This is a genomic window from Limnohabitans simekii (SeqCode), assembly GCF_965234735.1.
GTDB lineage: Bacteria > Pseudomonadota > Gammaproteobacteria > Burkholderiales > Burkholderiaceae_C > Limnohabitans > Limnohabitans simekii.
Genome location: NZ_OZ248541.1, coordinates 221,462 through 277,261 on the forward strand (window position 1 = coordinate 221,462; position 55,800 = coordinate 277,261).

General features: G+C 57.1%; 54 protein-coding genes, 1 tRNA gene and 1 riboswitch (2 of these 56 only partly in view). Of the genes, 30 read left to right on the forward strand and 25 right to left on the reverse strand.

Annotated elements, in window-relative coordinates; genetic code table 11:
• Positions 1-32 carry the start of an agmatinase gene (gene speB, locus AC8GFP_RS05310; RefSeq protein ID WP_506610989.1) on the reverse strand. The gene continues 895 nt to the left of window position 1, outside the view, so the window shows 32 of its 927 coding nt (coding positions 1-32); it begins with the start codon at positions 30-32; its stop codon lies beyond the left edge, outside the window.
• Positions 33-167: 135 nt separating this feature from the next.
• Here speB and AC8GFP_RS05315 point away from each other — a divergent pair, with 135 nt between their 5' ends.
• Complete coding sequence (locus AC8GFP_RS05315) at positions 168-1,643, forward strand: transaminase (protein ID WP_506610991.1); 1,476 nt, start codon at positions 168-170, stop codon at positions 1,641-1,643.
• On the opposite strand, the gene miaB is transcribed toward AC8GFP_RS05315, so the two are convergent.
• On the reverse strand, positions 1,534-2,868 hold the full coding sequence (miaB, locus tag AC8GFP_RS05320; protein ID WP_506610993.1) for a tRNA (N6-isopentenyl adenosine(37)-C2)-methylthiotransferase MiaB: 1,335 nt from the start codon (positions 2,866-2,868) through the stop codon (positions 1,534-1,536). The genes AC8GFP_RS05315 and miaB overlap by 110 nt on opposite strands.
• Before the next feature lie 96 nt (positions 2,869-2,964).
• Here miaB and AC8GFP_RS05325 point away from each other — a divergent pair, with 96 nt between their 5' ends.
• Entirely contained in the window at positions 2,965-3,348 is a 384-nt protein-coding gene (locus AC8GFP_RS05325) for a cupin domain-containing protein (protein WP_506610995.1), read from the forward strand.
• Positions 3,349-3,551: 203 nt separating this feature from the next.
• Complete coding sequence (locus tag AC8GFP_RS05330; protein ID WP_506610997.1) at positions 3,552-4,790, forward strand: carbonic anhydrase; 1,239 nt, start codon at positions 3,552-3,554, stop codon at positions 4,788-4,790.
• Between the two features lie 116 nt (positions 4,791-4,906).
• Here AC8GFP_RS05330 and AC8GFP_RS05335 read toward each other — a convergent pair whose 3' ends face one another.
• From AC8GFP_RS05335 to AC8GFP_RS05365, 7 genes are all read right to left on the reverse strand, one after another.
• Positions 4,907-5,509: a response regulator transcription factor gene (locus AC8GFP_RS05335; protein ID WP_506610999.1), complete on the reverse strand. Its 603-nt coding sequence runs from the start codon at positions 5,507-5,509 to the stop codon at positions 4,907-4,909.
• 15 nt (positions 5,510-5,524) lie between these two features.
• Positions 5,525-6,721: a tryptophan--tRNA ligase gene (locus AC8GFP_RS05340; RefSeq protein WP_506611001.1), complete on the reverse strand. Its 1,197-nt coding sequence runs from the start codon at positions 6,719-6,721 to the stop codon at positions 5,525-5,527.
• The gene (locus AC8GFP_RS05345) at positions 6,718-7,398 is read right to left on the reverse strand and encodes a site-2 protease family protein (protein WP_506611003.1); all 681 of its coding nucleotides are present in this window, start codon (positions 7,396-7,398) and stop codon (positions 6,718-6,720) included. The genes AC8GFP_RS05340 and AC8GFP_RS05345 overlap by 4 nt, the downstream gene beginning before the upstream one ends.
• Positions 7,399-7,512: 114 nt before the next feature.
• On the reverse strand, positions 7,513-8,148 hold the full coding sequence (locus tag AC8GFP_RS05350; protein WP_506611005.1) for an L-threonylcarbamoyladenylate synthase: 636 nt from the start codon (positions 8,146-8,148) through the stop codon (positions 7,513-7,515).
• A gap of 7 nt (positions 8,149-8,155) precedes the next feature.
• Positions 8,156-9,007, reverse strand: coding sequence for a 3',5'-nucleoside bisphosphate phosphatase (locus AC8GFP_RS05355; RefSeq protein WP_506611007.1), 852 nt, complete (start codon positions 9,005-9,007; stop codon positions 8,156-8,158).
• Positions 9,008-9,016: 9 nt separating this feature from the next.
• Positions 9,017-10,726: a single-stranded-DNA-specific exonuclease RecJ gene (gene recJ, locus AC8GFP_RS05360; protein WP_506611009.1), complete on the reverse strand. Its 1,710-nt coding sequence runs from the start codon at positions 10,724-10,726 to the stop codon at positions 9,017-9,019.
• A 46-nt stretch (positions 10,727-10,772) separates the two neighbouring features.
• Positions 10,773-11,714, reverse strand: coding sequence for a phosphoglycerate mutase (locus AC8GFP_RS05365; protein ID WP_506611011.1), 942 nt, complete (start codon positions 11,712-11,714; stop codon positions 10,773-10,775).
• Between the two features lie 35 nt (positions 11,715-11,749).
• Here AC8GFP_RS05365 and AC8GFP_RS05370 point away from each other — a divergent pair, with 35 nt between their 5' ends.
• The 9 genes from AC8GFP_RS05370 (at position 11,750) to AC8GFP_RS05410 (ending at position 21,090) form a co-directional block, all read left to right on the forward strand.
• Positions 11,750-13,015 carry a lipoprotein-releasing ABC transporter permease subunit gene (locus tag AC8GFP_RS05370; RefSeq protein WP_506611013.1) on the forward strand — a complete coding sequence of 422 codons (1,266 nt, stop codon included), beginning with the start codon at positions 11,750-11,752 and terminating at the stop codon, positions 13,013-13,015.
• Entirely contained in the window at positions 13,008-13,703 is a 696-nt protein-coding gene (gene lolD, locus AC8GFP_RS05375; protein WP_506611016.1) for a lipoprotein-releasing ABC transporter ATP-binding protein LolD, read from the forward strand. Before AC8GFP_RS05370 ends, lolD begins: the two co-directional genes overlap by 8 nt.
• Before the next feature lie 240 nt (positions 13,704-13,943).
• A complete protein-coding gene (locus AC8GFP_RS05380; RefSeq protein ID WP_506611018.1) occupies positions 13,944-14,756 on the forward strand; it encodes a TatD family hydrolase in 813 nt (270 codons plus the stop codon).
• A 177-nt stretch (positions 14,757-14,933) separates the two neighbouring features.
• On the forward strand, positions 14,934-15,686 hold the full coding sequence (locus AC8GFP_RS05385) for a class I SAM-dependent methyltransferase (protein ID WP_506611020.1): 753 nt from the start codon (positions 14,934-14,936) through the stop codon (positions 15,684-15,686).
• 150 nt (positions 15,687-15,836) lie between these two features.
• Positions 15,837-16,334 carry a tripartite tricarboxylate transporter TctB family protein gene (locus AC8GFP_RS05390; RefSeq protein WP_506611022.1) on the forward strand — a complete coding sequence of 166 codons (498 nt, stop codon included), beginning with the start codon at positions 15,837-15,839 and terminating at the stop codon, positions 16,332-16,334.
• A gap of 10 nt (positions 16,335-16,344) precedes the next feature.
• Positions 16,345-17,856 carry a tripartite tricarboxylate transporter permease gene (locus tag AC8GFP_RS05395; protein WP_506611023.1) on the forward strand — a complete coding sequence of 504 codons (1,512 nt, stop codon included), beginning with the start codon at positions 16,345-16,347 and terminating at the stop codon, positions 17,854-17,856.
• Positions 17,857-17,863: 7 nt separating this feature from the next.
• Positions 17,864-19,138 carry a DUF3422 family protein gene (locus AC8GFP_RS05400; RefSeq protein ID WP_506611025.1) on the forward strand — a complete coding sequence of 425 codons (1,275 nt, stop codon included), beginning with the start codon at positions 17,864-17,866 and terminating at the stop codon, positions 19,136-19,138.
• 22 nt (positions 19,139-19,160) lie between these two features.
• A complete protein-coding gene (locus AC8GFP_RS05405) occupies positions 19,161-19,955 on the forward strand; it encodes an SDR family oxidoreductase (protein ID WP_506611027.1) in 795 nt (264 codons plus the stop codon).
• Positions 19,956-20,106: 151 nt separating this feature from the next.
• Positions 20,107-21,090, forward strand: a complete 984-nt coding sequence (locus AC8GFP_RS05410; RefSeq protein ID WP_506611028.1) for a quinone oxidoreductase family protein — start codon at positions 20,107-20,109, stop codon at positions 21,088-21,090.
• Between the two features lie 48 nt (positions 21,091-21,138).
• On the opposite strand, the gene lspA is transcribed toward AC8GFP_RS05410, so the two are convergent.
• The 3 genes from lspA to AC8GFP_RS05425 are packed head-to-tail and all read right to left on the reverse strand — an operon-like array spanning position 21,139 to position 25,509.
• Positions 21,139-21,651, reverse strand: a complete 513-nt coding sequence (lspA, locus tag AC8GFP_RS05415; RefSeq protein WP_506611030.1) for a signal peptidase II — start codon at positions 21,649-21,651, stop codon at positions 21,139-21,141.
• An 8-nt stretch (positions 21,652-21,659) separates the two neighbouring features.
• Entirely contained in the window at positions 21,660-24,542 is a 2,883-nt protein-coding gene (ileS, locus tag AC8GFP_RS05420; protein ID WP_506611032.1) for an isoleucine--tRNA ligase, read from the reverse strand.
• On the reverse strand, positions 24,532-25,509 hold the full coding sequence (locus AC8GFP_RS05425) for a bifunctional riboflavin kinase/FAD synthetase (protein WP_506611034.1): 978 nt from the start codon (positions 25,507-25,509) through the stop codon (positions 24,532-24,534). Before AC8GFP_RS05425 ends, ileS begins: the two co-directional genes overlap by 11 nt.
• A 92-nt stretch (positions 25,510-25,601) precedes the next feature.
• Here AC8GFP_RS05425 and AC8GFP_RS05430 point away from each other — a divergent pair, with 92 nt between their 5' ends.
• Entirely contained in the window at positions 25,602-26,159 is a 558-nt protein-coding gene (locus AC8GFP_RS05430; protein ID WP_506611036.1) for an HNH endonuclease, read from the forward strand.
• A 17-nt stretch (positions 26,160-26,176) separates the two neighbouring features.
• Here the strand turns inward: AC8GFP_RS05430 and purN are convergent, their stop codons facing one another.
• The gene (gene purN, locus AC8GFP_RS05435; protein ID WP_506611038.1) at positions 26,177-26,776 is read right to left on the reverse strand and encodes a phosphoribosylglycinamide formyltransferase; all 600 of its coding nucleotides are present in this window, start codon (positions 26,774-26,776) and stop codon (positions 26,177-26,179) included.
• A gap of 109 nt (positions 26,777-26,885) precedes the next feature.
• Between purN and AC8GFP_RS05440 the strand changes: the two genes are divergently transcribed.
• From AC8GFP_RS05440 to AC8GFP_RS05455, 4 genes are read left to right on the forward strand one after another with little or no spacing between them, the layout of a single operon-like run.
• A complete protein-coding gene (locus AC8GFP_RS05440; RefSeq protein ID WP_506611039.1) occupies positions 26,886-28,064 on the forward strand; it encodes an acyl-CoA dehydrogenase family protein in 1,179 nt (392 codons plus the stop codon).
• A 3-nt stretch (positions 28,065-28,067) separates the two neighbouring features.
• Entirely contained in the window at positions 28,068-29,183 is a 1,116-nt protein-coding gene (locus tag AC8GFP_RS05445) for an acyl-CoA dehydrogenase family protein (RefSeq protein ID WP_506611041.1), read from the forward strand.
• A gap of 15 nt (positions 29,184-29,198) precedes the next feature.
• The gene (locus tag AC8GFP_RS05450; RefSeq protein ID WP_506611043.1) at positions 29,199-30,518 is read left to right on the forward strand and encodes an RsmB/NOP family class I SAM-dependent RNA methyltransferase; all 1,320 of its coding nucleotides are present in this window, start codon (positions 29,199-29,201) and stop codon (positions 30,516-30,518) included.
• Positions 30,519-30,548: 30 nt separating this feature from the next.
• Positions 30,549-31,760 carry a DesA family fatty acid desaturase gene (locus AC8GFP_RS05455; protein WP_506611045.1) on the forward strand — a complete coding sequence of 404 codons (1,212 nt, stop codon included), beginning with the start codon at positions 30,549-30,551 and terminating at the stop codon, positions 31,758-31,760.
• A 129-nt stretch (positions 31,761-31,889) separates the two neighbouring features.
• Here AC8GFP_RS05455 and rpmG read toward each other — a convergent pair whose 3' ends face one another.
• From rpmG to trxB, 3 genes are all read right to left on the reverse strand, one after another.
• On the reverse strand, positions 31,890-32,060 hold the full coding sequence (gene rpmG, locus AC8GFP_RS05460; RefSeq protein ID WP_019425810.1) for a 50S ribosomal protein L33: 171 nt from the start codon (positions 32,058-32,060) through the stop codon (positions 31,890-31,892).
• A gap of 27 nt (positions 32,061-32,087) precedes the next feature.
• Positions 32,088-32,321, reverse strand: a complete 234-nt coding sequence (rpmB, locus tag AC8GFP_RS05465; protein ID WP_506611048.1) for a 50S ribosomal protein L28 — start codon at positions 32,319-32,321, stop codon at positions 32,088-32,090.
• A gap of 153 nt (positions 32,322-32,474) precedes the next feature.
• Positions 32,475-33,422, reverse strand: coding sequence for a thioredoxin-disulfide reductase (trxB, locus tag AC8GFP_RS05470; protein WP_506611050.1), 948 nt, complete (start codon positions 33,420-33,422; stop codon positions 32,475-32,477).
• Positions 33,423-33,534: 112 nt separating this feature from the next.
• Here trxB and AC8GFP_RS05475 point away from each other — a divergent pair, with 112 nt between their 5' ends.
• Genes AC8GFP_RS05475 through AC8GFP_RS05485 form a run of 3 tightly spaced genes read left to right on the forward strand, consistent with a single transcriptional unit; the run spans position 33,535 to position 37,833 of the window.
• Positions 33,535-35,871: a DNA translocase FtsK gene (locus AC8GFP_RS05475; RefSeq protein WP_506611052.1), complete on the forward strand. Its 2,337-nt coding sequence runs from the start codon at positions 33,535-33,537 to the stop codon at positions 35,869-35,871.
• A gap of 2 nt (positions 35,872-35,873) precedes the next feature.
• Positions 35,874-36,521, forward strand: a complete 648-nt coding sequence (gene lolA, locus AC8GFP_RS05480; RefSeq protein ID WP_506611054.1) for an outer membrane lipoprotein periplasmic chaperone LolA — start codon at positions 35,874-35,876, stop codon at positions 36,519-36,521.
• Positions 36,522-36,531: 10 nt separating this feature from the next.
• On the forward strand, positions 36,532-37,833 hold the full coding sequence (locus tag AC8GFP_RS05485) for a replication-associated recombination protein A (protein ID WP_506611056.1): 1,302 nt from the start codon (positions 36,532-36,534) through the stop codon (positions 37,831-37,833).
• Here AC8GFP_RS05485 and AC8GFP_RS05490 read toward each other — a convergent pair.
• The gene (locus AC8GFP_RS05490) at positions 37,830-38,867 is read right to left on the reverse strand and encodes a CDP-6-deoxy-delta-3,4-glucoseen reductase (protein WP_506611058.1); all 1,038 of its coding nucleotides are present in this window, start codon (positions 38,865-38,867) and stop codon (positions 37,830-37,832) included. The two genes, AC8GFP_RS05485 and AC8GFP_RS05490, sit on opposite strands and share 4 nt — an antisense overlap.
• Positions 38,868-38,912: 45 nt before the next feature.
• Here AC8GFP_RS05490 and AC8GFP_RS05495 point away from each other — a divergent pair, with 45 nt between their 5' ends.
• Positions 38,913-39,839: an NAD-dependent epimerase/dehydratase family protein gene (locus tag AC8GFP_RS05495; RefSeq protein WP_506611060.1), complete on the forward strand. Its 927-nt coding sequence runs from the start codon at positions 38,913-38,915 to the stop codon at positions 39,837-39,839.
• Here the strand turns inward: AC8GFP_RS05495 and AC8GFP_RS05500 are convergent.
• The gene (locus tag AC8GFP_RS05500; RefSeq protein ID WP_506611062.1) at positions 39,836-40,960 is read right to left on the reverse strand and encodes an NADH:flavin oxidoreductase/NADH oxidase; all 1,125 of its coding nucleotides are present in this window, start codon (positions 40,958-40,960) and stop codon (positions 39,836-39,838) included. The two genes, AC8GFP_RS05495 and AC8GFP_RS05500, sit on opposite strands and share 4 nt — an antisense overlap.
• Before the next feature lie 96 nt (positions 40,961-41,056).
• On the opposite strand from AC8GFP_RS05500, the gene AC8GFP_RS05505 reads away from it, so the two are divergent.
• On the forward strand, positions 41,057-42,598 hold the full coding sequence (locus AC8GFP_RS05505) for a hypothetical protein (protein ID WP_506611064.1): 1,542 nt from the start codon (positions 41,057-41,059) through the stop codon (positions 42,596-42,598).
• A 38-nt stretch (positions 42,599-42,636) separates the two neighbouring features.
• Here the strand turns inward: AC8GFP_RS05505 and AC8GFP_RS05510 are convergent.
• Positions 42,637-42,724 (reverse strand) — tRNA-Leu (locus tag AC8GFP_RS05510).
• 35 nt (positions 42,725-42,759) lie between these two features.
• Here AC8GFP_RS05510 and cysM point away from each other — a divergent pair.
• Genes cysM through AC8GFP_RS05525 form a run of 3 tightly spaced genes read left to right on the forward strand, consistent with a single transcriptional unit; the run spans position 42,760 to position 44,434 of the window.
• Positions 42,760-43,662, forward strand: a complete 903-nt coding sequence (cysM, locus tag AC8GFP_RS05515; RefSeq protein ID WP_506611066.1) for a cysteine synthase CysM — start codon at positions 42,760-42,762, stop codon at positions 43,660-43,662.
• Positions 43,659-44,201, forward strand: a complete 543-nt coding sequence (locus AC8GFP_RS05520; RefSeq protein ID WP_506611068.1) for an NUDIX domain-containing protein — start codon at positions 43,659-43,661, stop codon at positions 44,199-44,201. Before cysM ends, AC8GFP_RS05520 begins: the two co-directional genes overlap by 4 nt.
• A 5-nt stretch (positions 44,202-44,206) precedes the next feature.
• On the forward strand, positions 44,207-44,434 hold the full coding sequence (locus AC8GFP_RS05525; protein WP_506611070.1) for a sulfurtransferase TusA family protein: 228 nt from the start codon (positions 44,207-44,209) through the stop codon (positions 44,432-44,434).
• A 117-nt stretch (positions 44,435-44,551) separates the two neighbouring features.
• On the opposite strand, the gene AC8GFP_RS05530 is transcribed toward AC8GFP_RS05525, so the two are convergent.
• Positions 44,552-47,545, reverse strand: coding sequence for a valine--tRNA ligase (locus AC8GFP_RS05530; RefSeq protein WP_506611072.1), 2,994 nt, complete (start codon positions 47,543-47,545; stop codon positions 44,552-44,554).
• An 82-nt stretch (positions 47,546-47,627) separates the two neighbouring features.
• A riboswitch (glycine riboswitch) is annotated at positions 47,628-47,715 on the forward strand.
• A 159-nt stretch (positions 47,716-47,874) separates the two neighbouring features.
• Here AC8GFP_RS05530 and AC8GFP_RS05535 point away from each other — a divergent pair.
• Entirely contained in the window at positions 47,875-49,140 is a 1,266-nt protein-coding gene (locus tag AC8GFP_RS05535; protein ID WP_506611074.1) for a D-amino acid dehydrogenase, read from the forward strand.
• A 5-nt stretch (positions 49,141-49,145) separates the two neighbouring features.
• On the opposite strand, the gene AC8GFP_RS05540 is transcribed toward AC8GFP_RS05535, so the two are convergent.
• Entirely contained in the window at positions 49,146-49,802 is a 657-nt protein-coding gene (locus tag AC8GFP_RS05540; RefSeq protein WP_506611076.1) for a DsbA family oxidoreductase, read from the reverse strand.
• A 16-nt stretch (positions 49,803-49,818) separates the two neighbouring features.
• On the reverse strand, positions 49,819-51,528 hold the full coding sequence (locus AC8GFP_RS05545) for an FAD-dependent monooxygenase (RefSeq protein ID WP_506611077.1): 1,710 nt from the start codon (positions 51,526-51,528) through the stop codon (positions 49,819-49,821).
• Between the two features lie 183 nt (positions 51,529-51,711).
• Here AC8GFP_RS05545 and AC8GFP_RS05550 point away from each other — a divergent pair, with 183 nt between their 5' ends.
• The 3 genes from AC8GFP_RS05550 (at position 51,712) to AC8GFP_RS05560 (ending at position 54,218) form a co-directional block, all read left to right on the forward strand.
• Entirely contained in the window at positions 51,712-52,134 is a 423-nt protein-coding gene (locus tag AC8GFP_RS05550; protein WP_506611079.1) for a rubrerythrin family protein, read from the forward strand.
• A gap of 109 nt (positions 52,135-52,243) precedes the next feature.
• Complete coding sequence (locus AC8GFP_RS05555; protein WP_506611081.1) at positions 52,244-53,593, forward strand: (Fe-S)-binding protein; 1,350 nt, start codon at positions 52,244-52,246, stop codon at positions 53,591-53,593.
• Positions 53,594-53,627: 34 nt separating this feature from the next.
• A complete protein-coding gene (locus AC8GFP_RS05560) occupies positions 53,628-54,218 on the forward strand; it encodes a DUF3501 family protein (protein ID WP_506611083.1) in 591 nt (196 codons plus the stop codon).
• 3 nt (positions 54,219-54,221) lie between these two features.
• Here the strand turns inward: AC8GFP_RS05560 and AC8GFP_RS05565 are convergent, their stop codons facing one another.
• From AC8GFP_RS05565 to AC8GFP_RS05575, 3 genes are read right to left on the reverse strand one after another with little or no spacing between them, the layout of a single operon-like run.
• The gene (locus tag AC8GFP_RS05565) at positions 54,222-54,554 is read right to left on the reverse strand and encodes a type II toxin-antitoxin system prevent-host-death family antitoxin (RefSeq protein WP_506611085.1); all 333 of its coding nucleotides are present in this window, start codon (positions 54,552-54,554) and stop codon (positions 54,222-54,224) included.
• Positions 54,538-54,795, reverse strand: coding sequence for a type II toxin-antitoxin system RelE family toxin (locus AC8GFP_RS05570; RefSeq protein WP_506611086.1), 258 nt, complete (start codon positions 54,793-54,795; stop codon positions 54,538-54,540). The genes AC8GFP_RS05565 and AC8GFP_RS05570 overlap by 17 nt, the downstream gene beginning before the upstream one ends.
• 27 nt (positions 54,796-54,822) lie before the next feature.
• The gene (locus AC8GFP_RS05575; RefSeq protein ID WP_506611088.1) at positions 54,823-55,062 is read right to left on the reverse strand and encodes a DUF1272 domain-containing protein; all 240 of its coding nucleotides are present in this window, start codon (positions 55,060-55,062) and stop codon (positions 54,823-54,825) included.
• Between the two features lie 123 nt (positions 55,063-55,185).
• Between AC8GFP_RS05575 and yaaA the strand changes: the two genes are divergently transcribed.
• Positions 55,186-55,800: the 5' portion of a peroxide stress protein YaaA gene (yaaA, locus tag AC8GFP_RS05580; RefSeq protein ID WP_506611090.1), read on the forward strand. It continues 162 nt past the right edge of the window; the window shows 615 of its 777 coding nt (coding positions 1-615); its start codon is at positions 55,186-55,188; the stop codon falls past the right edge of the window.

Consider the following 55,800-nt stretch of genomic DNA (forward strand, 5'->3'; position numbering starts at 1 on the left):
CTTTGGGCGTAAGGAAAATCGTCAAGGCTCATGCGGGTGATCCTGGTTGAAACGGCCACAAGTTGCTCAGAGCTTAAGCGGCCAACTGGGGATAAATGGAGCCACTTTACCCAATTGAATACAACCAGTTGCGCCCAAACAAGAACAACTGGCTTAGCATTTGACCCATGTTGACGCTCGATCCCTCCGACACGCCAGCGCTGCAAGCTTGGCTGACCCAAGAGCAAGCGCTGTTTGCCAGCCAGCACCCGCAATCGGCCCAGTTGCAAAGCCTCAGCAACCGGCATTTTTTATTTGGCGTGCCCCTGCATTGGATGCGCGATTGGCCCATGCCCCATGCTTTGTTTGTGCAACAGGCGCAAGGCGCTGAACTGCGCTGCGCCGATGGGCATGTCTTCGCCGACTTTTGTTTGGGTGACACCGGGGCCATGTTTGGACACAGCCCACCCGCCGTCGCCCAAGCTTTGACCGATCAAGCCTTGCAAGGCTGGACCTGCATGTTGCCCAGCCAAGCAGCCGCGGATGTGGGTGAACGCTTGAGCCAGGTGTTCGGATTGCCACAATGGCAATTGGCCTTGAGCGCCAGTGATGCCAACCGTTTCGTGCTGCGCTGGGTGCGCGCCATCACCGCTCGCTCGGTGGTCTTGGTGTTTGATGGTTGTTACCACGGCGCGGTTGACGACACCTTGGTGGACCGCTTGGACGATGGCCGGGTCGTTGATCGTCCTTCGGTGTTGGGGCAGGTGCACAGCCATGCCCTCTCCACGCGCGTGGTGCCGTTCAATGATTTACCGGCTTTGGCGGCGGCCTTGGCCGACGATCAGGTGGCGGCTGTGTTGGCCGAGCCCGCCTTGACCAATTGCGGTTTGGTCCTGCCCGACCCTGGTTTTTGGCCACAAGCCCAAGCTTTGTGCCAACGCCACCAGACCTTGTTGGTTTTGGACGAAACCCATACCCTTTCGACAGCTTGTGGCGGTTGGGCCCGACAACATGGCGTGCTGCCCGACATGCTGGTGCTGGGCAAAGCGGTCGCAGCAGGCCTGCCTTGTGCGGTCTATGGCTTCAGCGACACCGTGGCGCAACGCATGGTGAACGCCAAGCAACAAGCGCCAGAGGGGCACAGCGGCATTGGCACCACCTTGTCGGCCAACATGCTGACGATGGCGGTGTTGCAAGCCAGCTTGCAGCATTTGCACACGCCACAAACTTATGCCCCCATGTTGTGGGGGGCCGAGCGTTTGGCGCAAGGATTGGTCGAGGGCTTCAGACGCTACGGGCTGCCGTGGAGCCTGACGCGCTTGGGGGCGCGGATGGAGTTGCAGTTCATGGCCGCGCCGCCGCGCAACGCGCAAGACGTTCGTGCTGCAGACCCCAACTTGCTGCAATCGCTGTTGCATTTGTTCATGCTGAACCGAGGCGTGGTGCTGACGCCTTTTCATTGCATGATGCTGGTGTCACCCGCCACATCCGCTCAGCAGATTGATCAATTGCTGAACGTGTTTGAACAGTTCTTGGCAACACTGGCCCGGCAGCTCAAACCACCACCACCTCACCCCGCAAAGAATGCGGCAGGGCTTGCGTTATGCGCACATCGATCATCTGCCCCACCAAGCGCTGACCCATCGGACCAGCGTCGAAATTGACGATGCGGTTGCATTCGGTGCGGCCCATCAACTCGGCCGCGCTTTTGCGTGAAGCACCTTCAACCAAAATGCGTTGCACCGTGCCCAAGCGGCTTTCACCGATGCGGCGCACGTTGTCCTCCACCGTGGCTTGCAGGTGCTGCAAGCGACGCAGTTTTACCTCATGCGGTGTGTCGTCAGGCAAGTTGGCCGCTGGCGTGCCCGGGCGTGGGCTGAAGATGAAGCTGAAGGACGCGTCAAACCCAATGTCGGTGATCAGCTTCATCAGCTTGTCAAAGTCTTCTTCGGTTTCACCGGGGAAGCCGACGATGAAGTCGGAGCTCATGGCGATGTCCGGACGCACCGCACGCAGTTTGCGGATCGTGCTCTTGTATTCCATGGCGGTGTAGCCACGCTTCATCGCCATCAGAATGCGGTCGCTGCCGTGTTGCACGGGCAGGTGCAAATGGCTCACCAACTGCGGCACCTTGGCATACACGTCAATCAGGCGTTGTGTGAATTCGTTCGGATGACTGGTGGTGTAACGGATGCGTTCCACGCCCGGAATTTCAGCGATGTACTCGATGAGTAAAGCAAAGTCGGCAATCTCTGAGGTGTCGCCCATGCTGCCGCGGTAGGCATTGACGTTTTGCCCCAGCAGCGTGATTTCTTTCACGCCTTGGGCGGTCAGGCCTGCCACCTCGGTCAGCACATCGTCCAGTGGGCGGTTGATTTCTTCGCCGCGCGTGTAGGGCACGACGCAATAGCTGCAGTACTTCGAGCAGCCTTCCATGATGGACACAAAGGCCGACGCACCATCAACCCGCGCTGGTGGCAGGTGGTCGAATTTCTCAATCTCGGGAAAGCTGATGTCGACCTGCGGTTTTTTCAGGTCGCGCCGTTGGTTCAAGAGTTCAGGCAGCCGGTGCAAGGTTTGCGGGCCGAACACCACGTCCACATAAGGCGCACGGGCGATGATGGCTTCGCCTTCTTGGCTGGCGACACAGCCGCCCACCGCGATTTGCACGCCTTTTTGTTTCAGGTGTTTCACCCGACCCAAATCGGAGAAGACTTTTTCTTGGGCTTTTTCGCGCACCGAGCAGGTGTTGAACACCACCAGGTCGGCTTCGTCAATGTCTTGGGTTTGTTCGTAACCTTGGGCGGCGTTCAGCACATCAGCCATCTTGTCCGAGTCGTACTCGTTCATTTGGCAGCCAAAGGTTTTGATGAAGACTTTGCGGCTCATGGCAAAGTCCTTGCGGTGATGCAGCGGGTCATGGTGTAGATCCAGAGGCTGTGAAAGGAGGGCAGATTGTAGCCAGCGCTCTTTATGATGCAGTCCATGAACCATTTCACCCGCACCGTGCTTTTCACCGACACCGATGGCCGCGCACGTTTTCGCGAAGAAGCCATTCCCTTGGACCAAGGCACCCCCCAAGCTTTGTTGAGTGCACTCATGCCCAGCCAAGGCTTGCAACTGCGGCGCAGCCCGCTGGGCTTTCGCAGCCAGTTTCATGTGAGCAGCCACTGCCAGTGGGTGTTCATCTTGCAAGGACAGATGGAAATTGGCTTGCAAGACGGTTCGTCCAAGGTGTTTGGCCCGGGACAGCATTTTTATTCCGCCGATCTGTTGCCCGCAGGGGCGGTGTTCGACCCCCAAGTGCATGGACATTGGAGTCGCCAAGTGGGCCCGGATGAACTGGTCACTTTGTTTGTGCGGGCATGAATCAAGGCCTTGCGTGGCAAGAACCGCCAGTCTGTCCACCCGTTTCACACGCATAAACACGGAAATGCCCTTCAAATGAAGTGAAAAGAATTCTTAATTTCGGCGTGGATTAAAGAGTTCGGCCTGTCAAGCCGATACCATCTCACACACCGGTGCGCTTTGGGCCGCCGCTTTGCATTCGCAATCAATCTTTTTGAGCAGCCATGAAAACATACCTGAGATTAATTTTGGAAGTCTTGCTGGGCATTTGCCTGCTGGCCACCGCCACCTTGGCCTACATGAACTACTCGGCCAAAAAGCAGTTGGCCAATGAAGTCGTCGAGCTCACCGAGCAACTCGAAGAGGCCCAAGCGGCGTTGGAAAAACCCAGCGAAGAAACCCCGCTTGCAGACGAGAAACCACCCGAAGTGGCCAACACGGTGGTCCAGGAGTTGGACGCGTTGAAAGCGGCCTTCACCAATGGCGTGGTGCTGCAAGACATGGAAACACTTTACAAAGCGCAAAAATCAATGACCGCAGAGCGTCAAGTGGGCTTGGCCTCTTTGCGCTTGCTGACCAAGGGTGCGCAAGACGAATCCACCATCGCTGCCTTCCAAAAAGCCTTGGAAATGGCTGAATGGAGCAACCGTTTGCAAACCGTGTGTGCGGCGCAAAACGCCTTGGCAGCCGCTGGTCAAAATGTGAAGGTTTTGTCGGATTGCAAAAAATCCACCGACAAGCCAGAACCTGCAGCAGACAAAGCCAAAGAAGACCTCAGCAAGAAGGATGACAAAGCCCATGATGTGCATTGGGGCTATGAAGGCGACAAAGGACCTGAGCACTGGGGTGACAACTTCCCGATTTGCGGCAAAGGCAAAAAACAATCGCCTTTGAACATCATTGGACCGTTTGAAAAATCCAAAGACACCCTGACCGTGGATTACAAGGAAGGCCCGCTGAAAATGCTGAACAACGGCCACACCATTCAGGTGAATGTGGAGCCCGGCAGCACCCTGACCATTGGCAAAGAGAGCTTTGATTTGCTGCAATTCCACTTCCACCGCCCCTCCGAGGAGCAAGTGGATGGCAAAAACGCCGCCATGGTGGCGCACTTTGTGCACAAAAGCAAAGAAGGCAAGTTGGCCGTCATCGGTGTGATGTTGAACGAAGGCAAAGACAGCGCCGCCATCAAAACCTTGTGGGCGAATTTGCCACCCAAGGAGATGGAAGAATTCTTGCCACCCAAGGTGATGTTCAACCCGGGCAGCATGTTGCCCAAGGAACTGGGTTTCTACAACTATGAAGGCTCGCTCACCACACCACCTTGCACCGAGGGCGTTCAGTTCTACATCCTGAAAACCCCCGCTGAATTGTCCAAACAACAACTGGCCAAGTTCCCCTTCAAGCTCAATGCCCGCCCGGTGCAAAGCCTGAACGGTCGCAAGATCACTGCGGGTGGTTGATCAGCTGATCTCGCTCACAAAAAAACCCGCCTCGGCGGGTTTTTTTGCGGCCTGAGCAAACAGGCTGAAGGTGTTGCTGATGGGCCCCGAAACAGGCTGCCCATCGAGACAGGGGTTCAGCCCATCAACAAACCATGGGTGCGCGCAAAGTGCAGGGTTTGCGTGCGGCTCTTCACGCCCAGACGGCGGAACAGGCGCCACAAGTGAACCTTGACGGTGTGCTCGCTGATGTTGAGTTCGGCCGCGATGTCGCGGTTGGACAAACCCCGGTCGAGCATCAGAATGAGTTGTTTTTGGCGCTTGGACAACTTGATGTCACCCACCACCACGGCATCGGCGTCGGCTTCATCGTCATCTGACTTCATGATGTCGTGGATGGCTTGGGAAATCTCGGCCGTGTCGGTGGACTTCTCGATGTAGAGGTCGGCACCGGCTTCCAAGCAAGCATCGCGGGCTTCGCCTGAGGGCATGGCCGACAACACCACCAAAGGAATCTCGGGGTACATTTTTTTCACGTCAGAGATGGCGGTGGCACCCTTGACGCCGGGCAGCAGCAAGTCGAGGACAAACAACTCGGGCTCACCATTTTTGATGAGTGCCGCTTGCAACTCGCTGAATTTTTCCAATTCAACCACTTTGGACGCTGGGCGCAGGCGGCGCAGCAGCATGCCAATCATTTGTCGAACCATGGGGTGGTCATCAATCACATACAAGCTCATCGTTTTTCTCCGGTGTCAATAATTCAGGCCCATGGCCTCGCGCACGTCGCGCATGGTTTCTTGTGCCGTGATGCGTGCACGCTGTGTGCCAGCGTCAACGATATCACGAACAAGTCGAGGATTGGAAACAAAAGGCTCAGCACGGGCCAACATGGGCGCTTGCTCAGCCAAAATGGCATCGATGATGGGTTGTTTGCATTCCAAACAGCCGATGCCGGCACGGGTGCATTCAGTTTTCACCCATGTTTTGGTGGTCTCAGGGGAGTAGACCAAATGGAATTGCCAGACCGGGCAGCGATCGGGGTTGCCCGCATCGTTGCGCTTGACCCGGGCCGGGTCGGTGGGCATGCGCCGCACCTTGGTCTCGATGCTGGCTTTGTCTTCACGCATGGCGATGGCATTGTTGTAGCTTTTGCTCATCTTGGCGCCGTCCAAGCCGGGCAATTTGCTGGCCTCGGTGAGCAAGGCGTGGGGTTCGGTCAGCACCGCTTTGCCGGTGCCTTTGAAATAGCCTTCCAAGCGCTCACGGTCTTTGTCGTTCAGCTCGGGCGCAGACTGCACATAGCTTAGGGCGCCTTCCAAGGCCTTGGCGTCACCGGTTTCCTGAAACTGTTTGCGGGATTTTTCAAAGCGTTTGACGCTGTCCTTGGGCAACTTGGCCAAGCAGTCTTGCACCAGCGCATCAAAGTTGGCTTCGCGGCCATACAAATGGTTGAAGCGTCGCGCGGTTTCGCGGGTCAATTCGACATGGCTGGCCTGGTCCTCGCCCACCGGCACATGTTTAGCTTTGTAAATCAGGATGTCGGCGGCTTGCAGCAGCGGGTAGCCCAAGAACCCATAGGTGGTCAGGTCCTTGTCCTTGAGCTTTTCCATCTGGTCTTTGTAGGTGGGGACGCGCTCGAGCCAACTGAGCGGCGTGCCCATGCTGAGCAGGGTGAACAATTCGGCGTGTTCGGGGATGCGGCTTTGCAGAAAAATGGTGCATTGGTTCGGGTCCAGGCCGGCGGCCAACCAATCGATCACCATTTCATAGACGTTTTTCTCGATGACCTCGCGGCTTTCGTAATGCGTGGTGAGCGCATGCCAATCGGCGACGAAATAAAAGCATGCCATCTCGGACTGCAAACGCACCCAATTTTTCAGGGCACCGTGGTAGTGGCCCAGATGCAGCGCGCCGGTGGGGCGCATGCCGGAGAGAACGCGATCAGTCATGAGGCAGACAGTTGTAGAAGACCCGCCAATGGCAACAACAACCATTGGATAGCCTGCATGGAAGAAGACATGATGGGTTGCATCCAGACGGCATTGACAACACCCAACAGGACCAGGCCCATGACGATGAAAAAACCAAAGCGCTCGACCTGTGCGAACTGCACCGCCATGCGCCAAGGCAACAAACCGACCACCACCCGACCGCCATCCAAGGGCGGCAAGGGGAACAAATTAAATGCAAACATCACCAAATTCACCAAAACACCGGCTTGCGCCATGTCGATGAAAAAACGCTCTTGCACACCCCAACTGGCCATGACGTAGAGCGCGATGGCCCAACACAAGGCCTGAAAAAAATTGCTGCCCGGTCCGGCCAAGGCCACCCAAATCATGTCGCGTTTGGGGTGGCGCAGTCGGCCAAAGTCCACCGGTACCGGTTTGGCATAACCAAACAAAAACTGACCGCTGGTGGCAAGGTAGAGCAACAAAGGCATGGCGATGGTGCCGACCAGGTCGATGTGGGGGATGGGATTGAGGGTGACGCGGCCCAAACTCCAGGCCGTGTTGTCGCCAAAAAGCCGCGCCACATAACCGTGGGCGGCTTCGTGCATGGTGATCGCCAGTAGTACTGGCAGCGCATGCGTCGCAATCGTTTGAACTAATTCATTGAAATTCACAAGTTCATTGTCTCACCAAACTTGTTAAATTTGCGGGGACTTTGGAAAGACTTTGTAAGCATTTTCCAGAGGTTGCCACTGTTTCTGTCCCCATTCAGGGGCTAAAAACGGGGTTTATAAGCCTAAAAGTGTTATATCGCCCGCGCCATGGCGCAGCAGGGCGGGGTCGCCGCCGGTGCCCATCGGGGTCAGGTCCACCACAGTGGTGGCTTTCATGCGGCAGGCCCCGGCATCCAACACCGCCGCAATCTGATGTTCAAACCGCTCGCGGATCTCTTGGGCATCGTTCAACGGCTCGGTTTCGTCCGGCGGGATCAGGCTGGTCGACAACAGCGGCGTGCCATGCAGAGCCAGCAGTTGCAGCAAGGCATGGTGCTCGGGCACCCGCAGGCCGATGGTTTTGCGCTGCGGATGCGACACCCGGCGCGGCACTTCCTTGGTGGCTTCCAAAATGAAGGTGTAGGCCCCCGGGGTGCAGGCTTTGAGCAAACGGTATTGGCGGTTGTCGACTTTGGCGTAGACGCTCAACTCGCTCAGGTCGCGGCACAGCAAGGTGAGGTGGTGCCGTTCGTCCACAGAACGGATGCGGCGCATCTTGTCCACGGCGGCTTTGTCATCCAAGTGGCAAACCAGGGCATAACTGGAGTCGGTGGGCACGGCCAACACCTGGCCTTGCGCCAACAGGGCCACCGCTTGCTTGAGGAGCCGCGCTTGTGGGTTGTCGGGGTGAACTTGCAGCCACTGGGCCATGCGCGGCTTATTGAATGCGGTCTTGCAGCAGTTCCCACACGGGGGTCAAGTCGCCGGGCAACCAGGGCAGGGCACCGAGGTCGGTGTGGCTTTCATCCGGGCTGTGGAAATCGCTGCCGCGCGAAGCGGCCAAGCCAAACTCACGCGCCATGCCTGCGTATTCCAAGGCTTCGGCTGCCGAGTGGCTGCCGGTGACCACCTCCACCGCTTGGCCGCCGTGCGCCTTGAACTCGGTGAACAGCGCAAATTCTTCATTGGGCGTGAAGTCGTAGCGGGCCGGGTGGGCGATGACCGCCATGCCGCCCGCGTCCCGAATCCAGGCGATGGCGTCTTTCAAATTGGCCCAACGGTGCGGCACAAAACCGGGCTTGCCTTCGGTGAGGAAACGGCGAAACACCTCGTAGGTGTCTTTGCACACACCGGTTTCAACCAAATAACGGGCAAAGTGGGTGCGGGAAATCAAATCGGGGTTGCCCGCGTAACTGAGGGCGCCTTCAAAGCTGCCGTGGATGCCGACCTTGGCCAAACCCGCAGCCATGTCTTGGGCCCGGGCATGGCGACCGCCGCGTGTGCTTTGCAAACCGTCCACCACCCGTGGGTCGTGGATGTCAAAACCCAAACCGACGATGTGCACGGTATGGCCAGCAAACGAGACGGAAATTTCGGTGCCACTCAGGTACTGCAGGCCCACCTCTTTGGCGGCGCTGGCGGCGCGTTGTTGGCCGCCGATTTCATCATGGTCGGTGAGCGACCACAGTTGCACGCCGTTGCTGTGGGCGCGCAGCGCCAGGGCTTCAGGCGTGAGCGTGCCGTCGGAGACGACAGAGTGGCAGTGCAGATCGGCGTTGAGGATGGACACGTTTTTATTCTAGGCCGCTTGCATGGTTTCGATCTGCAGTTGCAACTTTTCCCGGCCTTGCCAGGTGTTGATGTCCAGCCGATAGGCCAACAGGGCTTGCGCGGGCAAGGGCTCGGTGCGGCCAAACCAAATGCCGTCCACGTCTTGGCCGTGCAATTTCAGCTTCAAGGACAAATGCTTGTCACCCACGATGCGCTGCCCCAGCACCTGCACCTGGTCTTGAAACACCGGCGGCGCAAAGCCTTGGCCCCACACCTGGTTTTGCAATTCCAGCACCACATCGGGGCGCATGTAGCTGGCTTCCAACGAGCCGTCGGTTTCCAAAGATTGCGCCAGCGTGGCCGGTGACAACCATTGCTCGGCAATCTGTTGCAAGGCGATTTCAAACGTGGCCAAGTCGTCTTCGAGCAAGGTGCAGCCTGCAGCCATGGCATGACCGCCAAAGCGCAACAACAAACCTGGGTGTAACTTGACCACGGCGTCCAAAGCATCGCGCAAATGAAAGCCGGGAATGGAGCGGCCCGAGCCTTTGAGCACCGCTTGGCCCTCGGACTCGCTGGCCGCAAACACAAAGCAGGGGCGGTAATGCAGGTCTTTCAAACGCGCGGCAACGATGCCGACCACGCCTTCGTGAAATTCTTCATCGAACACACACAGCGCAGCAGGGGGTTCGTCGTCGGTGTCCATCAAGGACTCGGCGATCAGCAAGGCTTGCTCGCGCATCTCGCCTTCCAAACTGCGGCGCTCGCGGTTGATGGCGTCGAGTTGTTCGGCCAAGCGCAGCGCCACACCGGTGTCGTCGGTGCGCAAACATTCAATGCCCAAGGTCATGTCGGACAAACGACCGGCGGCGTTGATGCGCGGGCCGATGGCAAAGCCCATGTCTTGGCTGCTGGCGCGGGCCGCATCCCGCCCCGCCACTTTGAACAAGGCGGCCAATCCGGGCGGCAGTTGGCCGCGCTGCATGCGCTGCAAACCTTGCGCCACCAAGCGGCGGTTGTTGGCGTCCAGCTTCACCACATCGGCCACCGTGCCCAAGGCCACCAGCGGCAACAAACCATCCAGTTTGGGCTCGGTGTCTTTGCTGAACACACCGCGTGTGCGCAACGCGGCACGCAGCGCCAGCAACACATAAAACATCACGCCCACGCCAGCCATGCTTTTGCTCTCGAATGTGCAACCGGGTTGGTTCGGGTTCACCAAGGCATCAGCCTGCGGCAGTTCGGGTCCTGGCAAATGGTGGTCGGTCACCAAGACTTTCAGGCCCAGCGCTTGCGCGGCCGCCACACCTTCAACGCTGGCGATGCCGTTGTCCACCGTGATCAAGACTTGTGCGCCCGTGGCATGCACCCGCTTGGAAATGCTGGGGGTCAGGCCATAGCCATCGACCACGCGGTCAGGGACGATGAAGCCCACATGCTGCGCACCCAGCAAAGCCAAACCACGCAAGGCCACGGCGCAAGCGGTGGCACCGTCGCAGTCGTAATCGGCGACGACGCAGATGTGTTCTTGCTGCGCGATGGCGTCAGCCAACAACTGCGCGGCTTGGTCCATGCCTTTCATGCCACTGGGCGGCAACAAGTGTTTCAACTGGTTGTCGAGTTCTTGCGGGTCTTGCACACCGCGCCCGGCATACAAACGGGCCAGCAGTGGATGGACACCGGTTTGTTCCAAGGCCCAGACCGTGCGGGGTGGGGCGTCGCGGGGCAAGAGTTTCATGGCAAGGCCTTGGGAGATGTGAAGCTGCCCAGCAAGCAGGCGGGGTTCATGACAAGACCTCGTGCAAAGCGGCTTGGGGCCACAGGTTTTTCAACCCTTGAAGCAGACCAGGCGGCGGTGTTTGCAATTGCACGATGGCTTGCTCACCGCACAACAACAAGCGATGCCCGTTTTGCAGCGCAGGCAACATCACCTCATGGGCCAAGGCCTGCCACTGTGCGCCCCAAGCTGAGGGGTCTTGCGCTAAATACGCATCCCGCAATGCGGGGTGCAATGACACGGTGTGCAAACTGGCAGGCGGCGCTTCGCCCGTGCCACTCCACCAAAACGAGTTCAGGCTGATGGCGCGTTGCTCGTTCACCGCGTGGGTGTAGAGCAGCATTTGCATTTCGTTTTGCAATCGGCGCAGCAGGCGTTGCGTGTCGCTTTGTTGCGCCAAGTCGTCGGTGTTGAGCCATGCGGTCATGCTGCGCCCCATCACTTGGTCGAGGGACGCACTGGGCAGGTGTTTGAAGTGCACTGAATGCGCCAACCAACGGCCTGCTTGAAACGCGTGCAAGTGGATGCCGTCTTCCAAGAAGTAGGGCGACATGCTGTTCAACAAAGCCTGGTCTTCTGCAAGGCTGATGCTGCCCGGGTGGTGCAAATGCACCTGGCCTTGATCGACACGCCAATGCACCAAATTGATGAAAGCCCAGCCCTGCTCTGGCGGACACGACAAGCCCTGCTGCGCGGCGCTTTGTGCGGCCCAGCCCAACAAACCGGGCATCAATGGCCAGCCCATGGCTTGGGCTTGGGCCCATTCATGCGGTGCATCCAGGTGTTGGGCGTCGTGCGGTTGGCGTTGTTTTAAAGCTTGGCGCAAAGCAGGGTGGGTGGGCAAAGCGGCCTGCCATGCTTGGCGCTCGAGGCTGTGGGCTTGGGCCAAGTCGGGCGGCAACAACGCGTGTGAAACAACGGTGACAGGAGCGGCATGGCGAGCGGACATGGCTGCATTGTGCAAGATGCCACAATCCACACCCGATGAACACCTCTCGCCTTCCCTTCGAATTGCTGGTGGGCTGGCGCTACACCCGCGCTGGCCGTGCGGCTCGGCGCAACCGCTTTATTTCTTTCATTTCATCCGTGTCCATGGTGGGCATTGCACTGGGTGTGGCCGCGCTCATCATCGTCTTGAGTGTGATGAACGGCTTTCAAAAAGAAGTGCGCGACCGCATGTTGGGCGTGCTCTCGCACATCGAGGTGTTGGCCTACACCGGTGCGGCCATCGACAACCCCACGGGTGTGCAAAACACATTGGCACTGCAACCGCAAGTGCTGGCGAGTGCGCCGTTTGTTTTGTCGCAGGTGTTGCTCGCGCAAGGCGAAGACATGCGCGGTGCTTTGGTGCGCGGCATCGACCCGGCGCAAGAAGTTTTGGTGACCGATGCGGTGGCGCTGATGCCGCCCGATGTGCTGGCGCAGTTGCAACCGGGCACGTTCGGCGTGGTGCTGGGCAACGAATTGGCACGTGCTTTGGGCGTCAAAACCGGTGACAACATCACCTTGGTGGCCCCTGGTGGGCAAGTCACGCCTGCGGGTGTGGTGCCGCGCATGAAGCAACTCACCGTGGTGGGCTTGCTCGATTCGGGCCACTATGAATACGACGCGTCCTTGGCCTTGCTGCACATGGACGACGCGCAAAAGATTTTTCGCTTGGAAGGGCCCAACGGCATCCGCGTGAAATTGAAAGACGCGCAACAAGCACGCAGCGTGGCCGACGAGCTGACGCCGTTGTTGGGCGAAGACGTGGTGGTGCGCGACTGGACGCGAGCCAACCGCACCTGGTTTGCTGCCGTGCAAATTGAAAAACGCATGATGTTCATCATCCTCACGCTGATCGTGGCGGTGGCCGCGTTCAATTTGGTCAGCACCTTGGTGATGACGGTGACCGACAAGCAAGCCGACATCGCCATCCTGCGCACGCTGGGCGCGAGCCCGGGCAGCATCATGGGCATTTTTGTGGTGCAAGGGGCCTTGGTGGGCGTCATCGGCACCTTGTCGGGTTTGCTGCTCGGCCTCTTGGTGGCCTTCAACATTGGCAGCATCGTCCCCGCCATTGAAAGCGCCTTGGGCGCGAGCTTTTTACCCAAAGACATTTACCTGATCAGCCGCATGCCCAGCGACCCGCAGTGGGCCGACATCGGGCCGGTGGTGATCATCGCGCTGGTGCTGGCCCTGCTGGCCACGCTCTACCCGAGCTGGCGAGCCAGCCGCATCGACCCGGCGGAGGCGCTGCGCCATGAGTGAGGCTGTGTTGTGGGCGCAAGGCTTGAGCCGCCGTTTCCATGAAGGCGTGATCGACGTCACCGTGTTGCAAGACATCGACTTGCAGGTGCGCCCCGGCGAAACCTTGGCGGTGGTGGGCACCTCGGGCTCGGGCAAAAGCACCTTGTTGCATTTGCTGGGCGGCCTCGATACCCCGACCACCGGCAGCGTGCGCTTGCTGGGCCAAAACTTGGCCGGTTTGGATGCCAGCGCCTTGGGGCGTTTACGCAATCATCACCTGGGTTTTATTTACCAGTTTCATCATTTGCTTCCTGAATTCAGCGCTTTGGACAATGTCGCCATGCCTTTGTGGATTCGCCGCATGCCGCGCGAACAGGCGGCGGTGCAAGCGCAGGCGATGTTGACGGCAGTGGGTTTGGCCGACCGGGTGCATCACACGCCCAGCGAGCTGTCGGGCGGCGAGCGCCAACGCGTGGCGATTGCCCGCGCCTTGGTGACGCAACCGGCTTGTGTGCTGGCCGATGAGCCGACTGGCAACCTGGACCGCGCCACCGCAGACAGCGTGTTTGCGCTGATGCTGCAACTGGCCAGGCAACAGGGCACGGCCTTCATCGTCGTCACCCACGATGAGCGTTTGGCGGCGCAGTGCGATCGGCAACTGCGCTTGGTGGCTGGGAAATTGGGGAAATTGGGGTCAGATTCCAATTAATTCAATCAATGGCCCACAGGCCGTGCGGCTCTGATCCAGTTTCGAGGTAATCAGAGGATTGGTTGGCGGGGAATAGGTCTCAAAAGAGGCCTGTTTTGGGGGTGCTCCAAATACCCTTCTTTTGAGGGGGTGGTCATACTGGACAGGGCTTCCAGCCGTTTTTATGATACATAAATTCAAAATTTCACTGGTTTCCTGTATCACCAAACAATTGGAATCTGACCCCAATTACCATGCCCCATGACTTGGATCGACAGCCACTGCCACCTGGACGCCGCCGAATTCGCGCCTGACCGCGACGCGGTGCGCCAAGCCGCCCGCGCGGTGGGCGTGCACACTTGCGTCATCCCGGCGGTGCAGGCCGCGCACTTTGACGAGGTGCGGCAACTGGCGCACCAGCACGGCGACGTTTACGCGCTGGGCATCCACCCCCTTTTCACGCCGCAGGCCCGCGAGGCCGATTTGCAAACCTTGGACCAAGCCCTGAAACACCACCGCGCCGACCCGCGCTTGGTGGCGGTGGGTGAAATCGGCCTGGACGGTTTTGTGCCCGGCCTGGACATGGCGCGTCAACAGCTGTTTTACACAGCGCAGCTGCAGCTGGCCCAGCAACACGACCTGCCGGTGATCTTGCACGTGCGGCGCAGCGCCGATTTGCTGTTGAAGGGGCTTCGGCAAACGCCGGTGAAAGGCGGCATTGCCCACGCCTTCAACGGCAGCGTGCAGCAGGCCGAGCAGTTCATCGCCATGGGTTTCAAGCTCGGTTTTGGCGGTGCGCTCACTTTCGAGCGGGCCTTGCAGTTGCGCCTGCTGGCCACGCAGTTGCCCTTGGACGCGCTGGTGTTGGAAACGGATGCCCCAGACATACCACCGCATTGGCTGTATGTGACCGCCGAGGCGCGGGCGCAAGGCGTGCCGCAGGGCCGCAACTCGCCAGACCAAATTCCTCGGATTGCGCAGGTGCTGGCGGATTTGCGCGGCGTGTCGCTTGAGTCCGTTCGTTTGGCGACTCATGCCAATGTTTGTTCGGTGTTGGCGATCGAAACGGTCTGAATTCATGGAAGCGTGCCTTCCCTGTGTTTCAAGAAGTCACGCTTGAGCCACCCGCCACGGGGACGTATTTTTCTGGTCTTTCGCTCAAAAAATGGTCCCCATGCCGTGCGGCTTTGAAGTGAATTAATTGGAATCTGACCCCAATTAGCGCCAATGAGCGACCAGCGACAATCCCGCATGGCCACCAAGCAGACCCATCCGCAAGTCAACATGTCCGAGCACGGCAAGGTGCGCTACCTGCACCTGGGCAGCGAGTGGGTGCAGGGCTCAATGGACATCGGCAAGCCCAACGGCATCGAGCTGGAATATGTGCAACGCATGCAAGCCTGGCTGCTCTTCGTGCCGTCCCAAGAAGTGCCCGATTTGCACGCCATGCAGCTGGGCCTGGGCGCTGCGGCCCTGACCAAAAACTGCCACAAGGTGCTGGGCATGCGCACCACCGCCATCGAACTCAACCCGCAGGTGGTGGCGGCCTGCCGCACTTGGTTCAAGCTGGGCCCAGACGACGAGCGCTTGTCGGTGGTGCTGGGCGACGCCGCCGAGGTGGCCGCGCACCCGCATTGGCATGGCCAAGTGGACGCCTTGCATGTCGATTTGTACGACCATAAAGCCGCCGCGCCGGTGCTGGACGACGCTGATTTCTACGCCAACTGTCGCCAGTTGCTGACCTCCAACGGCTGCATGCTGGTCAATTTGTTTGGCCGCGCCTCCAGCTACGAGCGCAGCCTGGGCCACATCAGCCAAGCCTTTGGCTTGGACGCGCTGTGGGCATTCAAGCCAACCAAAGAAGGCAACACCGTGGTGCTGGCGCAGCGCAGCCCCAGCCGTCCCGAGCGCGAGCTGCTGCAAGCCCGCGCCGAGCAGATCGAAACCCAGTGGGGCCTGCCCGCCACGCTGTGGTTGAAGGTGATCAAGCCGGTGCAAGCCTAACCCTCTTGCGCATCAGCCACCCGCAACAACCAGGTGCTCAAGCCGGTGCAAGCCTGAAGCCAAGCCCGTGCGCCATCCGTTCAGGCCAGCTCAGCAAGCTTGTTTTGGCTTAGGTCACAATCGTCGAAGTTTTGTTTTGGGAGAACCGCCGTGTCGATCAAGAGTCAAAAGGACTTTGTCTCCGGTTTGATGTTCACTGCCATTGGCGCCGGTTTTGCCTGGAATTCAGCCTTGTCCTATGACATCGGCTCGGCCAGCCAAATGGGGCCGGGTTATTTCCCCTTGGTACTGGGTCTGGTGTTGGTGCTGCTGGGCGGCTTCATCATGTTTTTCTCGCTGGTGGTGGAAACGCCCGATGGCGGCGTGATCGGCGACATCGCATGGCGGCCGCTGGTGTGTATCTTGGGCGCCAATTTGCTGTTTGGCGCCTTGCTGGGTGGCCTGCCCAGCATCGGATTTCCTTCGTTTGGCTTGGTGGTGGCTATTTTTGCGCTGACCGGCGTGGCCTTGCTGGCAGACGCCACCAGTTTCAACCTGCGCCGCATGCTGGTGCTCTCCAGCATCTTGGCTGGCGGCAGCTATCTCGTGTTCATTTCTTTGCTGAATTTGCAGTTGCCAGTCTGGCCTGCTTTTATCAGCGGTCATTGATCGGAAACTCATGGACTTGCTTGCCAATCTCGCCACCGGGTTTGCCGTTGCCGGTACGCCCATCAACCTGATGTATGCATTCATTGGTTGTTTGCTGGGCACGCTGATTGGCGTGTTGCCGGGCATCGGCCCGGTGGCCACCATCGCCATGCTGCTGCCTGCCACTTACGCCTTGCCCCCTGAATCTGCGCTCATCATGCTCGCTGGTATTTATTACGGGGCGCAATATGGCGGCTCTACCACCGCCATCTTGGTGAATCTACCCGGTGAATCCTCCTCGGTGGTGACCACCTTGGACGGCTACCAAATGGCGCGACAAGGCCGGGCTGGTCCCGCGCTGGCGGCTGCGGGCTTGGGCTCCTTGTTTGCCGGGTGTGTTGGCACCTTGTTGTTGGCTGGTTTTGCCGCACCCTTGTCTGAAATGGCCTTTGCCTTTGGCCCGGCCGAATACTGTGCCCTGATGGTGGTGGGCCTGATTGGCGCTGTGGTGCTGGCCTCGGGTTCTTTGCTCAAAGCGATTGCCATGATCATCTTGGGATTGCTGTTGGGTCTGGTCGGCACTGATGTGAACTCGGGCATGACGCGCTTCAACATGGACATCCCCGAGTTGACGGATGGCATCGGATTTGTGGCGGTGGCCATGGGCTTGTTTGGGTATGCCGAGATCATCAATAACTTGGCCAAGAACGCCACCGAGCGCGAGGTGTTCACCGCCAAACTGCAAGGCTTGATGCCCACCGCCGAGGATTTTCGCCTGATGATGCCAGCGGTCTTGCGTGGCACCGCCTTGGGCGCCGTGCTGGGCGTGTTGCCCGGCGGTGGTGCGGTGTTGGCTTCTTTTGCCGCCTACACCATCGAGAAAAAAATCAAGCTCAAAGCGGGTGAAGTGCCGCTGGGGCAGGGCAATATCCGAGGCGTGGCCGGGCCTGAATCGGCCAACAACGCCGGTGCGCAAACCTCCTTCATTCCCTTGCTCACCTTGGGCATCCCGCCCAACGCCGTGATGGCCTTGATGGTGGGGGCCATGACCATCCACAACATCCAGCCCGGCCCCCAGGTGATGACGGTCAACCCCGAGTTGTTTTGGGGGCTGATCGTGTCGATGTGGATTGGCAACCTGATGCTGATTGTCTTGAACCTGCCCATGATCAGCTTGTGGGTCAAGCTGCTGACCGTGCCCTACCACTACATGTTCCCAGCCATTGTGTTGTTCTGCGCGATTGGCGTCTACACCACCAACAATTCCACCTTTGACATTGGCTTGGTGGCGGTGTTTGGCTTGGCCGGTTACTTGTTCAGCAAACTCGGTTGCGAACCGGCGCCCTTGTTGCTCGGTTTTATTTTGGGTCCGATGTTGGAAGAGTATTTGAAGCGGGCCTTGAAACTGGCACGCGGTGATTGGTCGGTGTTCGTCACGCGCCCCTTGTCGGCAGCCCTCTTGGCCATCGGCGTTTTGTTGTTGTTGATGGTGTTGTTGCCCGCCATCAAATCCAAACGCAAAGAAGCATTCGTAGAAGATTGAGGGATTCATGAAAGATCACACCCTGCGCTTGGCCTTGCACAACGAGGTGCATGCGCGACCCCCCGAACCGATGACAGCGCCCTTGGCCATCAGCCATGTGGTGATGCTGACCGATGCCCAATCGCGAGAAGACAGCCGCGCCCATTTGATTCAATTGCTGCGCGACAACCACCTGCCGGTGCCCGATGACCGTGCCAACCATTTGCGGGTGGACGGTGGCAGTTGGCGCTTGCGCTGGGAGTTGCACACCGAGTTCGTCACCTGGACCTTCATGGTTGACGCGCCCGAAGGCTTGCCTAAAACGGATGCCTATGGCTTGGCTTTGAGCAAGATGCCTCAAAAGTGGTTGAAAGCATTGCCGGGCGAATGCTTGTCTCGCATCAATTTGTGGGCCAAACGCACCGACAACTTGCAAGACCGGGATGAGCTGCACCAACAGTTTCGTGAAGACAGCATGGTGGCCTGTCAATTGGTGGATGGCGAAGCCACCTTGCACACCGATCTTCAAATTGGCCCGGATGCTTGCTCGCGCATGTTGCTGCGGGTAGGTCAACTGTCGCCGCGCCGCTTGGGCCGTTTGGTGCAGCGTTTGCTCGAGATTGAAACCTACCGCATGATGGCCTTGCTGGGCTTGCCAATTGCACGTGCCGCCGCTGCCGATTTGGCCCTGGCCGAGCACGAGTTGGCCGATCTGGCCTTGGCGATTCGCAGTGCACAACATGATGAAGAGGCGGCTTTGCTGGACCGGCTCACGCGCTTGGCAGGTCAGGTTGAAAGTGCCTATGCCTCGCAGCATTCGCGTTTTTCAGCCAGCCGCGCTTACTTTGAATTGGTCGATCGGCGCATCCAAGACATTCGCGAAACCCGTATTCCTGGTTTTCAGTCCATCGGTGAATTCATGGACCGTCGCTTGACACCAGCAAGAAGCACCTGTGATTGGGTGTCTCGTCGTCAAACCGCCTTGTCGCAACGCGTCTCACGCATGAGCAGCTTGTTGCGCACCCGTGTGGATTTCCAACAAGAGCAAAGCAGTCAAGCGCTGCTGACCGCGATGAACCGCCGCCAAGGCATGCAACTCAAGTTGCAGTCCACCGTGGAAGGCTTGTCGGTGGCGGCCATCACCTACTACATCACTGGTTTGATTCACTACATCACCGAGGGTCTGCAAGCCAGGGGGTGGATCCAAGATCCCACCTTGGCGACGGCCATGGCTGTGCCGGTCGTGGCTGGATTGGTATGGTGGTTCACACGTCGCTTGCACAACAAAGTACTGAAGATTTGACAGCACTCAACAGGAGATTTCAATGGACTTAGGCATACAGGGCAAGTGGGCCTTGGTGGGTGGTGCCAGCAAAGGCTTGGGCCTGGGTTGTGCCAAAGCCTTGGCACAAGCCGGTGTGAATCTGGTGATGGTGTCGCGCGGTGACGAAGCTTTGCAAGCCTCGGCCAAGTTGTTGCGTGAACACGGCGTCACGGTGCTCACCGTCGCGCAAGACATCACCACCACCGCTGGTCGTGAGGCGATTTTTTCGGTGCCTGGTGGCCCAGGCCAAGACTTCGACATCGTCATCACGAATGCGGGTGGCCCGCCCACCGGTGACTTTCGCGAATGGGGCCGGGATGAATGGATCAAGGCGATTGACGCCAACATGCTCACGCCCATCGAACTCATCAAGGCCACGGTGGACGGCATGGCCGCGCGTGGCTTTGGCCGCATCGTCAACATCACCTCCAGCGCCGTGAAAGCACCCATCGATATTTTGGGTTTGTCCAACGGGGCCCGCAGTGGCCTTACCGGTTTTGTGGCGGGTGCGGCCCGCAACAGCAACATCGCCTCACGTAACGTCACCATCAACAACCTGTTGCCCGGGGCGTTTGAAACCGACCGATTGCGCGTCACCTTTGAAGGCCTGGCCAAAAAAACCGGACAGGCCATGGACACATTGATTGAAGCGCGTAAAAAAGTCGCACCGGCCTTGCGCTTTGGCCACCCGGATGAATTTGGCCACACCTGCGCGTTTTTGTGCAGCCAACATGCGGGCTTCATCACCGGACAAAATATTTTGATCGACGGCGGGGCCTATCCCGGCTCGTTTTAAAAAACAGGTTTTCAGAAGTCAAACACATGAAGCCGTTGGATTGGCCGCCGCACCACGCGGTGGCGCATTTGCTGCCCCCTGTCACCAAGGCGATGCGCACAGCACGTTGGCTGTTCGATTGTTTTAAGATGAAATCTCACAGGAGAAACACATGAGCAAAGCCATTCATTTCAACAAACCCGGTGGCCCCGACGAGCTGCATTTGGTGGACGTGAGCGTGGGCGACCCCGGTCCCGGTGAAATTCGCATTCGCCACAAAGCCGTGGGTTTGAATTTCATCGACGTCTACCACCGCACCGGTTTGTACCCGCTGCCCATGCCGCATGGTTTGGGCATGGAAGCCTCGGGCGTGGTGGAAGCTGTGGGTGAGGGCGTCACGCATTTGAAAGCCGGTGACCGCGCCGCCTATGCCAGCGCACCTCCCGGAAGTTATTGCGAAGCGCGTGTCATGCCCGCTAAAAACGTCTGCAAATTGCCCGACGCCATCGACTTCGACACAGGCGCGGCCATGATGCTCAAGGGCCTCACGGTGCAGTATTTGCTCAAGCGCACCTTGCCGCAAGGCGGCTTGCACGCTGGCGACCACATCTTGTTCCATGCGGCAGCGGGTGGTGTGGGCCTGATCGCTTGCCAGTGGGCGAAGGCATTGGGCTTGCAACTGATTGGCACCGCAGGCTCGGACGAGAAATGCGCCTTGGCCAAAGCCCACGGCGCGGCCCACGTCATCAACTACGGCAAAGAAGATTTCGAAGCCCGCGTGAAAGAAATCACCGGTGGCAAAGGCGTGAAAGTCGTTTACGACTCGGTGGGCAAAGACACTTGGGACAAATCGCTCAATTGCATTTCACCCTTTGGTTTGATGGCGAGTTTTGGCAATGCCTCGGGCCCGGTCGATCCGTTCTCGCCGGGCATCCTGGGCCCCAAAGGCTCTATTTACGTGACGCGCCAAACCTTGTTCACCCACATCGCTTTGCGCGAAGTGAACCAACTCATGGCCGATGATTTGTTCGAGGTGGTCACCAGCGGCAAGGTGAAAATCCGCATCGACCAACGCTACCCCCTGGCCGAGGTGGCACAAGCCCACCGCGATTTGGAAGCGCGTAAAACCACCGGTTGCACCATCCTCACGGTTTGAAATGGGTGGTTTGAAGCGAAACCCTGCTGAGAAATCAGCAGGGTTTTTTCATGCACTTCGTTTGACGCGACGCAACTCATCCACGATCAAACACACCGTCCCCACGCTGATGGCGCTGTCAGCGATGTTGAAGGCCGGGAAATGGCCTTGATAAAACAAAGGGGCCAACCAGTCCCAATGAAAATCGAGGAAGTCGATCACGTGGCCATGGACCACCCGGTCAATCACGTTGCCGATGGCGCCACCCAGGACCAAAGAAAGCGCAAAGCAAAACAAGGTTTGATCGGCATGTCTTCGCAGTAAATAAAGGATGAAGCCAGCAGCAAAAATGCCAATGCCGGTGAAGAACCAACGCTGCCATCCAGAGGCCGAAGCCAAAAAAGAAAAGGCTGCACCGCTGTTGTGCACCCGCACCAGATTGAAAAAAGAAGTCATGGTTTGACTGTCACCGTGCTGGAAGTAACCCACGATCAGCACCTTGGTGAATTGATCGGCCAGCAAAATCACCAAGGCAATGCCCAGCCATATCTTCAAGGAGGCAGGATGGTTTGAATGAGCCATGAAGATTCTCAAGCGAAGTGGCGCGTTTCACCAGCGCCAAACAAATTGCTGTGGCAACGACCGCACAGTGTGGGATGGGCAGCATCTGTACCCACATCTTCGCTGTAATGCCAGCAGCGATCGCACTTGCTGGCGCTGCTGGCCTTCACATCAATCTTCAAAGGCCCTTTGAGAAGCTGCACTTTGGAAGTGATGAAGACAAACTTCAGGTCCTCGCCCAAAGAAGCCAAGGCCGCATAGGCATCGCCTTCGCATTGCACCAGCAACTCGGCTTGCAAAGAAGCGCCCACCTCACCTGCTGTACGCTTGGTTTCAATCTCTTTGTTGGCCATATCACGCACAGATTGAATGGCCTGCCATTTCTGCATCAGTGCGGCAGGGCTGTGGCCCAACTCGGTGAAGGTTTCCAAAAAGATGGATTCCGTCGTACCAAAGGTGCGCCAAGCTTCTTCAGCGGTGAAGCTCAAGAAGGGGGCCATCCAACGCAGCATGGCGTGGGTGATTTGGTGCAACGCGGTTTGTGCGCTGCGGCGGGCCAATGATTTGGGCGCGGTGGTGTAGAGACGGTCTTTCAACACGTCCAGGTAAAACGCACCCAGGTCTTCCGAGCAATACAGCTGCAATTTGGACACTACTGGGTGGAATTCATAGCGGCCAAAATGGCCGCCTTCAAACACGCCTGCTGCGTTGCGGGTGCCCAAGATGTCGGCTTGCAGTTGGGCGGCACGTGACAAGGCGTACTGGTCGATTTCCAGCAAGTCCTCGAAGGCCACGCTGTCAGTGGCAGGGTTGAAGTCGCTCACATTGGCCAGCAAGAAACGCAAGGTGTTGCGAATGCGGCGGTAGGCATCCACCACCCGCGCCAAGATTTTGTCGTCGATGTTCAGGTCGCCCGAGTAATCGGTGGAGGCGACCCACAAGCGCACAATTTCCGCGCCCAGTTTGTTGCTCACCTCTTGCGGCGCCACGGTGTTGCCCAAGCTCTTGCTCATCTTGCGGCCTTGGCCGTCGGTGGCAAAGCCGTGGGTCAGCAAACCTTTGTAGGGTGCGCGGTCGTACAAGGCGCAGCCCAACAACAAAGAACTGTGGAACCAGCCTCGGTGTTGGTCATGGCCTTCCAAATACAAATCGGCTTCCGGGCCTTGGCTGTGATGCGGTGCACGGTCGTAAGCGTCTTGGTGGCTGCCGCGCAGCACGTGCTCGAAGGTGGAGCCTGAGTCGAACCAGACTTCCAAAATATCCGTGCTCTTGCTGTAGTTGGCGGCATCGTCACCTGCTTGGTTCAAGATCTCTTCAGTGGTGACGCGGCTCCATGCCTCGATGCCACCTTGCGCCACGATGTCCGCAGCTTGGTCCAAGATGGCCATGGTGCGCGGGTGCAATTCGCCGCTGTCTTTGTGCATGAAGAACGGCACTGGCACACCCCAAGAGCGTTGGCGCGAAATGCACCAGTCGGGACGGTTGGCAATCATGTCTCGCAAACGGGCTTTGCCGTTCTCGGGGTAGAACTGGGTGTGGTCAATCGCGTTCAAGGCCAGTTGTCGCAAGGTCTGCGGTGCTTTGTCTTTGGTGAACACGCCCGTGCCTTCGTCCATGCGGATGAACCACTGGGCTGCCGCGCGGTAGATGACCGGTGTTTTGTGACGCCAGCAATGCGGGTAGCTGTGCGTGATGGTTTGTGTGGCCATCAAACGGCCTGCGTTTTTCAGCGTTTCCAAAATGAGGGGAACCGCTTTCCAAATGTGTTGGCCGCCAAACAGCGGGAAGTCGGCGGCATACGTGCCATGGCCTTGCACCGGGTTCAAGATGTCGGTGTACTTCATGCCATGCGCCATGCAGGAGTTGAAGTCATCCACACCATAAGCGGGGGCGCTGTGCACGATGCCCGTGCCGTCTGTTTCACCCACATAGTCGGCGATGTAAACAGGCGCGGTGCGTTGATAGCCCGTATCCACATGCGACAGCGGATGGTGAAATTCAATGAAACCAAGTTTGTCGCCGGTGGCGGTGGCCAGCACCTGGCCTTCGAGTTGCCAACGCTCTAAACATTTCTCCACCAAGGAGGCAGCGCACAGGTACAAACCTTGTGCAGTGTCGACCAAGGCATAGGTGATATCGCCTTTGACGTTCAGCGCTTGGTTGGCGGGGATGGTCCACGCGGTGGTGGTCCAAATCACGGCGAAGGCGTCTTTGCCAAGTGTTGGCAAACCAAAAGCAGCGGCCAACTTTTCAGGCTGGGCACAATGAAACGCCACATCCAAGGTCTCGCTTTGTTTGTCGGCGTATTCAATTTCAAACTCGGCCAAAGATGAACCGCAATCGAAACACCAGTACACCGGCTTCAAACCACGGTAAACAAAGCCACGTTCGATGACGCGTTTGAAAGCGCGGATTTGACCGGCTTCGTTGGCCGGGTCCATGGTGCGGTAAGGGCGCTCCCAGTCGCCCAAAACCCCTAAGCGTTTGAAGTCTTCGCGTTGTTGCGCAATTTGCTCGGTGGCAAAGGCACGGCTTTTGGCCTGCATGTCGTCGCGGCTGAGTTTGCGGCCATGCAGTTTTTCAATCGCGTTTTCAATCGGTAAGCCGTGGCAGTCCCAGCCCGGAATGTATTGCGCATCAAACCCCGCCAATTGCTTGGACTTGACGATCATGTCTTTCAACACTTTGTTCAAGGCATGGCCAATGTGCAACTGGCCATTGGCGTAGGGCGGACCATCGTGCAGCACAAACAGTGGTGCACCACGCCGGGCCACGCGCAGTTTTTTGTACAGGCCTTGGCTGTTCCAATCTTGCGCCCACTGGGGTTCATGCTTGGGCAAGTCGCCGCGCATTGGGAACGGCGTGTCCATCATGTTGATGCGGTTATCGGGGTTGTTGGTTTTATCGGTCATTTTTTTCAAACCACTGACGTGCGTCAATGCAGTCTTGGGCGATGCCTTGCTGAAGTGCTTCAAGGCCGTTGTAAGTTAATTCGTCGTGCAATTTGTGGAGCAATTCCACCCGAATGAGTTTACCGTAGCCCCCATCCAGGCCCAGCTGAGCGGGCCAATCCAGGCAATGGGTTTCCAGCAGCACACGACCACCATTCACATCGCTGGGGTCGAGTGACGGGCGGATGCCCAAATTCGCCACGCCAGGCAGCGGTTGGGCTGTCAGGCCATGCACTTGCACCACAAAGATGCCGCTGGCGGCGGGTTTCCAATGGGCAAAGCGTAAATTCAGTGTGCGGCAATTGAGTTCACGACCCAATTTGCGGCCATGCACCACATGGCCCGAGATGGCGTAGGGGCGGCCCAGCAACTGCGCCACCTCTTGCATCTGGCCGCGTTGCAAGGCGTTGCGCACCGCCGAGCTGGAGACGCGCAAACCTTTCACTTCATAGCTGTTCATTCGAGCCACATCAAAGCCCAGTGACGCACCGGCGGCGTCCAGCATGGCGTAGTCGCCAGCACGTTTGGCACCGAAGCGGAAATCGTCGCCCACCAACACATACTTCACACCCAAGCCATTCACCAACACCTGTTGAATGAAGGCGTCGGGTTGTTGTGCGGCAAAAGCTTGGTTGAAGGGCAGCACCACGCATTGGTCGATACCGCAGTCTTGCAGTTCGTGCAGCTTGTCGCGCAGCGTGGCAATGCGGGCCGGGGCGAGGTCGGGTTGTTGGTGTTGCTGGGCAAAGAAGTCGCGCGGATGCGGCTCGAAGGTCATGACGCAACTGGGCACACCACGGTGACGGGCTTCATTCTTCAGCAAGGCCAGCATGGCCTGGTGGCCACGGTGCACCCCGTCAAAGTTGCCAATGGTCAACGCGCAAGACGCTGCCAGTTGCGGATGTTGAAAGCCTCGAAAAATACGCATGGACACAGAGGGGGTTATAGAGCTGTCATGGAAACAAGGTATATTGTCCAGCAATCGACGTCAGTGCTCGCTTATCTCTCTGGAGGTGCAAGTTGAAGGTCTTGAAGCTGTCTGCCCAAGGGCTCCCGCAGTCTTGGATTTCACTCGAACAAGCCGTGATCCACTATGCGGCCGACGAGGTGCGCTGGGAAGCCGGTGTGGAAATCGCCGTCTACCACGGTGGCCACAACGCTGTCACTGGCTTGCAATCGCTGATCACCGTCAACAGCATCATTGGCACCAAAGGCGTGCCGCGCATCAACCCCTTCGAACTCAAACCTGGCCTGACCAACAGCAAGTTGTTCGCCCGAGACCGCAACATCTGCGCCTATTGCGGCGACGACTTCCACGAAACCGAACTCACCCGCGAACACATCATTCCGTTTGGCCAACACGGCGTGGACAGTTGGATGAATGTGGTCACCGCGTGCCGCGCTTGCAACCACCGCAAAGCCAACCGCACGCCCGAGCAAGCCAAGATGCCCTTGCTTTACACCCCGTATGTGCCCACCTTGTGGGAAGACTTCATCCTGCGCAACCGCCGCATCTTGGCGGATCAGATGGAGTTTTTAAGAGCGCATGTGCCGAGAAATTCAAGGCTTGCGGCTTGACATCTTGGCGGGCTGAATCAGCCTTTCATGGACGCCAACAACTGCGCCACCACCCTCGGATACATCTGATGCTCTTGCGTCAGAACCCTGGCCGCCAAGCTGTCGGCGGTATCACCAGCCATCACCGGCACCACAGCTTGCGCCAAGATCTCACCATGGTCCAGCTCGGCGGTGACGCGGTGCACCGTGGCCCCGGCAAATTGACAACCTTCATCCAAAGCGCGTTGGTGCGTGTGCAAGCCGGTGAAGGCTGGCAGCAGTGAAGGGTGGATGTTGATCAAACGTCCCGCGTAATGCGCCACAAACCCCGGTGTCAAGATGCGCATGAAGCCAGCCAGCAGCACCAAGTAGGGCTCATGTTGATCAATCTCTTGCATCAAGGCCGCGTCAAAAGCCGCGCGTGGCTCGGCTTCGTGGGCAAAGTCTTGATGGTTCACCACCGCTGTTTTCAAACCCTGCTCTTGGGCCAACACCAAACCCTTGGCATCAGGCTTGTTGCTGATGACGGCGGCCACTTGGGCGTGGTAGCGCGTGGCCCAGTCGTCGCGCTGTGCGGTGCGCACGATGGCGGCCATGTTGGAGCCGCCGCCCGAAATCAAAATCACCAGGTTTTTCATGGGGCTGATTATCCCGATGCCACCCCCGTGTTCATGCGGGGGTGAAAAATAGAACGAGCGTGCTAAAACATGGTCTTTGCAAACCACAGACCCGCCGTCGGAGAACCCCATGGATTTGGCTTTCACCCCTGAAGAACAGGCTTTTCGTGAAGAGGTGCGCACTTGGGTGCACGCCCATTTGCCCGCGCAGCTTTCGCACAAAGTGCACAACGCCTTGCGTTTGTCCCGTGAAGACATGCAGTCTTGGTCGAAAATTTTGGGTGCCAAAGGCTGGCTCGGCTACGCCTGGCCATCGCAGTTTGGCGGCCCCGGCTGGAACGCGGTGCAAAAGCATTTGTTCGAAGAAGAATGCGCCTTGGCCGGTGCGCCGCGCATCGTGCCGTTTGGCCCGGTGATGGTGGCGCCGGTCATCATGGCCTTTGGTTCACCCGAACAACAACAACGTTTTTTGCCAGGCATTGCCAGTGGTGAGGTGTGGTGGAGCCAGGGTTACAGCGAACCCGGCTCGGGCTCCGACCTTGCATCCTTGAAAACCCGCGCCGAACGTGTGGGCGACAAGTACATCGTCAACGGCCAAAAAACCTGGACCACCTTGGGCCAGTTTGGCGATTGGATTTTTTGCTTGGTGCGCACCGACAGCAGCGGCAAACCGCAAACCGGCATTTCGTTTTTGCTCATCGACATGAAGTCGCCCGGCGTGTCGGTGCGCCCCATCAAATTGCTCGATGGTGAATGCGAGGTCAACGAGGTTTGGTTTGACAACGTGGAAGTGCCCGCCGAGAACCTGGTGGGCGAAGAAAACAAAGGCTGGAATTACGCCAAGTATTTGCTGGCGCACGAGCGCACCAACATCGCCGACGTCAACCGCGCCAAGCGCGAACTCGAGCGATTGAAGCGCATTGCCAAGGCCGAAGGCGTTTTGGAAGACATGCGCTTTCGCGATGAAATCGCCAAGCTCGAAGTGGACGTGATGGCCCTGGAGATGATGGTGTTGCGCGTCTTGAGCGCCGAGAAATCGGGCAAGCAATCCTTGGACATCGCGGGCTTGCTGAAGATTCGCGGCTCGGAAATTCAGCAGCGTTACAGCGAACTCATGATGCTGGCTGCAGGCCCGTTCAGCATGCCCTTCATTGAAGAAGCCATGGAAGCCGGTTGGCAGGGCGACCATGTGGGTGCGGCGCATTGCGCCCCTTTGGCCTCCACATATTTCAACTTGCGCAAGACCACGATTTACGGTGGTTCGAATGAAGTGCAACGCAACATCGTTGCGCAAACTGTTTTGGGGTGAACCATGGACTTTGATTTCTCTGACGACCAAACGCAATTGCGCGACGCTGTGCGCAAATGGGTGGACAAGGCCTATAACTTTGATGAGCGCCGCAGTGTGGTGGCCGCGGGTGGTTTTTCTGCCAGCGCCTACCAAGCCTTGGCCGAGCTGGGCTTGTGCGGTTTGTATGTGCAAGACGCTTACGGCGGCATGAACATGGGGCCTGTGGAGGGCATGGTGGTGATGGAAGAACTCGGGCGCGGCATGGTGCTCGAACCCTTGGCCCACACTTGGATCAGCACCGCGGTGTTGCAAGCCTACGCGCCTGACGACATGAAAACCGAATGGCTGCCGCGCTTGGCCGGTGGCGAGGCTTTGTTGGTATTGGCCCACCATGAAAAGGGTGCGCGTTACAACTTGAACACATGCCAAACCACGGCGAGGCAAGTGGGCAACGCCTGGCACATCAGTGGCACCAAAAGTCTGGTGCCCGCCGGTGACCAAGCCCATGGCTTCTTGGTGCCTGCCACCGTGGACGGACAAATGGCTTTGTTCTTGGTGCCACGCAGCGCGGGCACCATCACCAGCCACGCCTACCAAGCGCAAGACGGCAGCCGCCTGAGCGAGTTGCAGTTGAAAGACGCCACAGCACAACGCATCAGCGCCGACGGGTTGGCCGCCTTGCAATTGGCCGTGGATGTGGGCGCCGCGTGTTTGTGTGCCGAAGCGGTGGGCTTGATGGAATCCACCTTGGCCATCACGGTCGATTACATGAACACCCGCAAACAGTTTGGCGTGAACATCGCCAGCTTTCAGGCACTGCGGCATCGCGTGGCCGACATGAAAATGCAACTTGAGTTGGGCCGCTCGATGAGCTATTACGCCTCACTCAAGCTGAACGCACCAGCTGAGGAGCGCAGCTTGGCGGTGTCTCGTGCCAAATACCAAATGGGCTGTTCAACCCGCTATGTGGGTCAGCAAGCCGTGCAATTGCATGGTGGCATTGGTGTCACCGATGAATACATCGTCAGCCATTGTTTCAAGCGCTTGACGCAAATGGAACTCAGCTTTGGCGACAGCTTGCACCACCTCGGCGCGGTGTCGAATCAAATGCAAGAAACCGCAGGTGTATTTGCCTGAGCCGATAATGCGTGGATGCATCCAAAAGCCCTGTTAGACGCTTGCACCGAACTCACCCGTTTGCTGCTTCGCTTTGACCACCCTGCCGACAGTGTGGTTTCCAAATACTTCCGCGATCAACGCAAACAAATGGCCTTGGGCCCGCGCGAGCGCGGTGTCTTGGCCGAAACCGGCTACAACGTGTTGCGCCAAAAACTGCGCTTTGAACACCTGGCCAAGTCTGGCAGCGGCGTGCGTGAACGCCGCTTGGCCATCTTGGGTTGGGCCACCTACTTGGATTCACAAGCCAAACTGCAGCAACCCCAAGCCACCCACGGTGACCGCGGCTTCATGAAAGCCGCCATGAGCGAGATGGAGTTCAAGTGGTTGGCTGATTGCGATGCCGCCACCGACGAAGCGTTTTTGGCCCCGCACCGCCACAACCTGCCGCCTTGGTTGGCCGAGGCCTTGGAAGCGCAGTTGGGCGAGGACTTCTGGCCCTTGGTCGACAGCTTGCAGCACACCGCTGGTTTGGATGTGCGGGTCAACACCTTGCAAGCCAAACGCGCCGACGTGCAGGCCGAGTTGGAGAAAAACGGCATCGCTGTGATGCCCACACCGTTTTCACCTTGGGGCTTGCGCATGAACGCCAAGCCCAACTTGAGCAAGCTCACGTTGTTTGAAAAAGGCGTGATTGAAGTCCAAGACGAGGGCTCGCAATTGCTGGCCCTGTTGCTTGACGCCAAACGCGGCGAAATGGTGGCCGATTTTTGCGCCGGTGCTGGTGGCAAAACCTTGGCATTGGGTGCGGCCATGCGCAACACCGGTCGCTTGTACGCCTTCGACACCTCAGCACACCGCTTGGAGGCGATGAAACCACGCTTGGCCCGCAGTGGTTTGTCCAACATCCACCCGGTGGCGATTGCCCACGAACGCGACGACCGCATCAAGCGTTTGCGCGGCAAGATGGACCGGGTCTTGGTGGATGCGCCTTGCACGGGCTTGGGCACGTTGCGGCGCAACCCCGATTTGAAATGGCGACAAACCCCCGAGGCGGTGGCCGAGCTGACGGTGAAACAAGCGGCGATCTTGGCCAGTGCCGCCAGGTTGCTCAAGCCCGGTGGCCGCTTGGTCTACGCCACCTGCAGTTTGTTGCCGGCTGAAAACGAAGAGATCGCCCAAGCCTTCAGCGCGGCGCACCCGAATTTCAAACCTTTGTTGGTGAAAGACCTCCTCACCGATTTCGAGGTGTCAGAGCCCGAGAATTTGTGTACGCCGGATGGCTTGTATTTGCGCCTGTGGCCGCACCGCCATGGCACCGATGGCTTCTTTGCCGCCGCATGGGTGGCCGCTTAAAATTGGTTTTTGCTGTTTGGGAGGATTGACATGCTGTTGCCCGCTTGGCCTTGGTTGGATGCGTTGCTGAATTGGTTGGCCTATGGGGTCTGGGATCTCAGCGCGTGGCAACTGCTGCTCATCACCCTGGGCATGACGCACATCACCATCGCCGCTGTCACCATCTACCTGCATCGCCACCAAGCGCATCGCTCACTGGATTTGCATTGGTTGCCCGCGCATTTCTTTCGGTTTTGGTTGTGGTTGACCACCGGCATGACCACCAAAGCCTGGGCCTCGATCCACCGCAAACACCACGCCAAATGCGAAACCGAAGAAGACCCGCACAGCCCGCAGGTGTTTGGCATCCGCAAAGTTTTCTGGCAGGGCGCAGAGCTTTATCGCCAAGAAGCGGCCAACAAAGAAACCTTGCGCAAATACGGCCACGGCACCCCTGACGATTGGATCGAACACAAGCTCTATTCGCGTTTTTCATGGCAAGGTTTAGGCCTCATGCTCATCATCGACCTGGCCTTGTTTGGTGCCATTGGCCTGAGCATGTGGGCGGTGCAAATGCTGTGGATTCCAGTCACGGCCGCCGGTGTCATCAATGGCATTGGCCACTACTGGGGCTACCGCAACTTTGAAGCGCCAGACGCCAGCACCAATATTTCGCCTTGGGGCATCTTGATTGGTGGCGAAGAACTGCACAACAACCACCACACCTATCCCACGTCCGCCAAGTTGTCTGTCAAGCCTTACGAGTTCGACATCGGTTGGCTCTACATCCGCATCTTGCAAAGTTTGGGCTTGGCCACGGTGAAAAAAACCCCGCCCAAACTGCATTACGCCAACACCAAGGCGGTGGCGGATGAACAAACTTTGGAAGCCCTGATTGCCAATCGCTATGAAGTGATGGCGGGTTTTGCGCGTCAACTGCAACTGGCCTTGAAGCAAGAAGTGGCCAGCCTGCCCAAGCTGCCCACCGAGGCGGTGCTGAATGCTGCACGCCGTTGGATGCACCGCGATGAAGTGCAAGTGCCAGCGCAGTTCCATGCCTTGCTCAGCCAAGCCCGTGCCGCCTTGCCCAACGTGGACACCATGGTGAAGATGCGCGAAGAGCTGCGCCAGTTGTGGCTCAACACCCATGCCAACCAAGCGCAATTGGCACAAGAGCTGCAAGCCTGGTGCCGCCGCGCTGAAAACAGTGGCGTGGCCGCATTGCGGGATTTTTCGATGCAGTTGCGTGCTGTGACGATTTAACGCACCCGTCGATCCAACACCGCAGCCCAAACATTCAATCGCTTGGTCAAAGCACCGACTGTGTTGAACGCGAAATGAATGGACAACAAAAAACCCGCCTAGGCGGGTTTTTTTGTGGGCAAGTGCAGATTACTTGAGTTTGATCTCTTTGTATTCCACGTGCTTGCGTGCCTTGGGGTCGAATTTCATGATCGACATTTTTTCGGGCATGGTTTTCTTGTTTTTGCTGGTGGTGTAGAAGTGGCCGGTGCCAGCAGTTGATTCCAGCTTGATTTTTTCGCGTCCGCCTTTGGAAGCCATGGTGAAGTCCTTTCGAAGTCGGTGGGTTTAAGCTTGGCCGCGAGCACGCATGTCTGCGAGCACAACGTCAATGCCTTTTTTGTCGATCAAGCGCAGAGCAGCGCTGGAAACGCGCAAACGCACCCAACGGTTCTCGGTTTCCACCCAGAAACGGCGGTACTGCAAATTGGGCAGAAAACGACGCTTGGTGCGGTTGTTGGCGTGGGAAACATTGTTTCCGCTCATCGGGCCTTTGCCCGTTACTTCACATACGCGTGCCATCAGACACTCCTTCAATTAAACAGCCCAGCAACAAAACATGCCGAACTTGACCTCGCCGAAATGGGGGGCGGTATCCCCTGGACAGTTGTCCACAGAGCCCAAGATTCTAGCCTGAATCGCCGGGACGCCCTGAATCAGGCTCCCCCAACTGTTTTATTGCTCTAAAAACCGCTGGGCGTCGAGCGCCGCCATGCAACCGGTCCCTGCGCTGGTGATGGCCTGGCGGTAGATGTGGTCTTGCACGTCACCGGCAGCGAAAACGCCCGGCACGCTGGTCTGGGTGGCCATGCCTTGCAAGCCGCTTTGGGTGACGATGTAGCCCTCTTTCATCTGCAACTGGCCTTCAAAGATACCGGTGTTGGGCTGGTGGCCAATAGCGATGAAGCAGCCATGTACCGATAGGTCGCGGGTGCTGCCGTCTTGCGTGCTTTTCAGACGCACGCCGGTCACGCCCGAGGTGTCCCCCAGCACTTCATCCAGCACGCTGTGCACTTCCAACACTATCTTGCCGGCCTTCACCTTGTCCATCAGCTTGTCGATCATGATCGCCTCGGCTTTGAATTTGTCGCGGCGGTGGATCAGGTGCACCTTGGTGGCGATGTTGGACAAGTACAAGGCTTCTTCCACGGCGGTGTTGCCGCCGCCGACCACGCACACGGCTTGATCGCGGTAGAAAAAACCGTCGCACGTGGCGCAGCCCGAGACGCCGCGGCCCATAAAGCTTTGCTCGGAGGGCAGGCCCAAGTACTTGGCAGAAGCGCCGGTGGCGATGATGAGCGCGTCGCAGGTGTAGGTGCCGCTGTCACCAAACAAGGTGAAGGGGCGCTTGGAGAAATCAACTTTGTTGATGTGGTCGAACACCATTTTGGTGTTGAAGCGTTCGGCATGTTCCAAAAACCGTTGCATCAGGTCGGGACCTTGAACGCCTTGCGCGTCAGCCGGCCAGTTGTCCACATCCGTGGTGGTCATCAATTGGCCGCCTTGGGCCATGCCGGTGATCAAGGTGGGTTGCAGGTTGGCGCGGGCAGCGTAAACCGCGGCGGTGTAGCCGGCAGGGCCAGAGCCCAGGATAAGTACTTTGCTGTGTTGGGGGGAGGTCATAGGGAGAGGTTTTGGGGTGAGAAACGAATGTCGGTGCACATCCTGCAGGTTGGTCATTTTAGTTCCGTGTCTGTCACCGCCCTGAGCGCGCCTGTTAAGCTTATGCCCGGCAATGACTTACTCGTTACACACCCTCCAAAACAGCAAGGACGACCCCCCGCCAATCACGGGTTGGCAACGGTTTGTCCAAGAAATTGCACTCAGTGTGGGTTTTGTGCTCATGCTGTTTTGGCTGATTGCCATGCTGACCCACACCCCCCAAGATCCGGCTTGGACCACCTCGGGCTCTTCCCTGTTGGCGCACAACTGGGGCGGGCGCATCGGGGCCGCCATCAGCGATCTGGGTTATTTCGTACTTGGATACTCCATCTGGTGGTGCTATTTGGCGGCTTTGGTCAGTTGGCTCACCGCTTTGGCCGTGCGTTTGCGTGGCGATCAAGGGCCAGCGCAAGCCCCTGACATTTGGCGCCTGAGCCGCTGGGCATTTTGGAGCGGCTTGGTGTTGCTGCTGTTGGCCAGTACCGGTTTGGAATACACCCGTTTGTACCGTTTCGAAGAGCGCCTACCAGGTCACCACGCAGGCGGTATCTTGGGCTACATGGTTGGTGGCGCAGGCGACAAATGGCTGGGCTTCAACGGCTCCGGCATGGTCTTCATTGTCTTCATGCTGATTGGCATGTCCTGGGTATTTGGTTTTTCTTGGGTGCAAGTGGCTGAAAAAATTGGCGCCAGTCTTGACCAACGGCTACAAGCTTGGCGAGAGCGTCGGGAAATTGCGGAAGACCTTGCATTGGGCCAAGCCGCAGCCAAAGCGCGAGAAAATGGGGTGTTGTTCGAGCGTGATGAGTTGGATGAAGCGCCTCACCATTTGCCCATCCGCATCATGGTCGAGCCTGAGCCCTTGGCCGCACCCCAAAGCGAACGCATTGCCCGTGAACGCCAAAAGCCCTTGTTCAACGACATGCCCGATTCACGTTTGCCGCAGGTTGATTTGCTGGACGAGATGCAAAGCCGCCAAGACTCGGTGGACGCTGAAACCATCGAGTTCACCAGTCGCTTGATCGAGAAAAAACTGCGCGACTTCGGTGTCGAAGTGAAAGTGTTGGCTGCCGCCCCGGGGCCGGTGGTGACCCGCTATGAAATTGAACCTGCCACGGGCGTGAAGGGCTCGCAAATTGTGAATTTGGCCAAAGACTTGGCCCGATCACTCAGCATGGTGTCCATTCGCGTGGTGGAAACCATCCCCGGCAAAAACTTCATGGCGCTTGAATTGCCCAATGCCAAACGCCAGTCGATCCGCTTGAGTGAAATCTTGGGTTCATCGGTGTACAACGAAGCCAAATCCATGCTCACCATGGGCTTGGGCAAAGACATTGGCGGCAACCCGATCGTGGCCGACTTGGCCAAGATGCCGCATGTGTTGGTGGCGGGCACCACCGGTTCGGGCAAATCGGTGGGCATCAACGCCATGATATTGAGCCTGCTCTACAAAGCCGAAGCCCGCGATGTGCGCTTGCTGATGATCGACCCCAAGATGCTGGAGATGTCGGTCTATGAAGGCATCCCGCATTTGCTGGCACCGGTGGTCACCGACATGCGCCAAGCCGCCCATGGTTTGAACTGGTGCGTGTTCGAGATGGAGCGCCGCTACAAGCTGATGAGCAAGTTGGGTGTGCGCAATCTGGCGGGCTACAACCACAAGATTGAAGAAGCCAAAGAGCAGGGCGAAGCTCTCACCAACCCGTTCAGCTTGACGCCCGATGACCCCGAACCGCTGGAACGCTTGCCGCACATCGTGGTGGTGATTGATGAGCTGGCCGATCTGATGATGGTGGTGGGCAAGAAGATTGAAGAATTGATTGCACGCTTGGCGCAAAAAGCCCGGGCTGCGGGCATCCATTTGATCTTGGCCACACAACGCCCCAGCGTGGACGTGATCACCGGTCTCATCAAAGCCAACATCCCGACCCGCATCGCCTTTCAGGTGAGCAGCAAAATCGACAGCCGCACCATCCTGGACCAAATGGGTGCCGAAGCCCTGCTGGGCATGGGTGACATGCTGTACTTGCCCAGTGGCACGGGCTTTCCCATCCGGGTGCATGGTGCATTCGTCAGCGATGACGAGGTGCACCGTGTGGTCAGCTATTTGAAAACCCAGGGTGAGCCCAATTACATCGAAGGCTTGCTCGAAGGCGGCACGGTGGAAGGCGAGGCCCAAGGACCTGATTTGTTTGGTGAAACAGCCGGAGAAAAAGACCCGATGTACGACCAAGCGGTGGAAGTGGTGTTGAAGAACCGCAAGGCCAGCATCTCGCTGGTGCAGCGCCACCTGAAGATCGGCTACAACCGCGCCGCGCGTTTGGTGGAAGACATGGAAAAAGCCGGTATGGTCAGCGCCATGAGCAGCAACGGACAACGCGAAATTCTGGTGCCTGCCAGATCGGAGTGAGCATGACAAAAGCAGCGACTCTTTGGCTGGGCATGATCATGGCCTTCGGCGCACAAGCCGACAGCCTCGACAGCTTGGCGCAATTCCTGAAGCAAACCCGCAGCATGCGAGCCGACTTTGTGCAAGTGGTGGCCGCACCCGCCAAAGAAGGTCGCCCTTCCAAACCCAAGACCTCCAGTGGCAGTTTTGCCTTTGTGCGCCCCAGTGTGTTTCGCTTCGACTACAACAAACCCTTTGTGCAAAACATCGTGGCCGATGGCAAGAACCTGTGGTTGTTTGACGCCGACCTGAACCAAGTGACGGTGCGCAAGCAAGCCCAAGCCTTGGGCAGCACACCGGCCAGCTTGATTGCGTCGGCCAGCGACTTGGCCACCTTGGGCAAAGAATTTGAGTTGCTTGCCGCGCCCAGCGAAGCAGGCGTGGACTGGGTGGTCGCCAAACCCAAAGTCAAGGACAGCAGTTTGCAGCAGGTGCGCATTGGTTTGCGTTCAGAAGATGGGCAAATGGTGTTGGCGCATTTGGACATTGTGGATGCGTTTGGCACCCGATCGCAAATGCGGTTTGACAAAGTGGACGTCAACCCCAGCCAATTGACGGCTTCGCAGTTCAACTTTGTGCCGCCCAAGGGCGCGGATGTGGTGCGGCCCTGAGCATCGCACCATGAACAAGCCCACTGGCAACCACACCCCTTTGGCCGAGAGGCTCAGACCCCGCACCCTGGCCGAGGTGATTGGCCAACAACACATCTTGGGCGAAGGCATGGCACTGCGCGTGGCCTTTGAATCAGGGCAGCCGCACAGTTGCTTGCTCTGGGGTCCGCCCGGCGTCGGCAAGACCACCATCGCGCGTTTGATGGCGGATGCTTTTGATGCCCAGTTCTTGGCCATCAGCGCGGTGTTGGGTGGTGTGAAAGAAATCCGCGAAGCGGTGGACTTGGCGCAAGCAGCGCGTGACGGACTGGAAAACCGGCGCACGATTGTGTTTGTCGACGAGGTGCACCGTTTCAATAAAAGCCAGCAAGATGCGTTTTTGCCGCATGTCGAGTCGGGCCTGTTCACCTTCATTGGTGCCACCACCGAGAACCCTTCCTTTGAGGTGAACTCTGCGTTGTTGTCGCGGGCGGCGGTCTATGTGCTGCAACCCTTGTCCGAGGACGACTTGGCGCAAATCATCGCCAAAGCACGCGCCATTCAAGCCGTGCCCGAGCTTGAAGCCGCTGCACAAGCTCGCTTGATCGCTTATGCCGATGGCGACGCGCGTCGTTTGCTCAACACCTTGGAAACCTTGGCGGTGGCAGCGCAGCGCGAAAAGTTGGAAGAGGTGCGTGATGAATGGCTGATGAAAGTGTTGGGCGAGCGCATGCGCCGCTACGACAAAGGCGGTGAGCAGTTCTACGACACCATCAGCGCGATGCACAAATCGGTGCGGGGCTCGGACCCCGATGCCGCGCTCTATTGGTTGGTGCGCATGCTCGATGGTGGGGCCGAGCCGAAATACATGGCGCGGCGCATGATCCGCATGGCTGCTGAAGACATTGGCTTGGCCGACCCCCGTGCCCTGCGCATGGCTTTGGATGCGGCCGAGGTGTACGAGCGATTGGGCAGCCCCGAGGGTGAGTTGGCGTTGGCGGAGTGCGTGGTGTATTTGGCCATTGCGCCCAAATCCAACGCGGTTTACAAGGCCTACAACAGCGTGCGCAAACTCATCAAGTCCGATGGCACCAGACCTGTCCCATTGCACTTGCGCAATGCCCCCACCACCCTGATGAAAGACTTGGACTACGGCAAGGCCTATCGTTATGCACATGACGAGCCGGATGCCTTTGCTGCAGGCGAAAATTATTGGCCCGACGGCATGAAGCCACCCACGCTTTACGAACCGGTGGAGCGCGGTTTGGAAATCAAGATTGCCGAAAAAATGCGTGCCTTGCGTGAGAAAAACGCCCAAGCACGAAAGCCTTAGCTCTGCGCTTTGTCAGCCTCGCTGGTGAACGAGTCGGCGAAAAATTCATCTTCTGACAAACCATTCGCCACGTAATCACGGCGTGCCGAATCCACCACGATGGGCGCACCGCAGGCATACACCTGGTAACCGCTCAAGCTGGGTGTGTCTTGCAAGACCGCGCTGTGGACAAAACCTGTGCGACCGGTCCATCCATCCTCGGGTAAGGCATCTGACACGACAGGGATGTATTGCAAGTTCGGCATCAGCGGCAATTGCGCCAACACCCAATCGTTCAAATACAAATCGGCGGGGCGGCGTCCGCCCCAGTACAAACGCGTGGGGCGGCTGATGCCTTTGTGCTGCATGTGTTCCATCAAGGCCTTGATGGGCGCAAAGCCCGTGCCCGAGGCCAACAACACCATGGGTGCCGAGCTGTCTTCGCGCAAAAAGAAACTGCCATACGGGCCTTCCACCCGTTGGATTTCTTTTTCTTTCATGGCGCCAAACACATGGTCGGTGAATTTGCCACCGGGCATGTGCCGAATGTGCAACTCGACGCTGGGCGCTCCAGCCACCAAGGTGTGGGGTGCATTGCCCATGGAATAGGCGCGGCGCGAACCGTCACGCAATAAAAACTCCACATACTGACCCGCATGAAATTGGAAGGGTTCGGCAGCAGGCAATTGCAACTGCACCCGCATCACATCGTGGGAAAGTTTTTCCAGTGCTTGCACACGCACCGGCATTTTTTTGATCGGGAAGGCACCGGCTTCGACCACCTGCTTGGATTCCAACACCACGTCAGACAAGGGCGTGGCGCGGCAGGTCAGCACGAAGCCTTGCGCCAGTTCGTCAGCGCTCAAGGCTTTGGCCTGGTAGTCGGCCATCGTGAGCTCGCCAGCTAATTTCTTGCATTTGCACGAGCCGCAAGCGCCGTCTTTACATCCGTAGGGCAGGCCAATGCCTTGGCGGATACCGGCGGCCAAAATGGTTTCATCTGCCGCCGTGGAAAAATGGCGACCGCTGGGCTGAACGACAATCTGAAACGACATCTGAGAAATCCTTGTAGCTGAAACCACGACACGAAAGAAGCGATTTTGCCCTCAAACCTCACCCCCCTTGGCGCCTTGCCTGCCCGCTTTCGACGACCCAGGGTGTTGATCGTGGGATGTGGTGATGTCGGGCTGCGGGTGGCGGGGCTTTTGAACCCATCAAGTCGGGTGTTGGCATTGACCAGTTCGGTGCAGCGAATGGCTGAACTGCAAGCGAAGGGCATCACGCCTTTGCTGGGTAATTTGGACGAGCCCCACTGCTTGCAACGCTTGGCTGGTGTGGCCACCCACGTGGTGCACATGGCACCGCCCCCTTTGCAAGGAGACACAGATCCGCGCACCCGACACCTGGTGCAGGCATTGGCCAGACGCACGGCACCCCTCAGTGTGGTGTATGGCTCCACCAGTGGCGTTTATGGCGATTGCGAAGGCGCTTGGATCGATGAAACACGAGCGGTGAACCCGACAACGCCGCGGGCACAACGACGCGTCGATGCTGAAAACAGCTTGCAGTCATGGGGTCGACGTGGCGTGCCGCGTGTGAATGTGCTGCGCATTCCGGGCATTTACGCCTTGGACCGTGAGGGCGGCACACCACGTGAACGATTGATGAGAGGCACTCCGGTGCTGCAATCCGCGGATGACGTGTACACCAACCATGTTCATGCCGATGATTTGGCCCGTGCTGCGGTGCTGGCGCTGTGGCGTGGCCCCAAGTTGCAGACCTTGAACGTGAACGATGACAGCGATTTGCGCATGGCTGATTACATGGATTTGGCAGCCAGTCTTTGGCACATGCCCAAGCCACCGCGCATCAGCCGTTTGCAAGCAGAGAAAGAATTGCCGCCCATGACTTTGAGTTTCATGAGCGAATCCAGGCGCATGCGCAACCAACGATTGAAGCAATCCTTGCGTTTCAAACTGCGCTACCCCACGGTGCGCGAAGGCTTGTTGGGGCAGCCGGTTTTTTAACGCATGCCGATTTTGGCGTCGCCAAAAATACCATTGGCTTCTTTGGGCAGGCTGCGCCAGTATTGCGATGTGGCTTGCACCTTGCCGCCCAAGGCTGCTGCGGCTTCCCAACCCCAACGCGGTTTGTACAAAAAGCTGCGTCCAATCGCCACCATGTCGGCACTGCCTTCTGCCAGCACGGCCTCGGCTTGGTGCGGATCGGTGATCAAGCCCACGGCGATGGTCGGCATGCCGGTTTTCTCTTTCACGTGTTTGGCAAAGGGCACTTGGTAGCCCGGGCCGATTTTGATTTGTTGCTGCGGCGCGATGCCCGCCGAAGAGATGTGGATGAAATTGGCCCCAGCATCTTTGAGCAACAGGCTCAAGGCCGTGGTTTCTTCCAAGGTCCAACCGCCATCGATCCAATCGGTGGCCGACAAGCGCATGCCAAAGGTGCCGTCAAACACCTCGCGCATGGCTTTGAAAATTTGCAATGGAAAACGAACGCGGTTTTCGAAACTGCCGCCAAAGTAGTCGGCTCGTTGATTCGCAATGGGCGATAAAAATTCATGCAGCAAGTAGCCGTGGGCGCCATGCAGTTCGATCATCTCTAGGCCCATGTGTTGGGCGCGTTTGGCGGTTTCAACAAAAGCTTGTTGAATGGTTTGCAAACCTGCGGCATCAATTTCGTGGGGCGGTGCTTCGCCGGGCAGCAAGGCCAGGGGCGAAGGGGCTTGCGTGTCCCAGCCGCCATGGGCTTTGTCGATCATCATGCCGCCGTGCCAAGGTTGGGCACTGGAGCCTTTGCGACCCGAATGAGCGATTTGCAAGCAGACCGGCACGGGTGGCGCCAAACGGCGAGCACGTCCCAAGGTGTCGGACAAGGCCGCTGCCGTTTCATCGTCCCACAGCCCCAAGCAATTGGGCGTGATGCGACCTTGAGGCGAGACAGCCGTGGCTTCGATCATGAACAAACCCGCACCGCCATTGAGCAAATTGGCCCAATGCATCAAATGCCAATCGTTGGCGCGGCCATCTTCGTGGCAAGCGTATTGACACATCGGGGCCACGACGATGCGGTTGGGGATGGTCAGGGGGCCGCGTGGCGGGTTGAAAGTGAAAGGTGTAAACAAAAGACTCATAGGGAAATCAATTCGAAAGATGTCATCTTAAGCCGTCAAACTTCTCAAGTTTGCAGGTGTATCAGTCGATACATGACAGATCAATCCAGAATCTTCATGACATTCAACATCTTCACTTCTCTTCGCTGGGCACTGCCGCTCTGCCTGCTCGCCGCTTGCGGCGGGGATCAGGGCGCGGGCACGCCGACGCCGACCTCGCGTGGCGTGGCCTTGTTGAAAGGTCGCTTGATCGACAGCGCGGTGTCTGGTGTCACCTACAAAGTCACGTCGGCCGATGGCAAGGTGATCGCCTCTGGGGTCACAGACGATACAGGCACGTTTGAATACCAAGCAGGCGAAACCATCACGTTCTCGATCGGCAATATCGTGTTGCCCCCCGCATTGGGTGAAGCGGTTGTGACGCCCTTGAGCATGGCGCAAGGAGGCGGTGGGCCCATAGCCAGCAATGTGGCGTATTTTTTACAGTCCCTTGATTTCGATTTGGACCCTTCCAATGGCATCACCATCGACCCCAAAGTCGCGCAACTCGCGGGCATGGCTGGCTTTGCCACGACATCTGTGGATTGGTCACAAGACACGGCGGTGTTCATCACCAACAACAAACTCAGAACCATTTGGAATCAAGCCAAAGCCTTGAACCCGGACAACTTGGTCGTGCCCATTCCACCGAAGACGCCAGAAGAAACCGACAAACACCTGGCTGAAACCTTGTTTGGCTCTTTGGACACACAACCACCTCAAACCGAAGGTTGCGTCGAGGAGCCAGGCATTGGCAAACCCTCCTACACCCCTTTGGGGACCAGCATGTGGGCTGACTTGTTGGCCAAGCCCAAATCCACAGTGGCACCGGGTTGGATTTACGACGGTGCCATCACCCAAGCCACGCCTTTGGGCGAACCTGCTGGTGATATGCGGTTGTTCAAACCAACAGCTTCATCCGTGGCCTATCAAACCGCCCAAAAATCAGTGGATGCGGACAATGTGGATGCAGACATTTGGCTGAAACACCAAGGCAGCCCTGATGTGGTGTTGCGCATTGCCGCCAAAGAACGTTTGGGCGGAGACTCCATCTACTTCCCCAGGTACAGTGGATCTGCAATTTATTTGCACTATGTGGCCAATGACAATTCGGTACTCGAATTCAAATTTGCCCCGGGTATCGAGCCAAAAGCGTTTTTCAGCTTCATCGGCAATAACGCGAACATTTATTACCGAGGCACCGCAGGCAAAGATGGCTTGATGAACAAAAGTGGGGATGACGGCTGGAACGCTTGGTCGCAAGAGCGCGGTGACACCTGGTTTCGCCACAAACCGGCTGCAGCTGGCAAGCCAGCGGATCCGATTTTCAATATCCCAGAGGTGCCTGCCACCCCAGCGGATGTGAATTTTCCGCCCAACTTGCGCAAAGGGGGAACGACGCCGATGGGGCGGGCACTTGGCACAACGACTTGTTTTCTCAAACCAGGTGGTTCAGTGCTGTTATGGCGCAAACCCAGCACGTCCACTGATTTGTTTTTCAGCCCTATGGCGGTGCGCAACAGCGTGAATGAATTGGCACCCGTTTACAACGATGCCTTGGGGTACCAAGGCTTTGTCGGTCTGCGCTCAGGCGTGCAGATGTTGAGAATATTGAAATAAAAAAACGACCCTTGTGGGGTCGAATTTGTTGCCTTGGCTGGTGCCGGAGGCCGGAATCGAACCGGCACGGTGTTTTGCACCGGCAGATTTTGAATCTGCTGCGTCTACCAATTTCGCCACTCCGGCAGGAGGGAGAGGCGGAATTATGGCACAGTGTAGGGATGAACTATCCGACCATTGAATCAGCCATCGGAAACACACCGTTGGCCGCGCTGCAACGCATTGGTGCAGCAGACAACAAAAACCGTGGCAATGTCTTGTTGGGCAAGTTAGAGGGCAACAACCCCGCAGGTTCGGTGAAAGACCGTCCTGCCTTGTCCATGATTCAACGTGCAGAAGAACGCGGTGACATCCGACCGGGTGACACCTTGATTGAAGCGACATCGGGCAACACCGGGATTGCTTTGGCCATGGCCGCGGCGATCAAGGGCTACCGCATGGTGCTCATCATGCCCGAGGACTTGTCGATTGAACGTGCGCAAACCATGAAGGCTTTTGGCGCTGAACTTATCCTCACATCCAAAAGCACCGGCATGGAAGGCGCACGAGATTTGGCGGATCAAATGCAAGCCCAAGGCAAGGGCTTGGTGCTTGATCAATTCGCGAATGCCGATAATCCGCGCATTCACTATGAAACCACCGGCCCCGAAATTTGGCAGCAAACGCATGGGCAGATCACGCACTTCGTGAGTGCCATGGGCACCACCGGCACCATCACGGGTGTGTCGCGCTACCTGAAAGAAAAAAACCCCAAGGTGCAAATCATCGGTGCGCAACCCAGCGAAGGCTCGCGCATTCCAGGCATTCGCAAATGGTCCCCTGAATATTTACCCAAAATTTACGATGCCACCCATGTGGATGAACTCGTTTATGTGAGCCAACAAGACGCCGAAGACATGTGCCGACGCATGGCCCGTGAAGAGGGCATCTTTGCAGGCATCTCAGCAGCTGGTGCTTGCTGGGTCGCCTTGGAAATAGCCAAACGCGTTGAAAACGCCACCATCGTGTTCATCGTCTGCGACCGAGGCGACCGTTACCTTTCAACAGGCGTGTTTCCGGCATGAGCCATTTTCAGTATTGCCCGATGTGCGCCACCGAGTTGCAACTCATCACCCAAGATGAAGACGGCGGCCCGAAACAACGCATGCGCTGTGTGGTGTGCAACTGGACCCATTGGAACAACCCCACGCCCGTGCTGGCAGGCATTGTTCAGGTAGGTCATCAAATTTTGCTGGCCCGCAATGCGGCCTGGCCGGGCAGACGCTTTGCACTCATCACTGGCTTCATGGAGGCTGGTGAGTCCCCAGAAGAAGGCATTGCCCGTGAAATTGCTGAAGAAACCAATTTGAAAGTGACGAGCTTGAAGTTGGTGGGGGCTTATGACTTTCAACGCATGAACCAAGTCATCATTGCTTATCACGCTGTGGCGGAGGGTGAGATTCGTTTGTCACCTGAACTGGCCGAATACAAGTTGTTTGATTACCAAGACATCATTTGTTGGCCAGCTGGCACGGGCTACGCCATGGGCGATTGGCTGCGCACCCAGGGCATCGAGCCGCGCTTCATGAGTTGGGAAGAGCGTGCCGCTCAAAATTTAGAATGATGACCATGCAGATCGATCAAGAATTAGACACGCGGGGCTTGAATTGTCCCTTGCCCATCCTGAAAGCCAAGAAAGCCTTGACCGCGATGCAAAGCGGTCAGTTGCTGAAAGTGGTGTCCACCGACAAAGGCTCGTTGCGCGACTTTGCTGCTTTTTCAAAGCAAACCGGCAATGAGTTGATGTCACAAGAGACGGTGGGCGAAGACTTCATCCACGTGCTCAAAAGGCGCTGATACATGAATTGATAGCACTGGTGTCGTGCCTGCCATCGTGGGTTCGGTCGCCTCTCACCGCCGCAAGCGGCAACGTTCGAGTCGGCCCGACCCACCATGTCAGTCACTCAGCGAATATCACACGAGCCTCTTCAACTGATCAGCCACTTTGAGCAAAGTGGCCTCAAAGTCTGCCACCCGCTGACGCTCTTGCGCAATCACTGCAGGTGGTGCTTTGGCCACAAAGGCTTCGTTGCTCAGCTTGCCGTTGGCCTTGGTGATTTCGTTTTGCAATCGTGCAATTTCTTTGCCCAAGCGGATCTTTTCAGCCGCGACATCAACTTCGATGAACAAGCACAAACGGGCTTCACCTACCACCGCCACAGGGGCGGCTTGCGCGGCGGCTTGCCAAGCGGCTTCATCGTCAAATACTTTCACCTCGCTGAGTTTGGCGAGGGCTTGCAAGACAGCCGCATTGCTGCGCATGAACTCGGCATGGCCCAACACAAACATCGGCATGCGGGTGGACGGTGACACGTTCATCTCGCCCCGCAAATTGCGGCATGCGTCCACCAAGGCTTTGAGTTGCTGCACATTGGCGATGGCTTGCAGGTCGATTTTGTTCGGTTGTGCCTCGGGGTAACGCGCAATGCTGACCGACTCGCCGGGCATGCCCGCCACGGGCGCGACCTTTTGCCACAGTTCTTCGGTGATGAACGGAATGATGGGATGCGCTAAACGAAGGATGGCTTCCAAGGTGCGGATGAGGGTACGGCGTGTGGCCCGTTGTTCGGCCGGGCCACCGGTTTGGATTTGCACCTTGGCGATTTCCAAATACCAATCGCAGTATTCGTTCCAGACAAATTCATAAAGCGCTGTGGCGACGTTGTCCAGGCGGTACTCTTCAAAACCCTTCGCAACATCTGCTTCGACTTGCTGGAGCACCGATGAAATCCAACGATCAGCCTGGCTGAAGTGCATGTAGTTGTGTGCTTTGCCACCCGGCGCACAGTCGGCTTTGGTGTGGTCCATCAGGCCGCAATCTTGGCCTTCACAATTCATCAAGACAAAGCGCGTGGCGTTCCACAATTTGTTGCAGAAATTGCGATAACCCTCGCAGCGCTTGCTGTCGAAGTTGATGCTGCGTCCCAAACTGGCCAAGGCGGCGAAGGTGAAGCGCAAGGCATCAGCGCCGTAAGCGGGAATGCCCTCTGGAAATTCTTTTTGGGTGTTTTTGCGCACCTGTGGGGCGGTTTCGGGTTTGCGCAAACCTTGGCTGCGTTTGTCCAGCAACGGTTCGAGCGAAATGCCGTCAATCAAGTCCACGGGGTCCAGCACATTGCCCTCGGACTTGCTCATCTTTTTGCCTTGCGCGTCACGGACCAAACCGTGGATGTAGACATGTTTGAAAGGTACTTGGCCGGTGAAATGCGAGGTCATCATGATCATGCGGGCGACCCAAAAGAAGATGATGTCGTAGCCTGTGACCAAGACACTGGAGGGCAGGTACAGGTCTGCATCCAAGAGTTTGTTGCCAGAAGCGTTGCCGAGCGTCGCTGCAGCGTCGAGTTGGCTCGTGTTCGTTTCGCGCCCGGATTGATGAACAGCTGAATCACCATGCCACCCCAAGGTGCTGAACGGCACCAAAGCGCTGGAGTACCAAGTGTCCAACACGTCTTCATCTCGGCGCAGTGTTTTGCCTGGCGCTTGGGCCTGGGCCTCAGCTTCGTTGTGCGCCACGTACACCGTGCCGTCTTCGTCATACCAAGCAGGTATTTGATGGCCCCACCAGAGTTGACGGCTGATACACCAATCAGTGATGTTGTTCATCCACTGGTTGTAGGTGTTCACCCAATTCTCGGGCACGAATTTCACTTCACCGGACTGCACTGCATCGATGGCTTTTTGCGCGATGCTTTTGCCGGTGGCGTCTTGCGGGCTGACCTTGTTCATGGCGACAAACCATTGGTCGGTCAGCATGGGTTCAACCACTTGGCCGGTGCGGGCGCAAATCGGCAGCATCAGCTTGTGGGGCTTGATCTCCAGCATCAAGCCCATGGCTTCCAAGTCGCGGTTGACGGCTTTGCGGGCGTCAAAGCGGTCCATGCCTTGGTAGGCGGCAGGACCGTTTTCATTGACCTTGGCGTCCAGCGTGAAGATGGTGATGAGTGGCAAGCCGTGACGCTGCGCACAGGCGTAGTCGTTGAAGTCGTGGGCGCCGGTGATCTTCACGCAACCCGAGCCAAATTCGCGGTCGACGAAGTCATCGGCAATGATGGGGATTTGCCGATTGCACAATGGCAGATCGACCATTTTTCCTACAAGGTGTTTGTAGCGTTCATCTTCGGGGTGCACAGCCAAGGCCCCATCGGCCATCATGGTTTCGGGACGGGTGGTGGCGATCGTCATGCCTTTTTGTGCGACACCGTCAATCAGTTGAGGGCCATTGGCAAACGGATAGCAGATGTAGTGCATCTTGCCTTCCGATTCGGTGCTCTCCACTTCCAAGTCAGACACCGCGCTCATCAGCACAGGGTCCCAATTCACCAAGCGTTTGCCTCGGTAAATCAAGCCTTGCTGGTAAAGCTTCACGAAGGTGTCGGTCACCACAGGTGTCAACTTGTCGTCCATCGTGAAGTACTCGCGCGTCCAGTCCACGCTGTCGCCCATGCGGCGCATTTGCTGGGTGATGGTGTTGCCTGAATGCTCTTTCCATTCCCATACTTTGCTGATGAAATTCTTGCGGGCTTCAGCAGGTGTGGGGCCCATGTCATGGCGGTTGATGCCTTGGGCTTGCAATTGACGCTCGACCACGATTTGCGTGGCAATGCCAGCATGGTCTGTGCCGGGAATCCAAAGGGTATTGAAGCCACGCATGCGGTGATAGCGCGTGAGGCTGTCCATGATGGTCTGGTTGAACGCATGGCCCATGTGCAAGGTGCCGGTCACATTGGGCGGTGGCAACTGAATGGCGAACGATGGTTGTTCTGCCTTTGCTTGGCCGGTGCCGCGAAATCCAGCGACACCGTAACCTCTCTTTTCCCACTCGGGCCCCCAATGGGCTTCCAAAGCGGCGGGTTCAAAGGATTTGGACAGGCTGTCTAAGCCGGGTTGAGCTGGTGTTGTGGACATGCGAGGCAGATGTTGGAGGAATCAATCAAAACAGGCGATACAAGCGTTGATTCTAGGGTTCAGCGCCCAGCTATACTTTTGATGGATGTCATCGGGAGAGTGTGTCAAGCGACACCGCCGAAGGAGCAACCGCCCCGGAATCTCTCAGGCCCCAGGACCGGTGACATGGTAAATCTCTGAAGAGTTGCAGATCATGGTCAATCTGCACACCGAAGGAGCAAGCCATCGCCTTGCTGCGATGCGCGAATCTCTCAGGTCCAGCACAGAGGGGGTGGTGTACAGCAAGGTGCTGTGCGTCTCCCTTTCACGGACTCACTGAGGATTGCTTCATGAAACACATCGCCGTCATTGGTGGTGGCATCACGGGTGTCACCACTGCTTATGCCTTGGCGCAACAAGGCTTTTCCATCACACTTTTTGAGCGACACCGCTACGCGGGCATGGAAACTTCCTATGCCAATGGCGGGCAACTCTCCGCCTCGAATGCCGAGGTTTGGAACCACTGGTCTACCTTGGTCAAGGGCATGAAATGGATCACGCGACGGGACGCCCCTTTGTTGTTTCACCCCAAAGCCAGTTGGCACCAGTGGTCTTGGCTCACCGAGTTCGTGGCGCAATTGCCCCATTACGAGGCCAACACCATTCACACCGCGCAATTGGCCATTGCCGCGCGGGACTACTTGTTTGCTTGGGCGCAACAAGAAAACATCGATTTCGATTTGAAGCGCGAGGGGATTTTGCACATCTACCGCGATCCAGCCAGCTACCAACATGCCGTCAAAGTCAGCACCTTGTTGAAAAAGGGCGGCTTAGAGCGCATAGCGGTGTCACCTGAAGAAATGCGGCAAATTGAGCCTGCTTTGCAAGGCACTTTCCATGGCGGCTTTTTCACTGACAGTGACAGCACCGGCGATATCCACAAGTTCACCTTCGGGCTGTCACAGGCGCTCGAGCGCATGGGTGTGCAAACCATCTATGACTGCGATGTGACCAGCGTCAACACCACAGGCCAGCGGGTGCAACTGGTGTATGCAAAAGAATCAGAATTCCAGTCGCAAACCGCTGACGCCGTGGTGGTTTGCTGTGGCACCAACAGCCGTGAATTGGCCGCGCAACTGGGCGACCGCGTGAACATTTACCCCGTCAAGGGCTATTCCATCACGGTGAATTTGGACGATGCCCAAAGCCAAGCCAGTGCGCCGCAGGTGAGCTTGCTGGATGACGCGACCAAGCTGGTCAGCAGCCGATTGGGCGTGAATCGATTTCGGGTGGCAGGTACGGCCGAGTTCAATGGCTTCAACAAAGACATCCGAGCAGACCGAATTCAACCCTTGGTTGATTGGGTGGCGCAATGTTTTCCGGGTGTGAGCACACGGCAATTCACACCATGGGCTGGGTTGCGGCCGATGATGCCCAACATGCTGCCCAAGGTGGGCCCGGGCAAAGCACCGAATGTGTTCTACAACACAGGGCATGGGCATTTGGGCTGGACCTTGTCGGCTGCCACGGCGGTGTCGGTGGCCCAAACTGTGGTGGCTGCCAGAGCGGCGCTTGCTAAAAAACCGTCATCCCAAGCAAAGAAGGAAACAGCTTGAATTGTTCAGGCTTGGGCAGCGATGTCACGCAAGGCCTGCGCAAACACATGCGCAGGCTGACCACCCGAAATCAGGTGGCGGTCATTGATGATGACGGCGGGCACGGCGCTGATGCCTGCATTGGTATAAAAATGCTCGCGCTCTTTCACTTCTTGGGCATAGGTATCGCTCTCCAACACCGTTTGTGCGGCTGCTCCATCCAGCCCCAAACTGTTCACCGCTGCCAACAACACCGCGTGAGATTCGATGTTCTCGCCGCGCCCTTGGTAGGCTTCAAAGAATGCTTTTTTCAAGCGATGCTGTGTGCTGGCGTCAGCGGTGACTTCGGCCCAATACAGCAAGCGGTGTGCATCAAAGGTGTTGAAGATGCGGCCGCGTCCGGTGGGGTGAAAAGCAAACCCCACTTCGGCACCACGCGCCTTGATGTTTTGGTACATCTGAGCTTGTTGTTCGGCGCTCGAGCCGTATTTTTGGTTCAGATGTTCAAACAAGTCTTGGCCACCTTCAGCCAAGTTTGGGTTGAGTTCAAAAGGCTGAAAACGGATGTCGGCTTTCACTTCACCTTGCAGCGAATCCAAGGCTTGTTCTAAGGCGCCCAAGCCCACGGCGCACCAGGGGCAGGCAATGTCGGAGACGAAATCAATTTTCAAGGTGGTGGTCATGGTGAGATCCATTTGTTCAATGCAGGGCCAAAGATTGGGCAATGGCGTTGACGAGTTTGCTGTCGATGTGTTGCCCGCGGGCTGCCAAATACGCATCTGGGCGCAGCAAGGCCCAGCCATGGCCCTCTGCACCACAGGCTTTGCGCAGCTGCTTGCCTTTGTCCACAATGTGTTCCAAGGCATCGCCTCGCGTTTTATGCACCACTTGCACAATGCGCACGGGCGTGCCCATGCTCAGCAAGGCCAGCTTTTGCATCTGGGTGCGTTTCAAAGCGCCAAACACCAGCAGCAGCAACCTGCCATCGGCCCATTGCAACAAATCACTCAAACTGCCTGCGTGACCTTTGGCAAATTGAAACCCCACGTTTTGCATCATCCAACCGCCTTCAGGCCTGCAAATATCAGACACTGCATAGCGGTTCGCCTCGGCCATGCGGCCGGTGTTGATCAAGGGGCGGGCAAAGGCATGGTGCTTGGCCAAGCCAATACTGGCATCACGAAACAATCGTTCCACACCTTCGGGCGCCCGCAAATAACGCGCTGTGCGGTTGGTGACTTGCACATTGCGCTTGGCCGCTTGCAAGCGTTCTTGACCGTAACTGCTGAGCAAGCTTGCAGGCGCATGGCCGCGCATCACGGCCGCCAATTTCCAAGCCAGGTTGTCGGCGTCCGCGATGCCTGTGTTGCCACCACGCGCCCCAAACGGACTCACCACTTTGGCCGTGTCGCCAATGAAAAACACCCGCTGGTGTTGCAATTGATGCAGGCATTGTGATTTGTAGGCGTAAGGGCCGACCCACACAATGTCGCACTTCACGCCCTTGCCAAACTGCTTGGCCAAGCGCTCGCGCACCACGTCTTCGCGGCTCACATACGCCGGGTCCGCATCCGGGGCCATTTGGTAATCGATGCGCCAGACATCGTCGCCCATCAGGTGCTGCCAAACAGCGCGGTTGTCGTTGAATGGCGCTTCAATCCACGTGTGGCGTTCGGGTGGCGGCGTGTCTTTGAAGCGCACATCGGCAATGCACCAACGGTCATCGCCGCGTTTGCTGTCCATGGTGACGCCACACCAAGCGTGGAAGGGTGTGTGTGAGCCGGTGGCGTCAATCACGTAGCTGGCTTCCAGGGTGTAACTGCCTTTGGGCGTGTTCACCACCAAGGAAGCGCAACGTTTGTCTTGCTTGAACTTCACCACCTTGGAGGACCAACGCAGGTCGATATTCGCCCCCGCTTGATTCAAAGCTTGGATTTGCTCAACCAGATACATCTCTACATAAAACTGCTGAATATTGATGAATGGGGGCTGCTTGCTCACGGCAAATTGCTGCTTGTCTCGCAAGTCGAAAGAAAACACTTCATCCTTGCCCGCAAATGTGCGTCCGACTTGCCAAGCCACGCCTTTGGCTGCGATGCGTTCAAAGATGCCCAGCCGGGCAAAGATTTCCAGTGATTGTTGGGTGTAGCAAATACCCCGCGATGAAGCGCCTTTGACGCCGACCGAGTTGTCTTCATCCAGCACAACGGCAGGCACGCCCAGATGCGCCAGCTTGCAAGCCAAGGTAAGACCGCTCAAGCCTGCGCCCACAATCACGATGGGGTGGTGTTTCACAGTCCCCGTTCGCAATTCATCCGGCACCACAAAGGGATAGTGCGGCAGCTTGTAGTTGCTGATGGAAACGGATGGCGCAGGCGGCAGCTTGGGGGCGCGGATGGTTTTGCTCATGTCGGTTCAGTTTACTTGGCCGCTTCTTTGATTGAAGCAAGAAGGCCAAAATGAAACTCTGATAGATAAATTGCATGAAGAGGATTGAAAGGCTCGATTGGACGCTTGTCCCAGACAAGGAGTAACCTTGTACAGACTTTGGCAATCAGGTCAAAGCTCGTAGATCAACTAAGGAGATATTTCATGGCAGCACTCAAAGGCTCCAAGACGGAAGAAAACCTGAAAGCCGCTTTCGCAGGCGAATCACAGGCCAACCGCCGTTATTTGTATTTCGCAAACAAGGCCGACATCGAAGGCCAAAACGACGTGGCCGCTTTGTTTCGCTCCACCGCTGAGGGCGAAACAGGTCATGCACACGGCCACCTCGAATGGCTTGAGCAATGTGGCGACCCTGCCACTGGCTTGCCAATTGGCGCCACCCGTGACAACCTGAAAGCCGCAGTGGCTGGCGAAACCCACGAGTACACCGACATGTACCCTGGCATGGCCAAAACCGCACGCGAAGAAGGCCACGACGAAATCGCCGATTGGTTTGAAACTTTGGCCAAGGCTGAGCGTTCACACGCCAACCGTTATGCCAAAGCATTGGCTGAATTGGTCGATTGATCGTTTTTCAGCATTGAGGGTTGGGCGTTGCGCTTCTTGCAGCGCCCCTCTCTGAGTATTGACAGACGACCGCCGTCTTACTTGCATACCCCCTGAAGGAACAAAAACCATGGCACGCGAAGGCAGCTTGGAAGCACCCACACGCCATCCCCTGGATTGGCTCAACCCCGACTTTTATAACGAGGAAGCCTGTCTCACCGAGATGGAGCGCATTTTTGACATCTGTCACGGTTGCCGCCGCTGCGTGAGTTTGTGCGGCTCTTTCCCCACGCTGTTTGACTTGGTGGATGAAAGCCCCACCTTGGAAATGGACGGCGTGGATAAAAAAGACTATTGGAAAGTGGTCGACCAGTGCTATTTGTGCGACCTGTGCTACCTCACCAAGTGCCCCTATGTGCCACCGCATGAATGGAACCTGGATTTCCCCCACACCATGTTGCGGGCCAAGGCCATCAAGTTCCAAAAAGGCGAAGTCACAACAGGCGAAAAATTCTTGGCCTCCACCGACATGCACGGTCAATTTGCCGGTATTCCCATCGTGGTGCAAGCGGTCAACGCCCTGAACAAAACCAGCATGGCCCGTTCTGTCATGGAAAGCGCTTTGGACGTGGACAAAGACGCGTGGTTGCCCGAGTTGGCCACCAAAAAATTCCGCAGCCAAGCACCCAAAGCCAAGTCAAACAACGTGGTGAACGGCGAAAAAACACCCGGCAAAGTCGTGATTTATTCGACCTGCTATGTCAATTACAACGAGCCCGGCATTGGCATGGATTTGCTGAAAATCCTTGACCACAACGACATCCCTTACGAATTGGTGTCCAAAGAAAAATGCTGCGGCATGCCCAAGCTCGAGTTGGGCGACTTGAAATCCGTGGACGAGAACAAGCAGATCAACATCCCCATCTTGGCCAAGTATGCGCGAGAGGGTTATGCCATCTTGAGTGCCGTGCCTTCCTGCACCTTGATGTTCAAGCAAGAACTGCCACTGATGTACCCCAACGATCCTGAAACACAGCTCGTCAAATCGCACATGTGGGACCCGTTTGAGTACCTGATGGCCCGCAAGCGCGATGGTTTGTTGAAAACCGAATTCCCGCAAAGCTTGGGCAACATCAGCTACCAAATTCCTTGCCATGGTCGGGTGCAAAACATCGGCAAGAAAACCGAAGAAATGCTGAAGATGATTCCGGACACCACCATCAACACGATTGAGCGGTGCTCGGGCCATGCAGGCACCTATGGCGTGAAAAAAGCCACCCATGCGTACGCCATGAAATTGGCCAAGCCGGTGGTCAAGGCCATGGCCACCATGAAGGACGGCAGCACCCCAGACTACATCAGCTCGGACTGCCCGCTGGGCGGCCACCACATCGCCCAAGGCTTTGAGGCCAGCGGCCAAGCCGTGCCCGAACTTCAACACCCCATCAGCCTAGTAGCCAAAGCCTACGGCCTGAAGTAATCGGGGTCAGATTCCAATTCTTTGAAAGCAAGACATGCAACTCACCGGACACATCACCGCCGACAACCTGATGAGCCTTGAGGCCTACAGCAAATTCCGCAAGAACCACAAAGCCGAGGTGCTGGCGCACCGCAAGCTGCGCTCGGTGCATTTGGGCGAGCACATCACTTTGCAGTTTGAAAGCGAAACCACCATCCGCTATCAAATTCAAGAAATGCTGCGGATTGAAAAAATCTTCGAAGAAGAAGGCATTCAGCAAGAAATTGATGCCTATGCAGCCTTGGTTCCCGAGGGCAGCAACTGGAAAGCCACCATGCTGATCGAGTACCCCGATGTGAACGAACGCAAGCGCGAATTGGCGCGGCTCATCGGCGTGGAAGACCGCATGTTCATTGAAGTGGAAGGCCACGCGCGGGTGTATGCCATTGCGGATGAAGACCTGGACCGCGAAAACGATGAAAAAACCTCTGCGGTTCACTTTGTGCGGTTTGAGTTTGACTCTGCCACCAAGGCCGCCATCCAGGCTGGTGCTGCTGTGAAATTGGGTTGCGATCACACCAACTATCCGGCCCACACAACCATCGCAGAAGACGCTTTGGCATCCTTGGCTGGGGATTTGAAATAACTGTTACCAATGAAGTTGATCCAAGGATAGTCCAAGCGCTTTGCCAACTTTTTCCAAAGTTGATTTGCGTGGATTTTTGACCCGTTCCATTTGGGCATAAGCTGACTGAGAAATATTCATGCGCGTTGCCACGTCTGCTTGAGTAAAGCCAAGGTGTTCTCTCCAAGCAGCCATGGGTGTTAAATCTTTGTCAAAGGATAAATTCACAACACGATTGGGGACAGTACTCAGGCTGCTAGCTGAGCCCATTTTTTTAAAATCTTCATAGGGCAAAACAACGAATGCAGGCTTCCCATCCTTGCCCAAAATGATTTGGAAATCAGTACGTGCGTTCATTTCGTTTCCTTACTTCTTCAATCATCACAACGTGAATGGATGCATCGTATTCAAAGAATACGCGGAATGAACCCACCCGCAAGCGATAACTGTATTCATGGTCTTTCAACGCTTTCACGTTGCGCGATTGGTTCAAATCAGATAATTCGTCAGTCACTGCAGCTCGAATCTTGGCCCCATCTTTGGGGTCGATTTTGCGCAACTGTCGAAGCGACTTTGGAAGCCAGTTGATTTGATTCAAGATTGATTATAAGTAATTTATAAGTATTTATGCGCAATATTGCTGCTTCATAACTCGATCTTGTGAGGCTGGATATTTGGCTAATTTGCTCTCAGGGCGGACAGAGTGATTTAAAAGTTCACCGCCACAATTGGGACAAATTCCGTTTAGATGTATCTCAGCAGACGACTTGCAAAATGTGCATTCGAATGAGCAGATGAGTGCTTCTCTTGACTGCGGAGGCAGGTCTTTGTCGCAGCATTCGCAGTTTGGACGCAATTCAAGCATGTCTGTCCTTGATAGGGGGATGTCAGATGGCCCAATATTAAGATCATCAAAAGTCGTTCTTGTGCCTGAATTTCCATAAATGAAAATGATTGCAATACCTTGTATGCACAGATAATGCTCTCCATGCTTTTCCTGCTGTCTCCTGCCAAAACCCTCGATTACGAATCCCCGCTGCCAACGGTGCAAGCCAGTGCACCACAGTTTGTGGCGCAGTCGGCAGACCTGATCAGCACCCTGAAAAAGAAGACGCCCAAGCAAATTGCGGACTTGATGGACTTGAGTGCGCCTTTGGCACAACTGAATGCCGATCGCTTCAAAGCTTGGTCCCCCGCGTTCACCAAGGACAACGCCCGACCTGCGGTGCTGGCTTTCAACGGCGATGTTTATGAAGGACTGGACGCCAAGAGTTTGAAGCCCAAAGAATTGCAATGGGCGCAAGACCATCTGGCCATCCTGAGTGGTTTGTACGGGGTGTTGAAACCCTTAGATTTGATGCAGCCGTATCGCCTCGAGATGGGCACGTCGCTCAAGCATGGGAAAGCCAACAACTTGTATCAATTCTGGGGTTCGCAACTCGCCCAGCACCTGAATGCCCAACTGGCCAAAGAAAAAGACCCGGTCATCGTCAATTTGGCGTCGCAAGAATATTTCAAAGCCGTAGACCGCCAAGTCTTGCAAGCGCGGGTGATCGAGTGCGTGTTCCAAGACCATAAAAATGGCCAGTACAAAATCATCAGC

What these genes read in the sequence shown, in the direction of transcription:
- AC8GFP_RS05315 (WP_506610991.1), top strand. Translation starts at nt 168, where the DNA reads ATGTTGACGCTCGATCCCTCCGACACGCCAGCGCTGCAAGCTTGGCTG.
- miaB (WP_506610993.1), bottom strand. Translation starts at nt 2,868, where the DNA reads ATGAGCCGCAAAGTCTTCATCAAAACCTTTGGCTGCCAAATGAACGAG.
- AC8GFP_RS05325 (WP_506610995.1), top strand. Translation starts at nt 2,965, where the DNA reads ATGAACCATTTCACCCGCACCGTGCTTTTCACCGACACCGATGGCCGC.
- AC8GFP_RS05330 (WP_506610997.1), top strand. Translation starts at nt 3,552, where the DNA reads ATGAAAACATACCTGAGATTAATTTTGGAAGTCTTGCTGGGCATTTGC.
- AC8GFP_RS05335 (WP_506610999.1), bottom strand. Translation starts at nt 5,509, where the DNA reads ATGAGCTTGTATGTGATTGATGACCACCCCATGGTTCGACAAATGATT.
- AC8GFP_RS05340 (WP_506611001.1), bottom strand. Translation starts at nt 6,721, where the DNA reads ATGACTGATCGCGTTCTCTCCGGCATGCGCCCCACCGGCGCGCTGCAT.
- AC8GFP_RS05350 (WP_506611005.1), bottom strand. Translation starts at nt 8,148, where the DNA reads ATGGCCCAGTGGCTGCAAGTTCACCCCGACAACCCACAAGCGCGGCTC.
- recJ (WP_506611009.1), bottom strand. Translation starts at nt 10,726, where the DNA reads ATGAAACTCTTGCCCCGCGACGCCCCACCCCGCACGGTCTGGGCCTTG.
- AC8GFP_RS05365 (WP_506611011.1), bottom strand. Translation starts at nt 11,714, where the DNA reads ATGTCCGCTCGCCATGCCGCTCCTGTCACCGTTGTTTCACACGCGTTG.
- AC8GFP_RS05370 (WP_506611013.1), top strand. Translation starts at nt 11,750, where the DNA reads ATGAACACCTCTCGCCTTCCCTTCGAATTGCTGGTGGGCTGGCGCTAC.
- lolD (WP_506611016.1), top strand. Translation starts at nt 13,008, where the DNA reads ATGAGTGAGGCTGTGTTGTGGGCGCAAGGCTTGAGCCGCCGTTTCCAT.
- AC8GFP_RS05380 (WP_506611018.1), top strand. Translation starts at nt 13,944, where the DNA reads ATGACTTGGATCGACAGCCACTGCCACCTGGACGCCGCCGAATTCGCG.
- AC8GFP_RS05385 (WP_506611020.1), top strand. Translation starts at nt 14,934, where the DNA reads ATGGCCACCAAGCAGACCCATCCGCAAGTCAACATGTCCGAGCACGGC.
- AC8GFP_RS05395 (WP_506611023.1), top strand. Translation starts at nt 16,345, where the DNA reads ATGGACTTGCTTGCCAATCTCGCCACCGGGTTTGCCGTTGCCGGTACG.
- AC8GFP_RS05400 (WP_506611025.1), top strand. Translation starts at nt 17,864, where the DNA reads ATGAAAGATCACACCCTGCGCTTGGCCTTGCACAACGAGGTGCATGCG.
- AC8GFP_RS05405 (WP_506611027.1), top strand. Translation starts at nt 19,161, where the DNA reads ATGGACTTAGGCATACAGGGCAAGTGGGCCTTGGTGGGTGGTGCCAGC.
- AC8GFP_RS05410 (WP_506611028.1), top strand. Translation starts at nt 20,107, where the DNA reads ATGAGCAAAGCCATTCATTTCAACAAACCCGGTGGCCCCGACGAGCTG.
- lspA (WP_506611030.1), bottom strand. Translation starts at nt 21,651, where the DNA reads ATGGCTCATTCAAACCATCCTGCCTCCTTGAAGATATGGCTGGGCATT.
- ileS (WP_506611032.1), bottom strand. Translation starts at nt 24,542, where the DNA reads ATGACCGATAAAACCAACAACCCCGATAACCGCATCAACATGATGGAC.
- AC8GFP_RS05425 (WP_506611034.1), bottom strand. Translation starts at nt 25,509, where the DNA reads ATGCGTATTTTTCGAGGCTTTCAACATCCGCAACTGGCAGCGTCTTGC.
- purN (WP_506611038.1), bottom strand. Translation starts at nt 26,776, where the DNA reads ATGAAAAACCTGGTGATTTTGATTTCGGGCGGCGGCTCCAACATGGCC.
- AC8GFP_RS05440 (WP_506611039.1), top strand. Translation starts at nt 26,886, where the DNA reads ATGGATTTGGCTTTCACCCCTGAAGAACAGGCTTTTCGTGAAGAGGTG.
- AC8GFP_RS05445 (WP_506611041.1), top strand. Translation starts at nt 28,068, where the DNA reads ATGGACTTTGATTTCTCTGACGACCAAACGCAATTGCGCGACGCTGTG.
- AC8GFP_RS05450 (WP_506611043.1), top strand. Translation starts at nt 29,199, where the DNA reads ATGCATCCAAAAGCCCTGTTAGACGCTTGCACCGAACTCACCCGTTTG.
- AC8GFP_RS05455 (WP_506611045.1), top strand. Translation starts at nt 30,549, where the DNA reads ATGCTGTTGCCCGCTTGGCCTTGGTTGGATGCGTTGCTGAATTGGTTG.
- rpmG (WP_019425810.1), bottom strand. Translation starts at nt 32,060, where the DNA reads ATGGCTTCCAAAGGCGGACGCGAAAAAATCAAGCTGGAATCAACTGCT.
- rpmB (WP_506611048.1), bottom strand. Translation starts at nt 32,321, where the DNA reads ATGGCACGCGTATGTGAAGTAACGGGCAAAGGCCCGATGAGCGGAAAC.
- trxB (WP_506611050.1), bottom strand. Translation starts at nt 33,422, where the DNA reads ATGACCTCCCCCCAACACAGCAAAGTACTTATCCTGGGCTCTGGCCCT.
- AC8GFP_RS05475 (WP_506611052.1), top strand. Translation starts at nt 33,535, where the DNA reads ATGACTTACTCGTTACACACCCTCCAAAACAGCAAGGACGACCCCCCG.
- lolA (WP_506611054.1), top strand. Translation starts at nt 35,874, where the DNA reads ATGACAAAAGCAGCGACTCTTTGGCTGGGCATGATCATGGCCTTCGGC.
- AC8GFP_RS05485 (WP_506611056.1), top strand. Translation starts at nt 36,532, where the DNA reads ATGAACAAGCCCACTGGCAACCACACCCCTTTGGCCGAGAGGCTCAGA.
- AC8GFP_RS05490 (WP_506611058.1), bottom strand. Translation starts at nt 38,867, where the DNA reads ATGTCGTTTCAGATTGTCGTTCAGCCCAGCGGTCGCCATTTTTCCACG.
- AC8GFP_RS05500 (WP_506611062.1), bottom strand. Translation starts at nt 40,960, where the DNA reads ATGAGTCTTTTGTTTACACCTTTCACTTTCAACCCGCCACGCGGCCCC.
- AC8GFP_RS05505 (WP_506611064.1), top strand. Translation starts at nt 41,057, where the DNA reads ATGACATTCAACATCTTCACTTCTCTTCGCTGGGCACTGCCGCTCTGC.
- cysM (WP_506611066.1), top strand. Translation starts at nt 42,760, where the DNA reads ATGAACTATCCGACCATTGAATCAGCCATCGGAAACACACCGTTGGCC.
- AC8GFP_RS05520 (WP_506611068.1), top strand. Translation starts at nt 43,659, where the DNA reads ATGAGCCATTTTCAGTATTGCCCGATGTGCGCCACCGAGTTGCAACTC.
- AC8GFP_RS05525 (WP_506611070.1), top strand. Translation starts at nt 44,207, where the DNA reads ATGCAGATCGATCAAGAATTAGACACGCGGGGCTTGAATTGTCCCTTG.
- AC8GFP_RS05530 (WP_506611072.1), bottom strand. Translation starts at nt 47,545, where the DNA reads ATGTCCACAACACCAGCTCAACCCGGCTTAGACAGCCTGTCCAAATCC.
- AC8GFP_RS05535 (WP_506611074.1), top strand. Translation starts at nt 47,875, where the DNA reads ATGAAACACATCGCCGTCATTGGTGGTGGCATCACGGGTGTCACCACT.
- AC8GFP_RS05540 (WP_506611076.1), bottom strand. Translation starts at nt 49,802, where the DNA reads ATGACCACCACCTTGAAAATTGATTTCGTCTCCGACATTGCCTGCCCC.
- AC8GFP_RS05545 (WP_506611077.1), bottom strand. Translation starts at nt 51,528, where the DNA reads ATGAGCAAAACCATCCGCGCCCCCAAGCTGCCGCCTGCGCCATCCGTT.
- AC8GFP_RS05550 (WP_506611079.1), top strand. Translation starts at nt 51,712, where the DNA reads ATGGCAGCACTCAAAGGCTCCAAGACGGAAGAAAACCTGAAAGCCGCT.
- AC8GFP_RS05555 (WP_506611081.1), top strand. Translation starts at nt 52,244, where the DNA reads ATGGCACGCGAAGGCAGCTTGGAAGCACCCACACGCCATCCCCTGGAT.
- AC8GFP_RS05560 (WP_506611083.1), top strand. Translation starts at nt 53,628, where the DNA reads ATGCAACTCACCGGACACATCACCGCCGACAACCTGATGAGCCTTGAG.
- AC8GFP_RS05565 (WP_506611085.1), bottom strand. Translation starts at nt 54,554, where the DNA reads ATGAACGCACGTACTGATTTCCAAATCATTTTGGGCAAGGATGGGAAG.
- AC8GFP_RS05575 (WP_506611088.1), bottom strand. Translation starts at nt 55,062, where the DNA reads ATGCTTGAATTGCGTCCAAACTGCGAATGCTGCGACAAAGACCTGCCT.